The following is a 56,377-nucleotide window of genomic DNA, read 5'->3' on the forward strand; positions in this document are numbered from 1 at the left end:
CTCCCAGAGCAGGCCGTTCGCGGTGCGCTTGCTCACCACCGTGAACGTGGCACGCCGGGCACCGAAACCCAGCGCGGCAGCGCGCGCGGCGGCCGCCGCGAGCAGCGACGACTTGCCGATGCCCGGTTCTCCCCGCACGACGACCGTTCGCGTGATGCCGGAGGCGGCGTCGTGCAGGGCCGCATCGAGGAGCGCAAGCTCGTCGGCGCGCTCCAGAAGCGGGTGATCGGGCACTGTCGTCTCGTGGGCTCGACGGAGCCGGACGGATGACCGGCGGCACCATTGCACCGCGCGGCGCGCACCCGCCGCAAGCCCCGCATCCGGGGTCGCCCCGAACGCCCGCGACGGGAGAAACGACACGGGGGCGGGACTCGTTCTCCCGCCCCCGTGTCAGGGCTCCAGCTGCGCCAGGATCAGCGGCGGGCCGCTAGCGCGCAGCGCTGCCCTCCGTGTAGCCCTCGTCCTGCTGCTTCCAGGCGAAGAGGGCGCGCAGCTCCTTGCCCGTCTTCTCGATCGGGTGGCCGGCCTCCTTCTCGCGCAGCTCGAGGAACTCCTTCGCGCCGTTGTCCTGGTCGGCGATGAAGCGCTTCGCGAACGCACCCGACTGGATGTCGGCGAGCACGGCCTGCATGTTCTCCTTCACGTGCGGGTCGATGACGCGCGGGCCCGAGACGTAGTCGCCGTACTCGGCTGTGTCGGAGATCGACCAGCGCTGCTTGGCGATCCCGCCCTCCCACATGAGGTCGACGATGAGCTTGAGCTCGTGCAGCACCTCGAAGTAGGCGATCTCGGGCTGGTAGCCCGCCTCGGTCAGGGTCTCGAAGCCGTACTGCACGAGGTGGCTCATGCCACCGCAGAGCACGGCCTGCTCGCCGAACAGGTCGGTCTCGGTCTCTTCCGTGAAGGTCGTCTTGATGACACCCGCGCGGGTGCCGCCGATGGCCTTCGCGTACGACTTGGCGGTCTCCCACGCGCTGCCCGAGGCATCCACCTCGACCGCGATGATGTCGGGGATGCCGCGGCCCGCGACGTACTCGCGGCGCACGGTGTGGCCCGGGGCCTTCGGGGCGACGAGGATCACGTCGACACCCTCGGGTGCCTCGATGTAGCCGAAGCGGATGTTGAAGCCGTGCGCGAAGGCGAGCGTCTTGCCCTCGGTGAGACGGTCCTTGATCGAGTCGGCGTAGATGCCGCGCTGGTGCTGGTCGGGCGCGAGGATCATGATCAGGTCGGCCCACTCGGTCGCGTCGGCGACCGACTTGACCTCGAAGCCGTCCTCCTGGGCCTTCGGCGCCGACTTCGAGCCGTCCTTGAGGGCGATGACGACCTCGACACCCGAGTCGCGCAGGTTCTGGGCGTGGGCGTGACCCTGCGAGCCGTAGCCCACGATCGCCACCTTCTTGCCCTGGATGATCGACAGGTCGGCGTCCTTGTCGTAGAAGATCTCAGCCATTTCGTTCCTTCGTTCTATTGGGGTTTCGATACGCCGCTTCGCGGCTACTCAACCAGCGGTGGGTTGCGCTCCGCGGCACGACGGAGCGGGGTGTTCGGTCAGCTCTTGTGGACTCGTTCGGTGATGCTCTTGCCGCCGCGGCCGATCGCAAGCAGGCCCGACTGGGCGATCTCGCGGATGCCGTAGGGCTCGAGCACGCGCAGCAGCGCCTGCACCTTGCCCGAGTCGCCCGTGACCTCGATCACGAGCGCATCCGGAGACACGTCGACGACGCGCGCCCGGAACAGGTTGACCGCCTCGAGGATCTGGCTGCGGGTCGTGTTGTCGACGCGCACCTTGATGAGCAGATGCTCGCGGTACACGGATGCGTCGGGGTCGAGCTCGACGATCTTGATGACGTTGACGAGCTTGTTGAGCTGCTTGGTCACCTGCTCGAGCGGCAGCTGGTCGACTTCGGCGACGACCGTGATGCGGCTGAGGCCGGGCACCTCGGTCGGGCCCACCGCGAGCGAGTTGATGTTGAAGCCGCGGCGAGCGAAGAGCCCCGCCACCCGCGTGAGCAGACCGGGCTTGTCCTCGACGAGGAGGAGAGCACGTGGTGCGACATGTCCGTTTACTCCTCTTCCCAGGCGGGCGCGTGATCGCGCGCGTACTGAACCTGCGAGTTGCCGACCCCTGCGGCACCATGGGCCACACCATCGCATCCCGGCTCACGACGAAGTCGATCACGACGGGACGATCGTTCGTCTCGATCGCGAGCTTGATGGCGTCGTCGATCTCGTCCTTCTTCGTGACGCGGATGCCGAGGGCGCCGTACGCCTCGGCGAGCTTCACGAAGTCGGGAACCATCCGCGTGGTGTTCTCGCCGTCGAGCGCGCCCGTGTCGAGATCGGTGAAGGAGTGCCGACCGTCGTAGAACAGGGTCTGCCACTGGCGCACCATGCCGAGCGAGGAGTTGTTGATGATCGCGACCTTGATCGGGATGTCGTTGATCGTGCAGGTGGCGAGCTCCTGGTTGGTCATCTGGAAGCAGCCGTCACCGTCGATCGCCCACACGAGCCGGTCGGGCTGGGCAACCTTGGCTCCCATGGCGGCGGGCACCGCGTATCCCATGGTGCCGGCGCCGCCCGAGTTGAGCCACGCGTGCGGCCGCTCGTAGCCGATGAACTGTGCAGCCCACATCTGGTGCTGCCCGACGCCGGCGGCGTAGACCGCTTCGGGACCGGAGAGCTCGCCGATGCGCTGGATGACGTACTGCGGCGAGAGCAGTCCGTCCTCGGGCTCGGTGTACCCCAGCGGGTAGTTGATGCGCAGCTGCTCGAGTCGCGCCCACCATTCGGCGACGTCGGGAGTGGCGTCCAGTTGGCGGAACGCGTCGATGAGGTCGACGATCACCTCGCGGGCATCGCCCACGATCGGCACGTCGGCGTGGCGGATCTTGCCGATCTCGGCCGGGTCGACATCCACGTGCACGACCTTCGCGTGCGGCGCGAAGTCGGCGACCTTGCCCGTGACGCGGTCGTCGAAGCGTGCGCCGAGCGACACGATGAGGTCGGACTCCTGCAGGGCGAGCACCGCGGGCACCGCGCCGTGCATGCCCGGCATGCCGAGGTGCTGGCGGTGCGAGTCGGGGAACGCGCCGCGTGCCATGAGCGTCGTGACGACCGGCGCGCCCGTGAGCTCGGCGAGCTCGAGCAGTTCGGCCGAGGCACCCGAGCGCACCACGCCGCCGCCGACGTAGAGCACGGGTTGCTTGGCGTTCGCGATGAGCTCGGCGGCCGAGAGGATCTGCTTGCCGTGTGCCTTGGTGACCGGCCGGTAGCCGGGCAGGTCGAGCTTCGGCGGCCAGACGAAGGGCGCCGAGTTCTGCTGCGCATCCTTCGTGATGTCGACGAGCACGGGGCCGGGACGCCCGGTCGTGGCGATGTGCACGGCGGCCGCGATCGTGGCCGGCACCTGGGACGGGTCGGTCACGAGGAAGGAGTGCTTGGTGATGGGCATCGTGATGCCCGTGATGTCGACCTCCTGGAACGCGTCGGTTCCCATCGAGGTGGAGAACACCTGACCGGTGATCGCGAGCAGCGGCACCGAGTCCATGTATGCATCCGCGATCGCCGTGACGAGGTTGGTGGCCCCGGGGCCCGAGGTGGCGATGCAGACGCCGAGGCGCCCGGATGAGGCGGCGTACCCCTCGGCCGCGTGGCCGGCGCCCTGCTCGTGTCGCACGAGGATGTGGCGGATGGCGGTGGAGGCCATGAGCTCGTCGTAGAAGGGCATGATGGCCCCGCCCGGCAGGCCGAAGACGTCGGTGATGCCGAGCTTCTCGAGGCTCGCGAGAACCTGTGCAGAGCCGTTCAGGATGGGGGCGCGTCGCGTTTCCCGGGAGCGGGAGCGGGCGACGCGCCGTCGGGCGCCGGAGAGGCCGGCGCAGGAATTGCAGGCGCAGTCATGAAACGTTCCTCAATGGTGGGAGTCAGTGGGAATCAGGGGGATGCGCGCGAATGACGTCGTCGCCCTGATCAGAATGCCGCCGTCCGCTCGTAGTGCGGTCGACGCCCACGCCAGGACTGGTTGTGCCACCCGGGTGTCTATCGTCACGCAACTCTAGCCGATGTCGGATGCCACTTCCGTTCGCGGCCCGGATGCGCACGGCGGCGGGACTCAGACGCGCGTGATCATCGCCTTGGTGTCGAGGCCCGGCTGGATCGACGGGAGTCCCATCTGCATCGCGGCCTCGATCATCCGCTCGTCATAGCTGATGAGCGTGTCCGCCTCGACGCGGATCGCGGCCGCCACGTGGAGCGCGTCGAGGAGCGCAGCGCGCGGCCGGGAATGAGGCCTGCGGCACGCCACTCCCAGTCGGGGACCTCGTAGAGCTCGAAGTGGCCGAGAACCGCGGTCGCGCGATCCTGGGCCAGTTCTTGCTGCCACGCGACACGACGCAGTTCTGTTTCGAGCAGCAACGACGAGACGGGTTCGATGGCGGCATCGTCAACCCAGCGACGCACATCCTCGCTTTCCCGCTCCTCGATCAGGAGCTTTGCGACCGCGGAGGTGTCGAAGTAACAGCGGTTCATCCGTCACACCCGATCCGCTCGCAACGCGTCGAGGATCTCCTGCACGCTCTGCGTGCCCCGGTGCAACGGCGGCCACACCGCGTCAGCGCTGCGCGGACGGTACGGTCGTGGCTTCGGTCGCGCCGCGTTCCGCGGAATGAGCTCGGCGACCTCGACCCCGTCGTTCGTGATGATGAACGACTCACCCGCCGCGACGGCGCGCAGCACCTCACCACTGCGGTTGCGCATCTCCCGCTGGCTGATCACCCGCGTCATGCGGCGAGCGTAGCACGCGTAGCACGCTGCGGTCGGCGGATCGCGTGGCCCGGCTCAGCCGGTGACGGCGCCCTCTGCGGCCGAGCGCACGAGCTTCGAGTACTTCGCGAGCACGCCGCGCGTGTAGCGCGGAGGCAGCGGCTCCCAGCCCACACGGCGGGCTGCGAGCTCGGTCTCGTCCACGAGCAGCTCGATCGATCGGGCGGCGATGTCGACCCGGATGCGGTCGCCGTCGCGCACGAACGCGATCGGTCCGGCATCCACCGCCTCCGGCGCGATGTGGCCGATGCACAGCCCCGTCGTACCACCCGAGAAGCGGCCGTCGGTGAGCAGCAGCACGTCCTTGCCGAGCCCGGCACCCTTGATGGCGGCCGTGATGGCGAGCATCTCCCGCATGCCGGGGCCGCCCTTCGGGCCCTCGTAGCGGATGACCACGACCTCGCCGTGCTGGATGGTGCCCTCGGTGAGCGCGTCGAGCGCCTCGCGCTCGCGCTCGAACACTCGCGCCGGGCCCTCGAAGGTCGCGGCGTCGAAGCCCGCGGTCTTCACGACGGCACCCTCGGGCGCCATCGAACCCTTGAGGATCGTGAGCCCGCCGGTCGCGTGGATGGGGTTGTCGAGCGGGCGCAGCACATCGCCGTCGAGCGGCGGGATCGGCCCGATGTCGGCGAGGTTCTCGGCGAGGGTCTTGCCGGTGACGGTGAGCGCGTCGCCGTGCATGAGGCCCGCCTCGAGCAGCGCCTTCATGAGCACCGGCAGTCCGCCGCGACGGTCGACGTCGTTCATGACGTAGCGGCCGAAAGGCTTGAGGTCGCCGATGTGCGGCACCTTCGAGCCGATGCGGTTGAAGTCGTCGAGGGTCAGCTCGACCTCGGCCTCATGCGCGATCGCGAGCAGGTGCAGCACGATGTTGGTCGAACCGCCGAGCGCCATGCCGACCGCGATGGCGTTCTCGAACGCCTTCTTGGTGAGGATCTGGCGCGCCGTGATGCCCTTCTCCAGCAGCTTCACGACGGCCTCACCCGAGCGGTGGGCGTAGTAGTCGCGGCGGCGGTCGTAGCTGGGCGGGCTCGCCGATCCGGGGATCGACAGGCCGAGCGCCTCGGCCACCGAGGCCATCGTGTTCGCCGTGTACATGCCGCCACAGGCACCCTCGCCGGGCGCGAAGGCGCACTCGATCGCGTGGGCATCCGCTTCCGACATGATCCCGGCCTTGACGCCGCCGACCGCTTCGAAGGAGTCGATGATCGTGATGTCCTTCTCGGTTCCGTCCGACAGGCGCACCCACCCGGGAGCGATCGAGCCGGCGTAGAGGAACACGGATGCCAGGTCGAGCCTCGCAGCCGCCATGAGCATGCCGGGGATCGACTTGTCGCATCCCGCCAGCAGCACGGAACCGTCGAGGCGCTCGGCCTGCATGACGGTCTCGACGCTGTCGGCGATGACCTCACGGCTCACGAGCGAGAAGTGCATGCCCTCATGGCCCATCGAGATGCCGTCGGAGACCGAAACGGTGCCGAACTGCAGCGGGTAGCCGCCACCCGCGTGCACGCCCTCCTTGGCCGCCTGCGCGAGCCGCGCGAGCGAGAGGTTGCAGGGCGTGATCTCGTTCCACGAGCTCGCGATGCCGATCTGCGACTTGTTCCAGTCGGCATCTCCCATGCCGACCGCGCGGAGCATGCCGCGGGAGGTCGTCGCCTCGATGCCGTCGGTGACGGTGCGCGAGCGGGGCTTGTGGTCGATGGCGGGCGCAGAAGTACCCGAGGAAGTGCTGTCCGGCATGCGATCGAGGTTACTCCCGGGCGCATGCCCCCGCCGACGCACCCGCTCAGGAGGCGGGCCGCTCGCGGAAGTCTGCGAGCGCCGCGAGCGCCTGGGCGACCTCGGGCGGCCCCGGCACGCGGAACGCGGCGAGCGTCTCTCCTGGGCCCGACTTCAGTCCGAGGTCGCCGGGTTGCAGCGCCGCGAAGGCGTCTTCGTCGGTGACGTCGTCGCCCGCGAAGAGCACGGCATCCGCCGCGGTGTACCGCCGCAGGTGCTCGACCGCCTCGCCCTTCGTTGTCGAGCGCACGGCGAACTCGAGCACGTTCTTGCCCTCGCGGATGGTGAGGTCGTCGAGCTCGGCGGTCGCCTCGCGCAGCGCCACGAGGTGGGCCAGGCGCGAGTTCTCTTCGGTGGCGAGACGCGTGTGCAGGGCGAAGCCGGCGGGCTTCGTCTCGAGCCACACGTCGTCGATCGTGTCGGCGACCTGGCTGAGCACCTCCTGCAGCACGTCGACACGCTCGAGCTCGGCGGTGTCGAGGGCGATCCGGGCCGCGGGATCGTCGAGGCGCAACTCGATGCCGTGCGAGCCCACGAGCAGCACGTCGTCGGGCACCTGCGCCACGTGGATGAGCGAGCGCAGCGCGCGCCCGCTCACGAGGGCGACGCGGGTGCCGGCCGTCGCACGCAACCGCAGCACGGCATCCCGTGCCGCCGGCAGCGCCCGCGCGTTCTCGGGCGAGTCGACCTCGGGTGCGAGGGTGCCGTCGAAGTCGAGCGCGACCAGCAGGCGGCGCACACGGGAGAGCTCGTCGAGCGCGGCGACGAGCGGCTCGGGCAGCGAGGTGGTCACCGCGACGGCGGCCTCTCGACGGTCCACTCGACATCTCCCGGGAGCCCCGAGCCGCCCCACGCGGCGCGCGAGCGGCGCGCCTGGCGCAGCGTGGTGAGGAAGGAGTCCGACCACTTGGCGACGTCGTTCTCGGCCACCCGCTTGCGCAACGACCGCATCCGCTTACGCCGCTCGTGCCGCGGCATGTCGATGGCACGCAGGATGGCATCCTTCACGCCGTCGATGTCGTGCGGGTTCACGAGCAGCGCGGCTCGCAGCTCGTCGGAGGCGCCCGTGAACTCGGAGAGGATGAGCACCCCTCCTCGTCGGCGCGTGCGGCGACGTACTCCTTGGCGACGAGGTTCATGCCGTCGCGCAGGGCCGTGACGAGCATGACGTCCGCCGCGAGGTAGAGGGCGGCCATCTCTTCGCGCGGGAAGCCGTGGTGCAGGTAGGCGACGGCCTGGTGACTGATCGTGCCGTAGTCGCCATTGATGCGCCCGACGGCGAGCTCGATCTCGTCGCGGAGCTGGCGGTAGCTCTCGACGCGTTCGCGCGACGGGGTGGCGACCTGCACGAGCATGACGTCCTCGACCGAGAGGCGCTTCTCGGCGAGCAGCTCGCCGAAGGCCTTCAGCCGGTGGGTGATGCCCTTCGTGTAGTCGAGCCGGTCGACGCCCAGCATGAGGGTCTTCGGGTTGCCGAGATCGGCGCGGATCTGGCGCGCCCGCTCCTGCACGTCGGGGCGGGCGGCGAGCTCCTGGAAGCCGGCGACATCGATCGAGATCGGGAACGCCTTCGCGATCACGCGCCGCGCCTCGTTCTCCTCGGTGGGCGGAACCTCGATGTAGGGCGCCTTCGTCGTGTACCCGCGCAACCGCCGCACGGCACGCGAGAAGTTGCCGGCATCCGCGACCCGCTGGAAGCCCACGACGTCGGCGCCGAGCAGCCCGTCGATGATCTGCCGACGCCAGGGCAGTTGCGAGAAGAGTCCGTAGGCGGGGAACGGGATGTGGTTGAAGAAGCCGATCAGCAGGTCGGGGCGCTGCTCCTCAGCATCTGCGGCACGAGCTGCAGCTGGTAGTCCTGCACCCACACCGTCGCGCCCGGTGCGCTCACGCGGCTCACGGCCTCGGCGAAGCGGCGGTTGACCTGGCGGTAGCGGTCCCACCAGACGCGGTGGTAGCTCGGCTGCGCGATGACGTCGTGGTAGAGCGGCCACAGGGTGTCGTTGCTGAAGCCCTCGTAGTAGAGCTGCAGATCCGACTCCGACAGCGGAACGGGCACGATCTGGATGCCCTCGTTGTCGAACGGCTCGAGTTCGAGATCGGGCAGGCCCGCCCAGCCCACCCACGCGCCGTCGGCAGAGCGCATGACGGGTTCGAGCGCCGTGACGAGCCCCCGGGCGACTGGTTCCAGCTCGCGTTTCCTTCCGCGTCGACGACGCGGTCGACCGGGAGACGGTTGGACACGACGACGAAGCTGTAGCTCTCGTCGGGCATGCCTCAACGGTACACGTCGGGCCACCTCCCCGGTTTGGGGGTTGCTGGGAGGTCGCGCACGACCGGGGCTCGGCGACTAGCGTGGAGAGCATGATCTCCGTCGGCATGAGCACGACGTGCGTCTATCCCTTCGCGGTCGAGCACGCCTTCCGGATCGCGCGAATGGCCGGATTCGACTCCATGGAGATCATGGTCACCAATGATCCGGTGACCCAGGATGCCGCCAAGCTCCGCGAGATCAGCGAACGGTACTCGATGCCGATCTCGACGATTCACGCCCCCGTACTGTTGCTGACGACGTTCGTGTGGGGGCGCGACCCGCAGGTCAAGCTCGAGAAGTCGGGTGAGCTCGCCGCCGAACTCGGAGCCGACACCGTGGTCGTGCATCCGCCGTTCCGCTGGCAGTCGGGCTATGCGCAGAACTTCGAGCGCATCGTGCGCGAGACATCCGCGAAGACGGGCGTCGACATCGCGGTCGAGAACATGTTCCCGTGGACGGTGCGCGGCCGCGCCATGAAGGCCTACGCCCCCTCCCCCGATCCGCTCGACCTCGACGTCGACTGGATGACCCTCGACTTCTCGCACGCCTCGCTCTCGGGCCGCGACAGCCTGCAGATGGCGATGGAGATGGGGCCGAAGCTCAAGCACATCCATCTGTGCGATGGGCGCACCTCGGCTGCCGACGGGGCGATCCTCGACGAGCACCTGCTCCCGGGCGAGGGCACCCAGCCGGTCGCCGAGACGCTGCAGTACCTCGCGCAGAGCGGATGGGATGGCAACGTCGTCGCCGAGGTGAACGTACGCCAGGAGAAGGACGAGCAGTACCGGCTCGACAAGCTCGTGCAGACGGTCGCCTTCGCGCGCGAGCACCTCTCGCAGGAGCACGCGACGCGCGAGCCGCTGGGGCTCGGGCGGGCCGAGCTGCCGCTCAAGATCCGCCAGCACCGGCGCGCCGTGAAGAAGGCCGCGAAGGGTTAGGGCGGTCGCCCTCTCCCCACCGGCCTCCCGCTAGGTGTACTTCCCCGTGACGTTGTGAACGCGTTCTGAGGGGTCTTGCCGCCGATGCCGGTGTGGGGTCTGTGGTGATTGTAGTGATACAGCCAGGTGTCGTATGCGGCGGCTCGCTCGGCTTCGCTGGCGTATGGCTTCGCGTAGGCCCATTCGGCGGCGAGGGTCCTGTTGAACCGTTCGACTTTCCCGTTGGTCTGCGGGCGATGCGGCTTGGTCCATTTGTGCTTGACGTTCTCGCCGAGCGCGGCGGCGAAGGCGTGCGACCGATAGCAGGCGCCGTTGTCTGTCATCACCGCGGTCACCGTGATCCCGAGGCCGGCGAAGAACGCATTCGCTCGTTCCCAGAACGCGGCGGCGGTCTCCTTGCGTTCGTCGTCGAGGATCTCGGAGTACGCGACCCGCGAGTTGTCGTCGACGGCGTGGTGCAGGCGCCTACCTCACCCGTTCACAACCTGCCGGGGAAGTACAGCTAGCCTCCTCGCCAGCCAGTCGCAGCCACCCCGCGCCACCGCCGCCCACCCCGCCCTGTCGAAAATGCAGGAGTCTTCAGAGGCGATGCCCGGATTCTCGGGCGCGGGTCGGCCCACGTCGGCGGGTTCTCCTGCATTTTCGACACAGGAGGGGTGGCGGTCGGGGAGCGCGGCGGGTGGAGGCCCCGCCGAGCGGCGAGAAGCTGCTGATCGAGGCGAAGGGTCCTGTCAGTGGGTGGCTCGACGCCGTCACCGAGACGTTGCAACCCAGCAAGGCTCGTACCCCGAATGAACCTCCTGGTCCCCCGAATCGCCGACTATCACGTTCCGGGGCACGCATGGTTTTATGTGACATCCACGAAGTTCGAGAGAAGCTCGCGAGGCAAGTGATCGATCAAGAATCAGAGCCCGGGAGACCTCGACCGCGAGGTCGGGCCACACAAGGGAGCGAGTCGGTCGCCTTGACCTGGGCTCGAGTCGCAGTATTTGCAGGCGTTGCGCTGGCTGTGCTGGCCGCGGTAATCGTGCTTCCGGCTGCCTACGCCAATCGAAACCCGGACTACTCCTGCAGCGTCGACGTGCTGGCGAACGCGAATGTCGATGCCCTGGGTGTCGATCCCGACTCACTTTACGTCCGGGGAACTTGGAGTTGGTGGCCAGTTGGCCTTACCTGCGAACTCCGCGGACTTGACGGCGATCTCATAGTCATCGGCCCCGACCCGGACTACTCCGCACTGCTGATTGTGGGCATGCTCGGTGCCGCTGGCGCCACATCAGGCGCACTCGTCGGTCGTCGGCTCGCGAGCCGCATAGAGGGAAATCGTCCGCCGGCTGGCGACGCAGAAATGGGGGAGACGTGAATCGGACAAGAAGCAAGGTGACTCGGATCGTCGGGTCAGTGGTCGTAACATTCCTTGCCGTCACGCTGGGAACTTCCCCTCCTGGGCCGACGACGAACAACCTCTATCCCAGGCGCCGGGGCCGGGCGACACAACCACCTCCACTATCCCCTTCAGCGTCCCAGTCAGCTTCAGCGCGGCCGTCGCGGAGGCGGCAACGTACCCAGACGCGGTGGTGGCGATTCGTTACGACAATCCGGAAATGACGGGTGAGTACTCGTTCGGGTCCGGAGTCACACCTGCCGCCTTCGAGGCGGATTTTCTTGCGCAGTACGGAACCACTCCGGCTGCCACAGCACTGATCGTGGAGACGATCCTGCCTGAGCCCGAAGACAGCCAAGCGCTGGCCGCTCGAGGCAACATCACTCACCGTGAAATCACGGTTGACGCTCCGGCCTTTGTGCCGCCGCCGGCGGTCTTCGATGAAACAGTGGAGGCGCTCTTCTCGCCTCAGACCAGCACAATTCCAACCTCAAGGGTGCAGACGTCGTTGCCTGGGCCGCCGACTGATTGGCGCGTCTCGCAAGCGCAATACGAGATCACCGACTACACGAGCAACCGCGTCTCGTTCGTTAGCAGTTTCTGGTGGCTGGGGCCGAACGCGCCCAATAAGGTCCCGGCCGGATTCGGGGTGGAGTTCGAGGTCAACATGTACGGCAGCTATAACGTCGGTTCTCGCCCGAACTGTCGGCAGGTCGCAATTCCCGGCACGATGGACCCCGAATACAAGAAGCGACAGGCTGCCGTGAACGAGAACTGGAATTGGCGCGTCATCCGCCCCGACGGGCTCACCGCCCCGAGTTCGCTCGGTGCATACGCCGACTACAATGACCTATCGGATGACTGTCGGCGATCCTCTTTTGCGATTGGCTTGCGCTATCCCCAGAACATCCAGTACGTGAATGGCGCATATGGCGTGCTCATCGTCATCGATGCGCCAAAGGGGTACTCCGCGATGAGCGAAGTAGGCGCCGTCAATCAAGTAGTTAGTGACAGTTTTTGTGCCACAACTCTCGGATATCTCATGTCGCTGACGGACTGCATGGGTGTGTCGGCTGGTGTATGGCTGTCAATATATGGCCCGAAGGCGCAAACGACGCTGAATATCGCGAACCACGAATTCCTCGCGCCTAGAAAGTGCTGGCTAACGGACTTCACGCAGCACATCGACGGTGACGTGTACGACAACACGGCATGGGCGTGCCCGTAACGCCGCTGAAATGGACAGCACCAGCCCGATTGAGCGGCAGTCGCTCGGTGAATCGCCCTGGGTTTGGTTCCGCTTCTTGTTGGAGGATGGATCGTGCCCCGTCAGTACCCGCCGGAGTTTCGGCAGCGCGCGTTGCGGCTGCTCGAGGAGGCTCTGCCCGATTATGAGTCCGAGTTCGAAGCGATCCGTCAGGTCGCGACCAAGCTCGGTGTCAGCACTGAGGCGTTGCGGAAGTGGCGTCGAGCGTCCGAGATCGACTCTGGTGCGCGCCCGGGGATGACCTCGGTGGAGCATGCCGAGTTGAAGCGGTTGAAGAAGGAGAATGCCGAGTTGCGGCGGGCGAACGAGATTCTGAAGGCTGCGTCGGCGTTTTTCGCTGCGGAACTCGACCGCCCCACGACGAGATGATCGCTTTCATCGACACGATGAAGCATCGTTTCGGGGTCGAGGCCATCTGCCGCGTGTTGGGCGCGACGGAAAGTGGGTTCATCACCGCCCGCGGCTATCGCGCCGCGAAGTCCCGCCCGCCCTCGGCGCGACGGCTCTCGGACGAGCTGCTCGGCGCCGAGACCGCCCGATTGCACGAGGCGAACTACGGCGTCTACGGAGTCCGCAAGATGCACCACGTCATTCTCCGGCAGGGGTGGGCGCTCGGGCGGGATCAGACCGGACGGATCATGCGTGGTCTCGGTCTTGCTGGGGTGCGCCAGTCGAAGAAGGTGTTCACCACCCGCCCCGCTCCCGCCGGCTCACGGCCGACCGATCTCGTCGAGCGGCGGTTCCTCGCCGATGCACCCAGACGGCTCTGGGTCGCGGACATCACCTATGTCCGCACCTGGTCCGGGTTCGCCTACGTCGCGTTCGTGACCGACGTGTTCTCCCGCCGCATCGTCGGGTTCAACGTCGCGTCCACCCTGAAGGCCGACATCCTGCCGCTTCAGGCGCTTGACATGGCGGCGTTCGCCGCCGGCGGCGATCTGACCGGGCTGACGCATCACTCGGATCACGGGTCGAACTACATGGCGATGGTCTACACCGACCGGATTCTCGAACTCGGCGCCAAACCCTCGACCGGCAGCGTCGGCGACTCCTACGACAACGCTCTCGCAGAGGCCATCAACGGTCGCTACAAGGCCGAGCTCATCCGGCGCCGGGGACCCTGGCGCACGGTCGAGCAGGTCGAGCTCGCGACCCTCGAGTGGGTCTGGTGGTGGAACAACGAGCGCCTCCACGGCGAGCTCGACTACCGCACTCCCGCAGAGGTCGAGGCCGCCCACTACGCTGACCTCGAATCACCCCGCCTGGCAACCGCCAGCCACGGAAAACCCTAGGAACGAAACCCAGGGCGCTTCACCAGCATGCCCGCTTACACAAAAGACTTGACAGGCTCAATCAGCCCGCCGAGCAGCACTCCCGGCTGGCTGCACTTCTACAATCACCAAAGGCCCCACACCGCCATCGGCAAGGCCACCCCGATCACGAGAATCCCAAGCAACCTGCCTGGGCACTATATCTAGGCAGTCGCGGGCAGCAGCATCCGCAGCACCGAGGCGCGACGGGCGCGGCGGATGACGAGGCGGCTTGCGAGCAGGCTCACGGCTCCGAAGGCAGCGAGCGCGAACGCGCTGCCGACGCCCACACCAACCGAGCCACCTGCCACGATCTGCTGCAGGCCTGTCGAGGCCCAGCCGAGCGGTGAGACGCTGCTGATCCACGCGAAGGGTCCCGCGAGCGCCTGACTCGGTACGATACCGCCGACCGCGGCGACCTGCACGCCGAGCAGCAGCAGCGAGATCACGAGCCCCGCGCGTCCGAGTCCGACGGTGAGCAGCTGGTGGAACGCGGTGAACGCGAGCGCCGCCACGAGCGAGAGCCCGAGCGTGGCCGGCAGCAGCGCCCACGAGACACCCGCCACGAGGTGCAGCAGCAGCACGAGCAGCAGCGCCTGGAGAGCGGCGACACCGCCCGCCCGCACTGCCTCCGAGCCGAGCACACGGCCCGAGCCCGCGGTCGAGGCGAGCACGCGGCGACTCAGTCGGGGCAGCACGAGGAAGATCGCGAGCGCGCCCACCCAGAGGCCGAGCGGCACGAAGTAGGTGCCGATCACCTGGCCGAGCTGGCCGACGGCGTTCTCGGTCGAGACCTCGAGCCCCACCGGTTCGGCAGCGACGGATGCGGCATCCGCGCCCGGGGTCTCGGTGCCGCTCAGCCGGTCGGCACCCTGCTGCAGCCCGGATGCCAGCTCCGAGGCGCCGGAGGCGAGCTGCGCGTTGCCGTCGGCAAGAGCCTGGGCGCCGGATGCGATCGTCGAGCCGTTCGCGGCGAGGCGTGCGGCACCGGAGGCGCTCTGCGAGATGCCCGACTGGATCCCGTCGACGGCGCCTGTGACTCCCGTCACGAGCGGCGCTCCCCGGCTGCCGCCTTCGAGAGATTCGTGGAGTATGCCTGCAGGGTCGCGAGCGCCGTCGCCTGAGCGATCGGGTCGGCGCCCGGGTCGGCGAGGATCGCCGTCTGCTCGGCGATGCCCGCGGCGAGCTGGGAGACGCCGCCGGTGTAGGCCGAGACGTTGGTCGAGAGGGCGTCGAGACCGGCGGCACCCGAGTTCAGCTGTGCCAGCCCCGATGCGAGCGACGAGACGCCGCCCGTGTACTGTCCCACGCCATCCGCGTACTGCTGCGCGCCGGATGCCGCCTGCGCGGCGCCGTCGGCGAGCTGCGTGGCGCCGTCGGCGGCTTGCGTGAAGGCCTCACCGACCGAACCGAACTGGGTGTAGATGCCGGCGATGTACTGCTTCGTGAGCTCCGATCCGAAGGCACGCACCATGCCGTCCCCGAGCGACTGGGCGACGGCGCCCGCGAGGTAGGAGTGGGCGTCGTCGGTCTCGAGCTTCAGCTGCGCCTGCACGGGGTCGGTGCTCGAGAGCGACACCACCGAGCTGGAGAAGTCGGACGGGATGGTCAGCACCGCATAGACCTCACCCGCGGCGAGCTTGTCGGCGGCCTCCTCGGCGTTCGAGAGCTGCCAGTTCATGCCGGGCGAGTCCTTGCCGGTGAGCTCGGTCACGAGCAGGCGCCCGGCGAGCACCGGGGTCTCGGTGCCGTCGTCAGCCGTCTGGGTGACCATCTCGTCGTGGTTGACGATGGCGGCCGGGATGCGGTCGAGACCGTTCTCGGTGTCGCTGAGCGCCGCCATCGTGAGCCCGGCGAAGGCGAGCGGCACGACGGCCGCGGCGACGATCGCGAGCACGCGCACCCAGCGGCGACGCCCGAGGGGACGGGCGGCGGAGGCGAGATCGTGGGGGATCATCGGGAGACTCCTTCGGAGAGGACGGCGGGCCGATAGTGCTCGACCGGCCGCGAGAGGACGGGCGGGATGACGCGGTCGGCGTCTGCCGCGCCGATCACGAGGGTCGTGCCGGCGGGCACGATGCGGTCGACCGCGGTCAGGAACGCGGCGCCCCCGTCGCCACCGGGCAGTGGGTCGACCGAATCGAGCACGACGACGGGCGTGCGCTCGCTGAGCGCGATACCGAGCGTCGCGATCGCGCGTTCCACGGGAGGCAGGCCGGCGAGGCTCGTGTTCCAGCCGACGGGTGTGGCCGAGCCGGATGCGGCGAGCACGTCGTGGACACGCGCGACCCAGACGCGTGCCCGACGGCGCGCGGTGAACGTGCGGTACCAGCGACCGGTGAGCCGCAGCCGCTCCTCGAGCAGTTCACCGAGCGGCAGCTCGGCCTCACGTGCGGCACCGCCGAACTCGGCGAACGACACGCGACGCGCAACGGCGGAGGTCTCGGTCGGCAGCGGTCGGCCCGCGAGCTGGGCGCGCCCCTCGATGGCCGGGAGGCGTCCCGCGACGGTCGCGGCGAGCATCCGGCGCCGGGCGGCATCGCCGCCCACGAGCGCGATCGAGCCCGCCTGCACGTGGCCGTCGTAGGGGCCGATGCGCAGCTCGCCCACGCCGCCGACGAGACCGTCGAGCGTGATGGCATCGCCGTCGGCGACGCGCGAGCTCGCCCAGGCCAGGTCGTCGAGGTGAGCGCGCAGCCCCTCGCCCTCGACATCCACGTTGGGCAGGATGCGGTCGAGCCACTTCGGCAGATACCAGGCGTGGCGACCGAACAGCGCCATGACGGCCGGCCCGAGCGTCATGCGCACGAGGAAGGCATCGAACGCGACACCGACCGCGAGCCCGAGCGCGATGACCTTGATCATCGACATGCCCTCGGGCACGAAGGCCGCGAAGACGAAGAACATGATGAGGGCGGCCGCCGTCACCACGCGTGCCGCACCCGCGAAGCCGCGCGAGATCGCCTGCCGCGGTGACGCGCCGTGCACGTGCGCCTCGCGCATGCCCGACACGAGGAACACCTCGTAGTCCATCGCGAGTCCGAACAGGATCGCCATGAGCAGGATCGGCATGAAGCTGAGGATGGGGCCAGGCACGGCCCCGAGCGCGTCGGCGCCCCAGCCCCACTGGAACACGGCCACGACGACGCCGAAGGAGGCGAGCACGCTCAGCAGGTAGCCGAGCGCCGCCTTGATCGGCACGACGATCGAGCGGAACACCATCATGAGCAGCACGATCGACAGGCCCACCACGACGAGACCGAAGGGCAGCAGGGCCGCATCGAGCTGGGCCGAGACGTCGATGGCCACCGCGGTGGCCCCGGTGACCGCGATCGGGGTGCCGTACTCGCGCTCGATCGTCGGGCCGAGCTCGCGGATGTGCTGCACGAGCGCCGTCGTCTCGGGGTCGGAGGGCCCCGTGGTCGGCACCACCTGGATGATGGCCGTGTCGACCGTCGGGTTCGGGATGGGGGTGCCCACGGATGCGACACCCGGCACGTCGGCGAGCTCGCCCGCGATCGCATCGAGGTCGTCGAGCACGTCGGTGGTCTGCGTGATGTCGACCGTCACCACGAGCGGACCGTTGCGCCCGGGCCCGAAGGCCTCGTCGACGAGGTCGTAGGCGCGGCGAGCCGTCTCCTCGGTGGGCAGCGAACCGCCGTCGGGCAGCGCGAGCGCGAGCTGTGCGGCGGGCACGGCGGCGACGCCGAGCAGCGCCACAACGGCGAGGATGAACACGACGGGCGCCTTGAGCACGATGCCCACCCAGCGCTCGCCGAGCGTCTTGCGGCGGCGAGGAGCGGGCACGGTGGCGTGCGCGTCGCCCTCGGGGGTGGCGACCGGCGCCTCGGCCTCGTCGTCGTGCGCGTGCGCGCGCAGCGCCGCGCGCGAGCCGGGCTTGGGCGCGAGCCGACCCTTCAGCAGCCCGAGGATCGCCGGCAGCAGGGTGATCGCCGCGAGCATCGCGAGCAGCACCGCGAAGGCCGCCGTGACACCCATCAGCCCCAAGAACGGGATGCCGACGATGAGCAGGCCGGCGAGGGCGATCATGACCGTCACGCCCGCGAACACCACCGAGCCGCCCGCGGTGGCGACGGCGGTGGCGGCCGACTCTTCGGCATCCATCCCCTGAGCGAGCTGCGTGCGGTGCCGCGACAGGATGAACAACGCGTAGTCGATGCCGACCGCGAGGCCGATCATGAGGGCGAGCATGGGTGTGGTCGTCGACAGCGTCGTGAAGGCCGCGAGCCCCAGGATGCCGCCCATCGAGACGCCGAGTGCGAGCAGCGCCGAGAGCAGCGGCAGCCCGGCCGCGAGCAGCGATCCGAAGGTCACCACGAGCACGAGCGCCGCGAAGACGACACCGAGCACCTCGACGACCGAGAGACCGAAGTGGAAGCCCTGGAACACCTGGCCGCCGTACTCGATCTGCACGGTATCCGACGCGAGCTGGTCGCCCACGCGCTGCACCTCGGCGAGGGTGGCGTCGCTGACCTCCTCGCTCGACCCTCGAACTGCACCTGCACGACCGCCGTCATGCCGTCGTCGCTGATGGCATCGGTGGCGTACTCGTTGAAGGGCGAAATGGCGTTGTCGACGCCGTCGACATCGCCGAGACGAGTCGCGAGATCGTCGAGCTCGGACTCGAGGTCGGCGATCGAGGCGTCGGTGGAGTGCACGACGAGCTGGCCGCTCGCGCCCGCGGTCTGCGGGAACACGGCCGCGAGGCGGTCGATCGCCTGCTGCGACTCGGTGCCGGGGATCTTGAAGGAGTCCTGCATGGTGCCGCCGAGGGCGATGCCGCCGATGACGGTGCCTGCGGCGATGAGCAGCCAGGCGATGAGCACCGGAACGGCCCGGCGGTAGGCGAAGCGGCCCAGCTGGGCGAGAAGGATGGCCATGGTGTTCCTTAGGAGGCGGTCACGGGAGCGAGCAGCTCGTCGAGGATGCGGATGAGCGAGTCGCGCAGCTGCACATCGTCGGGCGCCGCTTCGACGCCGTATGCGCCCGCCTGCGCGAGCAGGTAGGCGGCACCGCCGAGGGCCACGGCGAAGCGCACCTGATCGTCGACGGTCTGCTGCGGCCGGGCGGCCGCGATCTGCTGGATGATCTGCTGGGCGCGTGCCACCACCGGCACGTCGACGAGGGCACCCGACTGGGTGATGAAGATCTGGGCGGCGAGCCGGTGCTGCATCAACAGATCGACGAACCCGACGAGGAAGTCGTGGCGGTCGGCGTCGGTGCCCGAGAGCTGCACGGTCCGCGGCAGCAGTGCGGCGATCGCGTCGATCGCGGGGCTCAACGCCGCATCCAGCAGCGTCTCCTTCGAGGAGTAGTGGTAGAGCACGCTCGCTTTGGAGACGCTGGCACGCGCGGCGATCGCCTGAATGGAGGTGCCGAGGTAGCCGGCCGAGGCGAATTCCTCGAGCGCGGCATCACGGAGTTCGGATGCAGTCGTCACCTTTCGACGGTAACTGACCGATCGGTCAAGTTCTGACCGATCGGTCAAACTGGCAGCGGATGCTCAGCCACTACCGACCTGACGCACCGAACGCAACCCCCGGCATCCGCTGGACATGCCGCGCGCCGCCCGGGGTAGCGTTGACGGAGGCCGAAGGAGGGTCCCGTGCGCAAGTTCATCTTCAACACGAGCGTTCTCAGCTCTCTCTTCGGAGCCGTGGGCGTGATCCAGGCGAGCAGGAAGGGCCCGCGCGACTGGCGCCTCATCCTCATGTGGGTGGGCTGGGCGTGCTCGGTCGCGATCGCCGTCGGCACCGTCGTGGATGAGTCGAAGAAGAAGGAACTGGAGTGGTGATGTTCGGATTCGGACCGGGTTTCGGAGGGTTCTTCGGAGTATTGGGCAGGCTCGCCGAGGTGCTCGGCACCGTCGTGATCGCCGCGGTCGTGGTGGGCGTGACGGTACTGCTCGTGCGCTTCCTGCTCGTGGCCACGCGCGCCGCCCAGCTCTACGTCGACCGGCACGAGCTGCCGAAGCCCGCAACGGAGCGACGCTCGTATGCGCCGGAGCCGCCCGCGCCTACCGCGCCCGCCGCGCCTGCGGGGGCTCCGGGGCTCCCGCCGCGTCATCGACCAAGGACTCCCCGACCCCGGAGCCGGCGAACCCCGAGGCCCCGAGCATGAAGTCCGCCGACGCCACCGTCGACGAGACTCCCGCACCCAAGCCGGCGAGCTCTCACGCGTCGACGGCGGCCACGACGGTCGTGCCCGAGGCGAAGCCCGCGGGACGCGCGGCCCCGAAGGCGGCGGCCCCCAAGGCGGCCGCACCCAAGGCAGCGGCAACGGGGGCAACCGAGCCGAAGCCGGCCGCGAAGCCCGCACCCAAGCCGCGCACGCCGAAGACGCCACCCGCGAGCTGACGCAGGCGGCGCCCGGCCCCGCTCAGACGATGTTGTGGTTGTGCGCGAGCACGTTGTCGGGGTCGTAGGCGCGCTTGACGGCACGCAGTCGCTCGAGCGTCTTCGGCGGGTAGATGAGCGGCAACTGCGACGGGTCAGCCGACTCGATGAAGTTGCCGTAGGTGCTCGTGATGTGCGCGTGCATCGGCTGCCACGGAGCGGCGGCGGCCTCGACGAGCTCGGGGGCCGCATCCGCCGGCAGCATCACGACGCGGAACAACATGACCTCGCGGTCGCGGATGGCGAACGCCGTCGCATCCGGATCGACACGCGAGAACGCCCCGCCCAGGTAGCGCACGGATGCCACCGTCGGCCCGGCGAAACCCGTGACGGCCGCGGCGTAGTCGGCGATCACCTCGTCGTCGAAGTCGGCGAAACCGTGGCCGCCGACCATGCGCACGGGCGGCGGGGCCATGGCCTCCTGCACGAGGTCGAGGTACGGGCGGCGCGAGATGTCGGAGCCCGTCACCCCGGGAAGCCCGAGCAGCGGCGCGATCGCCGCGCGCCCGGCCTGCTCGTCGTCGCCGGCGTAGCAGACCAGCAGCTGGGCACTGGGTGCGGCGCCTGGCCCCATCGCGGGCAGCGCGAGGAAGGTCGTCGAGAGCTCGTCGGGCGCCGCGCGCATGACATCCCGCCACGCGCTGAGAATGCCCGGGAGGTCGTCGAGCGAAAGCTGAATGGTGCCGCCGACGACGGCCTCGAGCGCGGCCGGACGGAAGACGAAGTGCGTCGCGACCCCGAAGTTGCCGCCGCCGCCGCGGAGCGCCCAGAACAGTTCCGACTCCGACTCGGCGGAGGCGGTGAGCACCCGCCCATCGACCGTCACGAGCTCGACGGCCTCGAGGATGTCGATCGTGAGACCCACCGCCCGGATGAGCCAGCCCATGCCGCCGCCGAGCGTGAGCCCGCCGACGCCCACATCGCGCGTATCGCCCGAAGTGATCACGAGGCCGTGCGGCTCGAGGGCCTGCGCGACCTTGCCCCAGGTGGCGCCGGTGCCGACGCGCACGGTGCCGTCGCTGCGCACCTCGATCGCGTCGAAGGCGGCCATGTCGATCACGAGCCCGTCGGGGTTCGGGAACACCTTGGCGGCGTGTCCGCCCGAACGCACGGAGACACCGAGGCGCTGTTCACGCGCGAGCCGGAGCGCGTCGGCGACCTGCTCTGTGGTCGTGGGGCGGATGATGGCGGCGGGGTCGCCCGCGCCGTAGTACACCGGACGCACCGCCTCGTAGGCGGCATCTCCCGGGAACAGCAGTTCGGCATCCGTGGTGCTGCGAAGGGTCGTCAGATCGGTCATATGGTGGTCTCCCGTCAATCGCGGCCACGTTACGCCCGGGCACCGACATCCGTCACGCTCGAGTTCCGACAGCGATCAGAAGACGGTGGCGACGAAGCCCACCACCCTCGGCTCGCGGTCGCGCGCGCGCTCGACCTCCGGGAGGAGGCGCCAGCGGTCGAAGGCCGTGCAGGGATGCGAGATGCCCAGCAGCACGACCTCACCCACCGCGAGCTCGAGCTCGGGCGGCAGCTCGAGGCGCGCGTGCTGGTCGTTGAGGGCGACCACGCGGGCGCCCGGCAGCGCGCGGCCCTCGGAGGTCTGCAGCACGAGCGGCAGGTCGAGATCGCTCGGCACGTCGCGCTTGCCGGCGTCGAGCAGGGCGAGCCCTCTTCGGGACGCGACACGACGCGACTGAACACCGTGAGCGCGGGGCGCAGTTCGAGGGTGCGTTGCCCGCATAGAACACGTCGTCGTGCGCCTGGAACGCTCCCGCCCGCAGCACGATGCGCGCGCGGTCGACGAGCGGAGCGAGCTCCTCGGCGACGAGGTCGAACCACGTCGACCCGCCCGCCGACACGATCGGATCCTCCACGACGTGCGCCTCGAGCACGCGCGACGCCACCTCGGCGAGCCCCGCGAGGTAGCGCCGCACGGCCGCCACCGTGTCGGGCCGACGATCCGCGCCGTAGCTGCCCTCGTATCCGCTCACGCCGCGCAACCGCAGTCGTGGCTCACGTGCGACGCGATCGGCGAGGGCCAGGGCGTCCTCGGTGCTGCGCACACCCGTGCGACCGCCCGTGCCGCCGACCTCCACGAGCACGTCGATGGGCCGCCGGCCCGCCGTGGCCGCGAGCGTCTCGACTGCGGCGACCGAGTCGACCCAGCATGCGAGCTCGACCTGCGGATGCGCGTCGACCTCGCGCGCCATCCACGCCGCGCCGACCGGATCGACGACCTCGTTCGCGAGCAGGATGCGCGTGACCCCGGCGGCCCGCGCCACCTGTGCCTGCCAGGTCGTCGCGACGGTGATGCCCCAGCATCCCGCGTCGAGCAGCCGCCGCCAGAGCTCGGGCGCCATGGTCGTCTTGCCGTGCGGCGCGAGGTCGAGGCCGCGCTCGCGCGCCCAGCCCACGAGCTGCGCCACGTTGGCATCGGATGCCACCCGGTCGAGCACGAGCAGCGGCGTCGCGAAGGCGCTCACCGGCGGGCGCTCGGCGGCCACCTCCGAGGCGCGGCGCCCCCACAGCGCGGGAGGCACCGACTTGTGGGCCACGCCGAGCACCGGGTCGAGGTCGAGACCGCTTTCCGTCATGCGCCCCATCGTCGCAGGCTGCGCGAGCGCCCGGTCAGACCCCGAGGTAGCGGTCGGGGCGGTGGTTGAGCACGAGGCTGCCGTTGAGGATCACGACACCGAGCGCCGACACGAGCACGAGCAGCGGGTCGACCGCGAGCACCGAGGCCACCACCACGAGCCCGTCGAGGATCATCAGGGTGTATCCGGCCCGGAACCCGGTGCGCTCCTGCAGCACGAGAGCGGCGATGTTGAACCCGCCGAGGCTCGAGCGGTGCCGGAAGATGATGACGACACCGACCCCGATGAGCAGGTTGCCGACGACGGAGGCGAAGACGGGCTCGACCGTGAGCGTCCCGAGCACGCCGGGCAACGCGTACACGACGCTCGCGATCGCGACGAACACGACCGAGCTCGCCGTGCGCAGCGTGAAGTCCCAGCCCTTGCGCCGGATCGCGAGCACGAAGAACGGCACGTTGGCCAGCACGAACAGCAGCGGGTAGGGCAGACCGGTGAGGTACCCGACGAGCAGGGCGAGCCCCGCGGTGCCGCCCGTGACCACGCCGGCGGCGTGCAGCAGGTAGAGCCCGAACGACACGAGCACGCCGCCCGTCACGAGACCGACGACGTCTTCGAGCCAGGTGTGGCGCTGCGCGCCGGGCGCCGACGGGCCGCTCGCCGCACCGGCGGCGGGGGCGAAGCGGGTGCGGCGGTCATGTCACGATGGTTGCCCGGGATGCCGTTTCGCGCAAGAGAGGCGGCGTTCGTTACGCGTGATGCTCAATGGTTGCTGCCGAATCAAGCAGAATGAGCAACATGACGCCTCTCGACGCGACCGACGCCCGCATCCTCTCCGCGCTCGACGATGACCCGGCAGCGACCGCGCTCGCCCTCTCGCGCACGCTCGGCCTCGCGCGCAACACCGTGCACGCACGCCTGCGCCGCCTCGAGAGCGGCGGCGCCCTCGGGCCGGTGAGCCGTCGCATCCGCCCGTCGGCGCTCGGCTACCCGCTCGTGGCGTTCATCGAGATCGCCATCAGCCAGGGCACCCTGCGCGAGGCCTACGGCGCGCTGGGCGACATCCCCGAGATCGTCGAGATGCACGCCACCACGGGCGCCGCCGACCTACTGGCCAAGGTCGTCGCTCGCGACACGGCCGACCTGCACCGCATCACGACGCTGCTGCTCGAGATCGAGGGCGTGCAGCGCACGAGCACCGCGGTGTCGCTCGACGAGGTGGTGCCCCCGCGGATGGCGCCGCTGCTGGCGCGGCGCGCCGAGGAGGCCGGCTGAGCCGCTCGCTTGTCACGTGTTGTCGCCTCGCCCGCGCTGAGGCGACAACACGCGACAAGTGAGGCCGCCTATCGTGGCAGGGTGACCGCTGCCGCACGCTCCTTGCGCCGGCGACGCCGCGCGCGCATCCGCACCGGAGTCACCATCGCGGCGATCGTGGTGGCGAGCCTCACCGCGGGGGTGCTCGCGTGGGCAGCGAGCCCCCTGATGGCCGAGCAGGGCGCGCTCGCGGAGGCCGGCACGAGGGTGACCATCACCGAGCACGCCGACGGGGTCGTGCTCACTCCCCGCGCCCGAGCGACCAGGGCCTCGTCTTCTTCGCGGGCGCCCGTGTCGACCCTGCCGCGTACGCCGACAAGCTCAGCGGGGTCGCGGCATCCGGGGTCACCGTCGTGATCGCACGCCCCACGCTGAACTTCGCGATCGCGGAGACGCGGCCGCTCGCCACCTGGCAGGGCCTCGCGCCCGGCGTCGAGCGCTGGGCCGTCGGCGGCCACTCGCTCGGCGGGGTGCGCGCGTGCATGTACGCGGCAGACCCCGCGAACCAGGTGACGGCGCTCGTGCTGCTCGGCTCGTACTGCTCGGTCGACCTGTCGGGGGCGGGACTCCCCGTGCTCTCGCTCGCAGGCGAGAACGACCGCCTCTCGACGCCCGCCGAGATCGCGGATGCGGCCCACCTGTTGCCGGCTGACGCCGTGTTCGAGACGATCCCGGATGCGAGCCACGCCCAGTTCGGCGACTACGGCACCCAGCCCGGCGACGGCCCGCAGGACGCCGACGACGCCGTCGTGCGCGACGCGATCACGGATGCGGTGCGCGCGCTGCTCGGGCAATAAGAAACCCCGCGATCTGGCGAGAGATCACGGGGCATCCGTACACCCCCGGGACTTGAACCCGGAACCCACTGATTAAGAGTCAGTTGCTCTGCCAATTGAGCTAGAGGTGCATGGCCCGAAAGACCGGGCCGAGGAACAAAGATAGCATGACCACAGCATGACTTCATCCGCCTCATCCGCCGCCCCGGTTCGCCTCGACGAGGGGCAGCTCGCCCCCGACTTCACCCTCGTCGATCAGCACGGCGAGCCCTTCACGCTCTCGCAGTTGCGCGGGCACAAGGTGATCCTCTACTTCTACGGCGAGGCCGGAACTCCCGCCTGCACGAGCCAGGCGTGCGACTTCCGCGACCGGCTCGACGCCTTCACGGATGAGGGGTACCAGGTGGTGGGCGTCTCGCGTGACGAGGTGCCCAAGATCGCGAAGATGACGAGCGAGGAGCACCTGACCTTCCCGCTGCTGTCGGATCCGGATCGCCACGTGCACGAGCTGTACGGCACCTTCGGCGAGAAGCAGCTGTACGGCCGCACGGTGCAGGGCGTGATCCGGGCGACGTTCGTGCTCGACGAGCAGGGCGTGATCGAGCGCGCGTTCTACAACATCAAGGCCACCGGCCATGTGGCGATGCTGCGCAAGCGGCTCGGGCTGGCGGTCTGAGGGAGCGGGGTTTCGAGACGCGCCGCTCCGCGGCGCTCCTCAACCAGCTGAGTTGCGCAGGCTAGGCGACGCTCCTCAAGCACCTGAGCCGTCCAGCGCGCGCAGCATCCGCTCGAGGATCTCGCGCAGCTCCGAGCGCTGCGGCTCGGCGAGGTCGGTCGTGTAGTCGACGCCGGTAGGGATCCACGACAGGCCGTACATCGTCTCGCGCACCTCGCGCCCGCCGACCGGCCAACGCGTGCGAGCGGCATCCACCGCCTCCGCGCCCTGCGCCCACTGCCCCATCGCATTCTGGAACGCGGCAAGCGGCAGCTCGACCACGGCGTTCGCCTCGACCGCCGTGCGCACCCACGACGTCGCCACCCAGATGAACTCCTCGATCTGCTCGGGCGTGAGCGGCTTCGGTTCGAACAGCACGCGCGTGTGCTCCACGCCGCTCAGCCGGTCGACCCGGAAGGTGCGCCAGTCGTTCTTCTCAAGGTCCCGGCACAGCAGATACCAGTGCCGATCCGCAGGGGCGAGGGCGTAGGGCTCCACCCGTCGCGTCGTCTCCTCCCCCGCCGCCGAGGTGTAGCGGAAGCGCACACGCTCGTGGTCGCGGCAGGCGAGCGCGAGCTCGGCGAGCACCTCGGTGGGCACCGAGGAACCGGATGCGATGCCGGTCGCCTGCACGGCATCCGCGATCGCCTCGACCCGCCGCCGCAACACGGCCGGGAGCACCTGCTGCAGCTTGGCGAGCGCGGTGAGCGTCGTGTCGGGACCACCGACGAGGCGCTGGGTCGCGGCGACGCGCAGCCCGACGGCGATCGCCACGGCCTCCTCGTCGCTCAGCAGCAGGGGCGGCAGCGCGCTGCCGGCCTCGAGCCGGTAGCCCCCTGCAGCACCAGGCATCGACTCGATGCGGTAGCCGAGGTCGCGCAGGCGTTCGACGTCGCGTCGCACCGTGCGCTCGGTCACGCCGAGGCGGGTCGCGAGCTCGGGGCCCGGCCAGTGGCGATGAGTCTGCAGCAGGTCGAGCAGCGCGAGAGCACGACCGGTCGTATCGGACATGCGACCATCTTGCCGAAGAATGAGGACGCAATGCGTCCGCATTGCTTCGTAGCCTTCCTGCATGACCACCTCACCGATCATCGAGGCCGCGGGCCTCACCAAACGGTTCACCGTCAAGAAGAACACCGTCGAGGCCGTCACCGACCTGAACTTCCAGGTGGCGCCGGGAGAGCTCGTCGCATTCCTCGGGCCGAACGGCGCCGGCAAGTCGACGAGCCTGCGCATGCTCACCACGCTCATCCCGCCGAGTGCGGGAATGGCGCGCGTCGTCGGCCACGACATCCTGCGTGACCCCTCCGGCGTGCGCGCCCGCATCGGCTACGTGGGCCAGCTCACGAGCGGCAGCTTCTCGCAGCGGGTGCGCGACGAGCTGCTCGCGCAGGGTGCTTTCTACGGGCTCCCGCGCAGCGAGGCGGTGCGGCGGGCCGACGAGCTCATCGACTCCTCGACCTCGCGAGCTTCGCGAGCCGCACCGTGCAGCAACTCTCGGGTGGCCAGAAGCGCCGCCTCGATGTCGCGCTCGGGCTCATGCACGCCCCGCCGCTGCTGTTCCTCGACGAGCCGTCCACGGGCCTCGACCCGCAGAGTCGCGCGAACCTCTGGCAGCACATCCTGCAGCTGCGCGAGCAGCACGGCACGACCGTGTTCCTCACCACCCACTACCTCGAGGAGGCCGACCGCTTCGCCGAACGCGTCATGGTGATGGATCGCGGCCGCGTCATCGCCGACGACACCGCGCCGCACCTCAAGGCGACCCTCGCGGGCGACGTGCTCACGCTCGGTTTCGCGGATGCGGCGGACGCCGAGCGGGCGCTCCCAATCGTGCAGGCCCTCACCGATCGCGAGGTGCGCCGCGAAGACGCCACCACGATCGGCACGACCGTACCCGAGGGCGAGGCCCTGCTGCCGACCGCCATCCGGCGCCTGGACGCCGCGGGCATCGCCGTGCGCACGGCGACGGGCGTGCCTCCCACCCTCGACGACGTCTTCCTCGCGCTCACCGGCCGCACCCTGCGGGAGGCGGGCGAGACGGCGGATGCGACACCGGCATCCGAGCACGACGCGAGCGTGCAGACCAGCGAACCCACCACCGAGACGGCAGGAGCCCAGCGATGACCACCCAGACCCCCGCACCCGCGACCGCACGCACCGCCGTGCGCCCGAACCTCGTACGCGACAGTCGCAACGTGCTCGTGCGCGAGCTGCGCCCCGTGCTGCGTGACCCGTTCACGCTCATCTTCAGCCTCGTGCAACCACTCGTGTTCCTCGGCCTGTTCGCGCCACTGCTCATCGGCCAGTCGGGTCAGCCGGCGGGCGAGACCCTGCAGTGGTTCGTTCCCGGTGTGCTCGTGATGATCGTGCTGTTCGGCACCGGTGCCACCGGATCCAACCTGCAGTACGAGATGATGACCGGCTCGCACGAACGCACCCTCGTGGCGCCCCTCTCGCGCTCGGCGTTGCTCGTCGGCCGCGCCCTCAAGGAGGTCGCACCGATCGTCGTGCAGGCCATCATCATCGTGTTGATCGCGTGGCCCTTCGGCTTCGCGATCAACGTGCCGGGGCTCGTCGCCGGCCTCGTGATGCTCGCGGTCTTCGGCGTCGGCCTGGGCTCGCTCAGCTACGCCCTCGCGCTGAAGACGAAAGACCGCGAGTGGCTGTTCTGGGGCGTGCAGCAGACGCTCATCTTCCCGCTGCTGATCCTCTCGGGGATGCTGCTTCCGCTCTCGGAAGGGCCGGACTGGATGCGGGCGGTCGCCACCGTGAACCCGGTGAACTGGGTCGTGCAGGCCGAGCGCGCGCTGCTCGCCGGGCAGTTCGCAGGGCCCGAGGTGCTGTGGGGCGCCGTCGCCGCGGTCGCCGTGGCCGCGGTCGGGCTCACCGTCGGGATCCGCGGGATGCGGCGCAGCAGCTGAGGCGCGGGGCGGCAGCCCCCACCTCAGCCGAGCGGCAGCGCTTCGACCAGCGCGCTTGGCGTGCCGAAGCGGTGGGCCGTGATCGAGACCGCCTGCTCACGCAAGAACAGCAGCAGCTCGACGCGGCCCGCCTCGGTGACCTCCCCGTCGTAGACCGCGATGTCGGGGCGACCGCCGAGGGCCGACAGCAGGTGCTCCGCGCGTCCGCCGAGCAGCCGGATGCGGGCGTCGCGGAGGCCGGCGGCCGCTGCGTGCCAGGTGTCGGAGTCGTCGATACGGAGCTCGACGCCGGCGGCGCGGAGGGCATCCTCCTCGTGGGGCGAGAAGGATGCGGCCGAGGAGATCGTGATCGGTGCCCCGCTCACGAGCCCCGCGAGCACGACGCGCGCGAGCTCGACGGGGTCCGCCTCCGCCTCCGCGCGCACCACCACCGGCACGTTCCGATACCGGAAGGCGTTGCGCTCGGCGGCGAGCCCCGTCACATCGCGAACGATGCCGAACTCGTCGGCCAATGCCCGCGCGTCGCTCGCAGCAGCGCGCAGCAGGAACGCGCGGTCGTCGGCACCGCGAGCGCCGAACGCGTCGACGATCCCCGCGAGCCGCGGCGCGGGCGCGACCCCGCATCCGCCGCCCGGGCCACGGCCCGTCGCACGGTGCCGAGGCCGAGCAGGTAGTTCGGTCCGCCGGCCTTGGCGCCGGCACCCACGACCGAGCGCTTCCAGCCGCCGAACGGCTGACGCTGCACGATCGCGCCCGTCGTGCCGCGGTTGACGTAGAGGTTGCCCGCCTCGACACGGTCGATCCAGCGCGCGACCTCCGCGGCATCGAGCGAGTGGATGCCGGCGGTGAGCCCGTAGTCCACGGCGTTCTGCCGCTCGATCGCCTCGTCGAGCGTGCGCGCGCTCATGATGCCGAGCACCGGCCCGAAGTACTCGACGCGGTGGAACGCGGAGCCGGGAGCGACGCCCGTCTTGATCCCGGGCGTCCACAACCGCCCGTCGTCGTCGAGCCGCCGCGGTTCGAGCAGCCAGCTCTCGCCCGGCTGCAGCCGCGTGAGAGCGTCGAGCAGCTTGCCCTCCGCGGGCGCGATGAGCGGACCCATGCGACTCGCCGGGTCGGCCGCCTCCCCCACCGGCATCGACCGCACGGCATCCAGCAGTTGCTCCCGGAAGCGCCGCGACCTGGCCACCGAGCCCACGAGGATCACGAGCGACGCCGCGGAGCACTTCTGCCCCGCATGCCCGAACGCAGAGTACGCGACGTCGCGCACGGCGAGGTCGAGATCCGCCGACGGCGTCACGATGATCGCGTTCTTGCCGCTCGTCTCGGCGAGCAGTTTCAGGCCCGGCCGGAACGAGCGGAAGAGTTCGGCGGTCTCATACCCGCCCGTCAGGATCACCTGGTCGACGCGCTCGTCGGCGATGAGCACCTGGCCGAGAGACGCGTCGCCGAGCACCACGAACTGCAGCACCTCGCGCGGCACGCCGGCCTCCCAGAGGGCCTCGGCGAGCACGGCGGCCGTGCGCGCAGTACGTCGAGCGGGCTTGAACACCACGGCCGAGCCGGATGCCAGCGCCGCGAGCGTGGACCCCGCCGGGATCGCGAGCGGGAAGTTCCACGGCGGCACGACGAGCGTCACCTGCGCGGGAACGAACTCGGCCCCGTCGAGGTGCTCGAGCTCGCGACCGCGCTCGGCGTAGTAGTGGGCGAAGTCGATCGCCTCCGACACCTCCGGGTCGGACTGATCGACGGTCTTGCCGCCCTCGGCCGCCATGATCTCGATGAGCTCGCCGCGACGGGCGTCGAGCAGCTCCCCAGCGCGATGGAGCACCTCCGCGCGACCCACCGCCCCGAGGCCGGCCCACGAGGCGGATGCGGCACGCGCGGTGGCGAGCACGCGGCCGACTCCGGCGGCATCCGGTACCCGTGAGGCCTCGACCGTCGCCGAACCGAGCCGGGTCGTGCGGCTGCGCTCGAGCGCGGCCCGCGCCCAGGCGCGATTGACCGCGACGGCCGGGTCGGTGTCAGGCGCGTTGCGGAAACCGGGCTCCACCGGCGCGGGCGTCCGGGTGCGGTCCTGCACGCGGTGCGGCGTCGGAACCGCGTCGTCGACATCCGCGAGCGACGCGAGGAACCGGTCGCGTTCGCGCGCGAACAGCTGCTCCGAGTCGGCGAGCTCGAACACCGCCGACATGAAGTTCTCGCTCGCCGCGCCCTCCTCGAGGCGCCGCACGAGGTAGGCGATCGCCGAGTCGAAGTCGGATGCCGCCACCACCGGCGTGTAGAGCAGCAGCCCGCCGACATCGCGTCGCACGGCCTCCGCCTGCGCCGGCGCCATGCCGAGCAGCATCTCGAACTCGACGCCGTGCTCGACTCCGCGCGTGGTTGCGAGGTGACGCGCGTAGGCGAGGTCGAAGAGGTTGTGGCCCGCGACCCCGATGCGCACCGCGGCGATGCTGTCGGGGCGCAGGGCCGCATCCAGCACCCGCTTGTAGTTGGTGTCGGTGGCCTGCTTGCTGTGCCAGGTGGCGAGCGGCCAGTCGTGCAGCGAGGCGTCGACGCGCTCCATGGGCAGGTTCGCGCCCTTCACGATGCGCACCTTGATGCCGGCGCCGCCCGCCGCGATGCGCTCGCGCGCCCACTCACGCAGACGCAGGTAGGCCCCGAGCGCATCCGGCAGATACGCCTGCAGCACGATGCCGGCCTCGAGCCCGCGCAGGCTCGGCTGGTCGAGGATCCGCTGGAACACGGCGATCGTGAGGTCGAGGTCCTTGTACTCCTCCATGTCGAGGTTGACGAACTTGGCGGGCGTCGCGGCGGCGGCCTCGGCGAAGAGCGGGGTGAGTGCCTCGACGATGTCGTCGACGGCCTCGTCGAATGCCCACGGCGAGTGCGGGGCGACGGTCGCCGACACCTTGATCGAGACGTAGTCGACGTCGTCGCGCGCGAGCAGGCGGCGTGTGCCCGCGAGCCGGCGGGCGGCCTCGCGGGCGCCGAGCACGGCCTCGCCGAGCAGGTTGACGTTCGGACGCGCCCCCGTTCGCGGATGCGGGCGAGCGCCCGGCCGAGCCCCGGGTCGTCGGCGTCGATCACGAGGTGCGCGACCATGCTGCGCAGCACGGCACGCGCGATCGGCACGACGATGCCGGGCACGATCGGGGCGGCGAGTCCGCCGAGGCGGAGGGCCGCACGCAGCGGCCAGGCGAGAAAGCGCGGCGGGCGTCGCGCGAGGCGGGCGAGGGTGCGGGCCGCGACCCGGGCATCCTCGGGGCGGATGACGCCGTCGACGAATCCGACCGCGAAGTCGAGTCCCGCCGGATCCCGCAGCAGCTCGGCCAGACGCTTCGCCGAACGGTCGACGGGCAGCGTCTCGGCGGTCTCGAGCCAGCGTCGCACCTGCGCGACGACGGCGTCGGCGACCTCCCGATGCGAGGCAGCGGATGCGGGTGCAGCGGTCTTCGGTGACGTCACGCCAGCAGTATGCGGCCGTACATCACGTAAGGTATAGCAACGAATTCTTGGGGATATCCATCACCTGTACTTAAGGATCGCGATGCTCGACGTGCGCCGCCTCACCCTGCTGCGCGAGCTCGCTCTGCGCGGCACGATCGCCGCCGTCGCGACGGCACTGCATCAGACGCCCTCCGCCGTGTCGCAGCAGCTCACCCAGCTCGAACGCGAGGCCCGGGTGCCGCTGCTGCGCAAGGCGGGCCGGCGCCTGCAGCTCACCCCGCAGGCCGAGATCCTCGTGCGCCGCACCGAGGAGGTGCTCACGACGCTCGAGGCGGCCGAGACCGAGCTCGCGGCGTCGCTCACCCAGGCGACGGGCGTCATCCGCGTCGCGATCTTCCAATCCGTCGCGCTCGCCCTGCTGCCCGCCGTGCTCGACGTGCTCGAGCGCGAGCACCCTCGCTCACCGTCGTCGTCACGCAGCGCGAGCCCGAGACCGCCCTGCACGAGACCTTCGCGCGGGACTTCGACCTCGTCATCGCCGAGGAGTACCCGGATCACGCGGCGCCGCAGCTCACCGGCCTCGACCGCATGCCGCTCACGACCGACGCCATCCGGCTCGCCGTGCCGCCCGCGGGTGCGGCACGGTTCGCGGTGCACGACATCCGGGATGCGCGCGACGCCCCGTGGGTGATGGAACCCTACGGCGCCGCCTCGCGCCACTGGGCAGAGCAAGCCTGCCGTCGGGCCGGCTTCGAGCCGCAAGTGCGCTTCGAGACGGCCGACCTGCAGGCGCACGTGCGGCTCATCCAGACCGGGCACGCGGTGGCGCTGCTGCCCGACCTCATCTGGCAGGGCGCCCGGCCGAGCGTCGACCTCGTGCCGCTCGACGGCGAACCGCGGCGCACGGTGTTCACCTCGACGCGGCTCGCGTCTGCGGCGCATCCTCGGTTGTCGCGTTCCGCGATGCGCTTGCTCGGGCGGCGGGGGCGGTGGCACCGGGGGACGGCGGTTTCGAGACGCCGCTTCGCGGCTCCTCAACCGCCTGAGCCGGCGCGACCCTGGGTCGCCTTCACGACCGAGGGCACGAAGAGCAGGCCGAAGGTGATCACCGAGACGGCGATGATCGGCCATCCCCAGGCGGGCTGGGCGAAGCTGCCCTCGAGAGCACCGAGCCCGATGGCGAACTGGAGCACCTGCCAGACGATCGCCGACGCCCGCACCCATGCCTGGCCGCGCAGCAATCCGACGAGCGTCGCGGCCATCCAACCGGCCGCGATCACCACGAGAACGGTGAGCGCGAGAGCCGTCGCGATCGAGGTCGGTTCGAGGGCCACGAGGTCGATCAGCAGCACGATCGCGAGGGTCGCGGCTGCCGCTAACTCGATGCCGAGCATCACCACAAGGCCCCAGAAAAAGGGCGGTCGGGCGCGGTCTTTCACAGCCAGATCCCATCCCGAAACTATTGATTCACCGTAACAAGTATGAAACAGTGTTGACGGTTGATGTGACGCTCACAGCGCGGTGAGTGCGTTCGAATCGACACAATCCCCCAGCACATTCGAACCCTCTTCAGCCCTGCGCGGAATCTCTCACCCGAGTCCGCAAAGCGTCAACAGCAACACGAATGGAGCACCTCAAGATGGACTGGCGCGACAAGGCCGCCTGCCTCACCGTCGACCCGGAGCTGTTCTTCCCGGTCGGGAACACGGGCCCCGCCGTCGACCAGATCGAGAAGGCCAAGACGGTCTGCGGTCGCTGCACGGTTTCGGAGCAGTGCCTCCAGTACGCCCTTGAGACCAACCAGGACTCGGGCGTGTGGGGCGGCCTCAGCGAAGACGAGCGTCGTGCGCTGAAGCGCCGCGCCGCGCGCGCGCCGCGCCAGCTAGGGCGCAGGGTTTCGAGACGCCGCCTGCAGCGGCTCCTCAACCGCCTGGGTAGTCGGCCATCCGACGGGTGAACTCGTCGACGTCGTGCTCGCTCAGCACCTCGGGCACCAGGAACGAGATCCGCAGACCCTCGAGGGGCTCGTCGGTTCCCGCCACCTGGCCCTCGCGCGCGGTGCGGAAGCCTCCGTCGTCGTCATGGGTCAGATCCGTCACGTTCGCGTAGAACCGCATCGGCCCCGGCCAATCGTCGCTGTACCACTCCCACTCCACCTGGGTGCGCGGATCGGTGCTGCCGTAGAAGCGCTCGAGGTAGGCGGGGTCGAACCCCGTCGAGGGATCGTTGAGCGGCACGAGCGCATAGAAGCCGTAGTCGGCGAGCACCTCGTCGATCACGCGCATCGCCTCGAGCTTGAGCTGGTGGTCGGTCACCGGCTCCGTGGTCGACCAGCGCTCGGAGGTGTACTGCACGAGCATCGACTCGCCCCCGTAGCCGTTGCGTTCCGCGCGGATGTCGCTGCCGCGACCCTCGACCCATTCGAAACCGAACTGCGCGGTGAGGCGCTGCCGGATCTCGGCCATGACATCGGCCGCGGTCTCCTGGGTGCTCTCGAGCGAGGTGCGCGCGAGGATCTCGTCGGCCGTCTGACCCTTGATGCCGGGGTAGGCGGCCCAGTAATCGTCGGTCGGATCGGTGGTCCCGGTGCCGGGATGAGAGACCAGCGCGCTCGCGGCGCCGATCGTGCCGATGTTGACGAGCAGCACGATCGTGACGGCGATGGCACCGAAACGTCGATTGCGTGCACTCACCAGCGCCGCGACGACCGTCACCACCACTGCGAGCTGCAGGGTCAGCGTGACGAGCCCGTAGATCGCCTGCGTCGCACCGGCGGTCCACATGATCAGCAGTACCAGTCCGAACGCCGAGGCCGCGACGAGCGCACTCCAGCCGAGCGCACCCGTACGCTGCCGCGGCTCAGCCGGCTCGGTGGGCGGCACGACGGTCTGCACCCGCTGGGCCGCGCGGTAGCCGCCCGGCGGCGGAAGCGGCGGGGCTCCGTCGGCGCCGCCGAGATAGGGGTGCGGTCCCGCTGCGGGCTCACCACGGCCGATCCGTTCCCGCGCCGCCGCCCTGGTCACCGTCGTCACGGTCGTCGCGGTCCTGCGCGCCCTGCTCGAGCTGATCCTGGATGTCGTCGAGGTCGGAGGCGTCCGGGGTCTCGGGGGCGTCGGGCTGCTCCTGCTGGCCGCTGCCGTCTTCGAGCTTCTCGCGCAGTCGCTGCTCCTGCTCGTCCATCGTCTCGCCGAGGTCGCGGTCGGGATCCGAGGTGGTGCTGTTTGCCTCCGGCGAGCCGCAGTCCTCGGGTGCGTCCTCCGAGACGACGAGCGCCTGCTGCCAGGCCTCCGCCGCGGCCGCCGGATCGCCGGCGCGCAGGGCGGCGTCACCCGTGCGCTCGAGCACGATCGCGAGGTTCACCCGCACGACGCACTGCTCGAGGCCCTGGGCGAGGGCGAGGACTCCTCGAACGCGGCGCGCGCACCCACCAGCTCTCCGGCATCCGCGAGCCCCACCCCCACGTTGAACGGTGCCTTGTAGGGCTCGAACCAGTTGAGCACCTGCTGCCCGCGCGCCGCCTGGGTGGTGCCCGCGAAGTCCTCGGCCGCGTAGGCGGCGGCCGACTGGTGCGCGAAGGCGTACATGCTCAGCAGCTTGCCGCACAGCGCGAGCGCGGCGATCGCGAGGGGCGTCGCGGCGATGAGGATGATGCGGCGCACGCGGCGACGTCGCCGGTTGACGCGCAGCAGGGTCGTCGGATCGGTCACGAGCCCTCCCCCGTCGGCCGCGCGGCACCCGCGCGGTGCCCATGAGCAGGGCGCTCGCGAACACCAGCTCGATCGCCAGCAGCGCCGCGATGACGAGCGCCACGATCCAGCTGAGCTCCCGGATCGACTCGGCCGAGCCGTCCGCGCTCGTCACGGTGGTCGGTGCGGGCGGCAGCTCGATCGGGACGTCCGCCGAACGGTGCTGGTACTCCACGCCGAGTTGCTGCGCGATCTGCTCGAGGTTCTGCGGATCGATCCGCGAGAGCGCGCGCTCCCCTGGTAGGTGATGTAGTCGCCGGGACCGTCGGTGCCGGCCGAGGTCTGCCGCATCGGCCCCCGGCGTCGGTGCCGTAGCCGAACACCGCACCGCTCGCGACCTCCCGCGCGCTGGCCGCGAACGACTCCGGCTCGGTCGACGCCGTCTGCTCGCCGTCACCGAAGTAGAAGACCATACGAGCCCGATCGGGCGACGCGGATGCTGCGGCCTCGAGGGTCGTCTCGAGCTGCTCGGCGGCGATGCCGACCGAGCTCCCGCGCGAGTTCGCGGTGGGCTCGGGGCGCAGCACCGCGAGCGAGGTGGCGAGAGCTGTGGTGTCGGTCGTGAGCGGAACGCGCAGCGAGGCCTCGGCATCGAAGGTGATGAGCGCGAAGCGTGCGCCGGGGTAGCTCGCGACGATGCGTTCGACATCCGCGCGCACGCCGTCGAGGCGAGGCGCGTCGCCATCCCAGTCCTCGGCGACGATGCTCGCGGTGGTGTCGACGAGCAGCACGACGTCGACATCCGTCGCGAGCGTCTCGACCGTGCCGCCCGGCACGCCGGGGCGCAGCAGCAGCGCACCGCACGCGAGCACGAGCACCACGCGAGCCGCCCACCGCATCCGTGAACCCGCACCCCGCGCGCGCACGAGCCGCCACACGGCGAGCGCGGCGAACGGCAGCACGATCACGACGACGAGCAGCACGGGGAGCACCGGGTGGAAGGTCATGCGCGCACCCTCCAGGCCACGAGCGCGAAGGCGAGCGCGAGCACGACGAGCACCACCACCCACGGGCCGGGGTCGTCGACGCGCACGATGCGCGGCTCGCCCTTCAGGATCGTGGCGTCCTCCGCCTTGACCTCGGCCACGATCCCCTCGACGGTCGTGGCGTCGCGCAAGCCGAAGTAGCCGCCGCCGGTGGTGACCGCCGCGGCACGCAAGGCGGCCCCGGTCTCGGACTCGGCATCCGTGGGATCGATCGCGAACACCCGCACGCCGAGCGAGGCCGCGTAGGCGGCCGCCTGGTCGATCGGCACCGTCTCGGTGCCGTTCACCTCGTTGTCGGTGGCCAGGATGATCGAGCGCGCGCGCTCCTGATCGGGGTGATCGAAGCCCAGCGCGCACGCCGCGAGGCCGTCGCCCACAAGCGAGGCACCCGGAGCGTTGAGGGTGCCCACCCAGAACTCGGGGATCGCCTCGTGATAGTCGAAGCTCTGCCGCACCCGGTCGAGGTTCTCGCGCACGAAGGCGTAGTCGTCGGTGAGCGGGAAGATCTGCACGGGTGAGCTGTTGAAGATCGTGAGCCCGACGCGCTCGCCCGCGAAATCCTCGGCGAGTCTGCTGAAGACCTGCAGCACCTCGGCATCGACATCCGTCATCGACCCCGACACATCGAGGCACAGCATGATGTCGCGGCTGTGGCTCTCGGGCTGCACGATCGTCTCCTGCATGGGCCGCGCGCCGACGATCGCGGCCGTCGCCACCCCGCCGAGGGCGAGCGCCACAACACCCGCGAGCCCGAGGATGCGCAGGCCGACGGCGCGGCGCACGCTCGGAAGCGCACGCACCCGCTCGGCGCGCGCGATGGGCGCACCCCAGCTCGCGCCTCCGCGTCGGCGCCAGCCGAGCAGCACGCCCGCCACGACGGCGAGCACCGCGACGGCCGCCACGACACCCAGCGCGACCGGTTGCTCTAGTGCCATGTCTGCACCACCTGTCGCGCCGCCTGTGCGCCGAGCACCGGATCGATCGGCGCGCCCCGCCCGAACAGGCTCGGGTAGGAGTAGCGGCCGAGCGCGTCGATGAGCGAGGGTGCACACCCTGCGCCACCAGATCCTGCAGCGTCAGCACGGGGGCCTCGAGGCCGCTGTACTCGTTGACGTAGGCGCGCATGAGCCGACTGAGGGCGGCGTGCGCCTGCCTGGCGCCCAGCCGTCCGTCGCGGGCCTGCTGTTCGATCCGGTCGATCTCGCCGAGGTACTCGGTGCGCAGCTGCCCCAGCACGAGCTGCGGGTCGGCGCTCGGATGCGACACGAGCCGCCGCGGGCGCGTCAGCACCACGACGAGCCAGCCGGCGAGTGCGAGGCCGGCGAGGATCGCCAGCACGAGCAGCAGCCAGACCGCCGAGTACTGCAACGGCGGGTACAGCACGTCATCGCCGGGCATGAGCCCTCCCGTGCAGCATCGCGAGCAGGTCGGCGATCGCGGTGCGCTCGCCCTCGAGCGCCGTGTGGCTCACCGCGAGACGTTCGAGCACCGCGATGCGGCGCGCGTCGGCGGCCGCGCGCTCGGCCTCGAGCTCGGCCACGATCGCGGCGTCTCCGTGCAGGAACTCGGGCACCGCCCACTGGCTCGCCACATCGCGCCGGGGAGCAGCGGATGGGGTGGCGAGCACCGGATCCGCGTCACGCAGCGTCACCCACAGCACGTCGTGCTGGGCGCGCAGCCGCTTCAGCTCGCGTTCCGTGCTCGCCCCGAGCGGTTCCTCATCCGTGACGACCACCACGATCATGCGTCGCGCGACCGTCTGTGCGACGTGATGCAGCAGCAGGTCGCGGGCGCTCACGAGGTGCGCTCGCTCGATCGCGTCGTCCATCGTGCGCAGCAGCTGTTCGATGCCGCCCTCGGAGCTGCGCGGGGCGAGCCGCGTCGGGCGGTCGCCGTCGGCGTACATGAGCTGCACGTCGTCGCCGTGCCGCACGGCGAGCGTCGCGAGGGCGCCCACGGTGAGGATCGCGAGCTGCTTCTTGGTGCCCTCGTCGCGGGCCAGCGCGCGCATGGCGGCGCTCGTGTCGACCACGAAGAGGATCGTGTGCCGGCGTTCGGCGTAGGAGCGCTTGACCATCGGCTCGCCCGCCCGCGCGGTCGCCCGCCAGTCGATGTCGCGCACCTCGTCGCCGTGCTCGTAGGGGCGCAGGTCCTCGAAGTCGAAACTGCGCCCACGCACGAGCGAGGCGTAACCGCCGTCGAGCGGGTGCACCGACTTGAGAGTCGAGGCGATGAAGAGCTTGCTCTTCACCGGCGCGAGATGACCGACCACGAAGCGCCGCCGATCAGGGGTGGGAACCACGCCGAACACCGCGTCGATGATGTCCTCGCTGCGCACACCCTCCGCCTCGGCCTCGTAGCTCAGCAGCACGCGGTGTCGCAGCACGACGTGGCGCAGACTCGACACGTCATCCGGCACCACGTGATCACGCCCGTTGAGCAGGGCGAACGCACGCGAGGCACGCAGGAAGGCGATCGACGCACGCGGGCTCGCGCCGTACTTGATGAAGCGCGCCTTGTCGTCGCCGATGTACTGCGCGGGGTTCCTCGTCACGTAGGCGAGGCCCACGATGTAGTTGCGCACCTCCTGCGACACATGGATGCCGGCCGCCACATCCTGCAGCAGCGACACATCCGCGATCGTCGCGACCTTCGACGCGTGCTGGCCCGGCGCGAGCACCCCGGAGTCCAGGCGTTCGAGCACCTCGAGCTCCTCCTGCGGGCTCGGGTACTGCACGATCTCCTTGAGCAGGAAGCGGTCCATCTGCGCCTCGGGGAGCTCGTAGGTGCCCTCCTGCTCGATCGGGTTCTGGGTGGCGATCACCATGAACGGGTCGGGCAGCTCGTGCAGCTCGCCGCCGATCGTGGTCTGGCGCTCCTGCATGGCCTCGAGCATCGCCGACTGGGCCTTCGCGCTCGACCGGTTGATCTCGTCCAGCAGCACGACGTTGGCGTGCACGGGGCCCAGCACCGTGCGGAAGGTGCCGGTCTGGGCGTCGTAGATCTGGGTGCCGGTGATGTCGCTCGGCAGCAGGTCGGGGGTGCACTGGATGCGTTTGAAGGTGCCGTCGATCGTGTCGGCCAGGGTGGATGCGGCGGTCGTCTTGGCGAGCCCCGGAACGCTCTCGAGCAGCACGTGGCCGCCCGCGATGAGGGCGATCAGGAGGCTCGTGCGGAGACGATCCTGGCCCACGATGCGCGCCGAGTAGGCCTCCGTGATCCGTGCGATCACCTCGTGGGCCTGCTGCAGCTGGTCGGGCGTCGGCTCAGTGGGCGCTGGGTTCATGTATGACCTCCATCGGGGACGAGGAACGCCCGGCCCTCAACCCTAACCGCAGTGCCCGACGTGGCCGGTGGGCAGAGCTCCCCGTGCCGCGCCCCGTCGATCTTCGCGCCGCATCCCTCGCCCCCCAGTGTCGAAAATGCAGGAGTCGTCGACCCCGAACCGCCGCGCTCCGGCCCTCCCGCCTCCGACACGCCCGGGTTCTCCTGCATTTTCGACACAGCCTCCGGGTGCGGCCGGGTGCGGCCCGGGCGCGAGAGGGCGGCGGATGCGGCGCGGCGTCAGGCTCGTGGCGTCAGGCGGGGTGCGTCAGGCTCGTGGCGTCGGCGGGGTGCGTCACGCGGGGTGCGTCAGGTAGAGCAGCGGCACCTCGATGGTGACCTCGGTGCCCTCGCCCTCGAGGGTGTGCCAGTCGATCGTGCCGCCGAGCTCGCCCTGGATGAGGGTGCGCACGATCTGCGTGCCGAGGCCGGCTCCGACCTTGCCCTCGGGCAGCCCCGTGCCGTTGTCGCGCACGCGCACCGAGAGCAGGTCGTGCTTGCGCTTGGCCGAGATCACCACCTCGCCGTCGCGATCGGCGAGCCCGTGCTCGACGGCGTTCGTGACGAGCTCGGTGAGCGCGAGTGCGAGCGGGGTCGCGTACTCCGACGGCAGGGTGCCGAAGGATCCGGACTTGCGCGGCATGACCGTCGTGTTGTGGCTCGAGGCGACCTCCGCCACGAGCAGCAGCACGCGGTCGAACACCGTGTCGAAGTCGACGTTCTGGTTGAGCCCCTCCGAGAGGGTGTCGTGAACGACGGCGATCGCGGCCACCCGGCGCATCGCCTGGGTGAGGGCGTCGCGCGCCACGTCGTTGTGCGTGCGACGGCTCTGGATGCGCAGCAGCGAGGCGACGGTCTGCAGGTTGTTCTTCACCCGGTGGTGGATCTCGCGGATCGTCGCATCCTTGGTGATCAGCTCCTGCTCCTGGTGGCGCGACTCGGTGACATCCCGGATGAGTACGATCGCCCCCACGCGCTCCCCGCGGTGACGCAGCGGGATGGCGCGCAGCGTCACGGTGACCCCGCGCGCCTCGATGTCGGTGCGCCAGGGGCGCGGCCGGTGACGACGAGCGGCAACGACTCGTCGACCGTGAGCTTGCCCGAGAGCAGGTTCGTGGCGACCTCGGCGAGCGACTCCCCTCGAGTTCGCTGCCGAAGCCCATGCGGTTGAACGCCGAGAGCGCATTGGGGCTAGCGAAGGTGACGATGCCGTCGACGTCGAGCCGGATGAGTCCGTCCGAGGCGCGCGGCGCCCCGCGACGCGGCAGCGTCGGTGCCCCGAGATCGGGGAAGTCGCCGTGCGCGATCATGCCGAAGAGGTCGTCGGCGCACTGGTTGAAGGTCAGTTCCTGGCGCCCGGGGGTGCGCGCCTCGGAGAGGTTCGAGTGGCGGGTGAGCACCGCGATGGGGGTCGTCGTCGTCTCGCTGCCGCTCGGGCTGAGGCGCCGCAGCACGGGCACCGCACGCACCCGGGTGGGGGTCTCCTCGTACCAGTCGGGGGCCGAGGTGTCGACGATGCGCACCTCGTCGAAGGCCTGCTGCACCTGGTCGCGCCACTCGGGCTTGATCTCCTGGCCGACGAAGTCGCGGTAGAAGAGGGTGGCGGCCGACGACGGCCGCGAGTGCGCGACCGCCACGAAGGTGCCCGCAGGGGTGGGCACCCACAGCACGATGTCGGCGAAGGCGAGATCGGCGATCAGCTGGCCGTCGGCCACGAGCAGGTGCAACCACTCGACATCGGCCTCGTTCGAGAGACCGTGCGCGAGCATCAGCTCGGAGAGCGTGGACATTCCCTTAGGCTAGCCGCCGCTCGTCGGCTCCCTCGCCCGGCGGCGGCGCGCGCCCGCATCCGCACCCGTCGGCACGAGCATCGCCGCCAGCTCGCGCACCGCCGTGCGGGCGGGCGAACGCGGGGCGGCATCCGCGAGCGGGCGCGCGCCGAGCAGCGCCGCATCAAACGCGGCGGCATCCCATGGCACGAAAGCCGGACGATCGATGCCACCGAAGCGGGCGAGCGTCTGGCGCACCTGTCCCGCCGGGTTGAGCCCGATCGCGCCCTGCCGCAGCTTGTTGACGACGACCGTGACGCCTTCGGGATCGGGCTGCACGAGGTCGAGCAACTCGGCGTGGTCGCGCAGGAAACGCGGGATGCCGACGGGATCGGCCGAGGCGACCGCGACGATACGGTCGGCGGTGCGCAGCGCCTCGACGCCCGCGGCATTCCGCCGCGGTGCCGCCAGGTCGCTCGCGAGTTCGTCGTCTTGCTCGAGGCTCGCCGCGACATCGACCACGAGCACCTCGCACCACTGTCGAATGGCCGAGATCGCGCCCGCCACCCGCTCGGGGCCGAGCTCGGGCCAGCGCGCCGGCCGGCCGATGCCCGTGAGCACTCGGAACGGATGCCGCAGCCCGCGCGGCGTGACCGCGAGCCGTTCGAGCTGGGCGTCGTCGAGCCCGCCGATACCGGCCAGCCGGCACGCCGCCGCGAAGCCGGGCGCCTCGTCCAGCAGGCCGAGGGCGGGGGCGACGGATGCCGCGTGGGTGTCGGCGTCGGCCAGTACGGTGCGCAGACCTGCTGCGGCGAACTCGGCGGCGAGCGCGATCGCGAGGCTCGTGCGCCCCGGCGCGCCGTGCGGGCCCCACACCGCGACCACGGTGGCGGCGCGACGGGGCTGCGCGAGCGCGAGAGCGGGTGCGGCCTGCTCGTGCTCTGCAGGCGGCGCGGGCGGCGCGGCCTCCCCTCGAGCAGCCCCCAGCCGGCCGGACCCCCGACGGCATCCACGATGCCCGCGCGCGCGGCGTGGCGGTGCTGCTCCTCGTCGTCGGCGACCACGAGCATCCGGATGCCGAGCGCATCAGCCGTCTCGACGAGGCGCGAGGTGAGGTGCTCGGGGGTGGCCTGCACGACCACGAGCTCGACCGCGAGCTGCGGGAGCCGCACCGCGAGCTCGTCGCCCCCGAGCAGCGGATGAGCACCTCGTGACCGTGATAGCCGGCAGTATCGGCGAGGTGCTGCTCGGCGTCGAGAGGCAGGGCGAGGGCTACCCGCATCTCAGCCGCCCAGCGCGAGGCCTGCGGGCACCACGGCGAGCGCGTCTCCCGCGGCCTGGGCCTGCAGCACGCGGGCCACCCGGCTGCGCGGCACGAGCACCTCGATCGCGCTGCCACCGGACGACACGAGACCGTCGTCCTCCACGACGCGCACGACCACCGCATCCGGAACGAGCACGACGGGGGCGCCGAAGCCGCGACCCTCGGCATCCGCGGGAGAGGCCCAGACATCGACCACCGCGCCCGCACGCACGGCCGAGCTCGGCGGGGCGGTGAGCTCGAGCACGAGCGCCGTCGAGCGGATGCCCGACGCATCCCCCACGGCGGTGCGCGGCAGCAGCTCACCGTCATGCACGGGATGCACGACGATGAGGCCGTCGGCGGGAAGCTCGTCGACGCCGAGGTAGAGACCGTCGGCGCCGTCGAGCGAGACCTCGCGCTCCACGAGGTCGTCGCGGTCGATGCGATCGCCGGGGCTGAGCGCCGAGGCCGCCGCGTAGACCGTCGTGCGGGCGTCGACCGCGCCGACGAGCGCGACCACGCCGACCACCGATGCGGCCACGAGTGCGAGTCCGATGAGCAGGCGCACGTCGATCGTGCGGCGTCGTCGCCCGGATGTCGTGAGGGATGCCACGTGCCCCTCCCCTTCCGCCGCGCCTCGCGGCCCGCCCATCGTGCACCGAGGCGCCCCCGGCGCGGGAGAGTTATCCACAGGGCCCCCGAAACGGGGCCATGGCGCGCGCCCACGACGCATAATCGGGGCATGACAGCGGATGCCACCTCGGGCCTCGGTCGCTTTCTGACCATCGCCGACACCGCCGAGATCCTCAACATCTCGGCCGGTCAGGCGTACGCCCTCGTGCGCAGCGGTGAGCTGCCCGCCATCAAGCTCGGCGAGCACGGCCAGTGGCGCATCGAACGCCACGTCCTCGAGGCCTACATCGCCGCCCGCTACGAGGAGGCCCGACGGAAGGGCCTCTGGAACCAGGCCGAGTTCACCGATCTGCCCGAGCTGTTCGTCTGATTCTCTTGGCGCGGCGATAATCCGCCGCGCTCGGCCGATCGGCCGGCCGTGCGCGAACGCCCGGCCGATCGAGTGCCGACACCCTCAACCCCCACACGATCCGCCGCGCTCGGCCGATCGGGTGCCGACACCCTCATCCCCACACGATCCGCCGCGCTCGGCCGATCGGCCGACGTGCGCGAACGCCGGCTACGCGCGCACGCGCACGATCGCGTCGAAGGGCACGAGGCGGATCCGACGCACGACGCGATCGCGGCGCGGCTCGCCGGGCTCGTGCTCGGCGAGATCCAGGTGGTCGCGGGCGACGCGGTCGATGGTGCCCGTGACGGTGCCGGTGCGGGTGCGCAGCTCGATGCCGGCCCGGCGACGGCAGAGATCGCGCAGCACGAAGGCGAGCCCCAACCTGCTCGACAGGTCGGGCAGGGCCTCGCTCGGCGGCGGGCGCAGCCCGAGCTCGAGCTGATCGCGTTCCGGCGTCACCCCCACGATCGCGGCGACGGGCACGACCACGGCGTGCCGAGCGGCGCCCACGGTCACCTCGCCCGCGATCCAGTCCCGGCCCGACGACTCCACCCGCAGTGCGAGCGTCTCGCCGTCGGCGAGGATGAGGCCGACCGCTGCTCCGGCGCGTGCCATCGCCATGATCCGATCGCGCAGGCCGATACGCCCGAGCCGCAGCCGCTCCTCTTCGGCGGCGAGCTCCTGACGCTCGACGTCGAGCTCATGCTCGAGTCGTCCCTCGAGGTCGGCGAACAGCTCATCCCAGCGCACGAGGCGACCGTAACCGGCGTGCGTCATCCGCCGTCATAGTTCTCCACAGGCTGCTCCGACATCTCGACACGAAAAGTATTCATATGCCAAGGTGATCGGCGTCCCCCGTTACGGGGGCAGACGGGGCGGCCGGATGCGCGGCGGCGGAAGGGATGGCGATGCGCGCCAGTGAGACGGCGAGAATCGACGGCACAGTTCGAGCACTCCCCATATCTGCCGAGCGACGACCTCTTCGGTCGTCAGCCGGCCTCGGCGGGCGAGTTACCCGATCCCCGGCCGCTGCTCGAGAATCTCACGCGCTGCGTCATCGAGATCATCGCGGGCGCCCGCGATCTCGAGCAGATCGCCCGCTGGGTCGACGACAGCGTCTACACGAAGCTGCTCAAGCGCGTCGTGGTGTCGGCGCAGGCGCGTCAGGCCGCGCGGCGCCCCGCGACGCGACCCGTCATCACGCTCGGCAATGTGACGGTGTGCGAACCGCGCGACGGCGTCGTCGAGGCGGTCATCATCGTGCACAGCCGGATGCGCACGCGCGCCGTCGCGATCCGGCTCGAGGACTCGACCGACGGTGGCGCGCCACCTCGATCCACGTGCTGTAGCGCCGGCCCGCCGGACCCCCACCAGTGGCCTCAGCGGCCGCGACGCTCCTGCGCTCGCCGCTGGGCACGGTTGAGGAGCCTGCTGGCCGGCTCCGTCGCCGTCGACGCGCTGCCCGAAGGCACCGCGCTCGCCGCCGCCCTGCTGGGCCTGGCCCTGCGCCTGGCGTGCCGCCGCCTGCTGCGCGCGCGCCGTGGCGGCGCGCTCGACCTGGCCGCGCTGGTTGCGCACCTCGACCCCGCCTGAGACGTCGTCGCTCGGCGCCGAGTAGCTGAGCCCCTGCTGCGGAGCCGTCGAGGCACCGAGCCCCTTGGCCGCCACACGGGCCTGACCGTCGCCGCTCGTCACCTCGACCTCGAGGTTGTAGAGGAAGCCGACCGTCTCTTCGCGGATCGCCTCCATCATCGACTGGTAGAGCGAGAAGCCCTCACGCTGGTACTCGACGAGCGGGTCGCGCTGCGCCATCGCGCGCAGACCGATGCCGTCCTTGAGGTAGTCCATCTCGTACAGGTGGTCGCGCCAGCGGCGGTCGATCACCGAGAGCACGACGCGGCGCTCGAGCTCGCGCATGGCGGGGAACCCAGCTCGTCCTCGCGGCGCTGGTAGGCGATGCGCGCATCCGACAGCACCTCCTCCTTGAGCGCTTTCACCCGCAGGCTGCCCTTCGAGCCGGCCTCCGAGAGCACCTCGTCGATCGTGATCGACACGGGGTAGAGGGTCTTGAGCTCGGCCCACAGGGCGTCGAGGTCCCACTCGTCGCTCGTCGACGACGCGGTGTGCTCGTCGACGACCTCGCTCACCACATCCGTGAGGAACTTCTGCACGCGATCGTGCAGGTCGTCGCCCTCGAGGATGTGACGGCGGTCGGAGTAGATCGCCTCGCGCTGGCGGTTGAGCACGTCGTCGTACTTGAGCACGTTCTTGCGGATCTCGGCGTTGCGCGCCTCGACCTGCGACTGGGCGGAGCGGATGGCACGCGAGACGGCCTTCGACTCGATCGGCAGATCGTCGGGCGCCCCCGCATGAGCATCTCGGCGGCGCCCGTGTTGAACAGGCGCATGAGGTCGTCCTGCAGCGAGAGGTAGAAGCGGCTCTCGCCCGGGTCGCCCTGACGTCCCGAGCGCCCGCGCAGCTGGTTGTCGATGCGGCGGGACTCGTGACGCTCGGTGCCGAGCACGTAGAGCCCGCCCGCGTCGCGCACCTTCGCGGCCTCGACCTCGACGCGCTCCTTGACGGCCGCGAAGACCGCGTCCCACTCCTTCTCGTACTCGTCGGGAGTGTCGACGGGGCTCAGTCCGCGGTTGTTCATCTCGGCGACCGCGAGGAACTCCGCGTTGCCGCCGAGCATGACGTCGGTTCCACGTCCGGCCATGTTGGTGGCGACGGTGACGGCACCGAGGCGCCCGGCCTGAGCCACGATGGATGCCTCGCGCGCGTGGTTCTTCGCGTTCAGCACCTCGTGCTTCACGCCGCGCTTCGCCAGCATCCGCGACAGGTACTCGCTCTTCTCGACGCTCGTCGTGCCGACGAGCACGGGCTGGCCGGTGCGGTGGCGCTCGACGATGTCCTCGACGACCTGCTCGAACTTGACCTGCTCGTTCTTGTAGATGAGGTCGGCCTGGTCCTTGCGGATCATGGGCTTGTTGGTCGGGATGGGCACGACGCCGAGCTTGTAGGTCGACATGAACTCGGCCGCCTCGGTCTCGGCGGTACCGGTCATGCCCGAGAGCTTCTGGTACAGGCGGAAGTAGTTCTGCAGCGTGACGGTCGCGAGGGTCTGGTTCTCCGCCTTGATCTGCACCCTCCTTCGCCTCGATGGCCTGGTGGATGCCCTCGTTGTAGCGGCGACCCTGCAGGATGCGGCCCGTGTGCTCGTCGACGATGAGCACCTCGCCGTTCATCACGACGTAGTCCTTGTCGCGCTTGAAGAGCGCGCGCGCCTTGATGGAGTTGTTGAGGAAGGAGATCAGCGGCGTGTTCGCCGACTCGTAGAGGTTCTCGATGCCGAGGTAGTCCTCGACCTTCTCGATGCCGGGCTCGAGCACACCGACCGTGCGCTTCTTCTCGTCGACCTCGTAGTCGGTGCCCTCCTGAAGGCGCTTGGCGATGTTGGCGAACTCGCTGAACCAGCGGTTGGCCTCGCCCGACGACGGGCCCGAGATGATGAGCGGCGTACGGGCCTCGTCGATGAGGATCGAGTCGACCTCGTCGACGATCGCGAAGAAGTGGCCGCGCTGCACCATGTCGGATGCCTGCCACGCCATGTTGTCGCGCAGGTAGTCGAAGCCGAACTCGTTGTTGGTGCCGTAGGTGATGTCGGCGCCGTACTGCTCGCGACGCTCGGCGGGGCTCTGCCCGGAGAGGATGCAGCCCGTGGTCATCCCGAGGGCGCGGAACACGCGACCCATGAGCTCGGACTGGTAGCTCGCGAGGTAGTCGTTCACCGTGACGACGTGCACGCCGCGGGCCGGGATGGCGTTCAGGTAGGCGGCCGTGGTGGCCACGAGCGTCTTACCTTCACCGGTCTTCATCTCGGCGATGTTGCCGAGATGCAGCGCCGCACCACCCATGAGCTGCACGTCGAAGTGCCGCAGGCCGAGCGTGCGCTTGGCCGCCTCGCGCACCGCGGCGAACGCCTCCGGCAGCAGGTCGTCGAGCGTCTCGCCGTTCGCGTACCGCTCGCGGAACTCCACGGTCTCGTGGCGCAGCTCCTCGTCGCTCAGCTCCGAGAAGGCGTCTTCCAACTCGTTGATCGCAGATGCGTACGACGCCAGTCGGCGCAGGGTGCGCCCCTCGCCGAAGCGCAGAGCCTTCTCGAGAACGTTCGCCACGAATGGCCTCCTGTCCGGGTTCCGGGCACGCGGGAGCGCCCTTGACCTGGACAGCCTAGTCGTCTCGGGCCTGGGAAGGCGGTGAGCCGTGGGGGTTTCGAGACGCCCGCTGCGCGGGCTCCTCAACCAGCGCGGGGTGCCGCTGATTGAGGAGCGGCGCAGCCGCGTCTCGAAATCAGCCCGCTGTGGCGTGCGCGAGCGCCGCCACCTCCGTGTCGAGCTTGATGACGCCGTAGTCCCAGCCCTTGCGGCGATACACGACGCTGGGCTTGTCGGTACGGGCGTCGATGAAGAGGAAGAAGTCGTGCCCGACGAGCTCCATGCGGTCGACGGCCTCCTCGGCCGTCATGAGCTCGGCGGGGAACTCCTTCTCACGGATGACGACGGGGCTCCAGTCGTCGCTCGCCTCCTCCTCCACCACCGGAACGGAGCCCGTGGCGACCTTCTCGATCACCTCGGCCGTCGCGGGCACGACGTCGACGACGCTGAAGCCGTCGGCGGCGGCCTCACGCAACGAGGTGGGACGACGCTGACCGCGGTGCACCTTCTTGCGGTCCTTCGCCTGGCGGATGCGCTCGACGAGCTTGTCGTAGGCGAGGTCGAAGGCGGCGTACTTGTCGGCGGCGCCGGCCTCGGCGCGCACGATCGGTCCGGGGCCGATGAGCGTCAATTCGATGCGATCGCCGTCGGCAGCACCGCGGCTCTCGTGATGACGCACGAGCTTGATCTCGAGGGCGAGTGCGCGCGGTGCGAGGTGCTCGACCTTCTCGGCCTTCTCGCTGACGTAATCCTCGAAACGATCCGGGATCCCAACGTTGCGTCCGGTGATGGTGACATCCATGGCGGCCTCCTGATCCGGCCCGAAGTGCCGCCTATGGATCAGGCGGTCGTCTCCTTCGCGCCTTTAGGGCCACCGTAGCCCGGGCCCCGCACTTTGTCACTGGGCGGTCGCTGAGGCTTCCGTGCGCGGACGCCCGGAGCGTCCGCGCAGCGGCGTGGCGGCGATCACGACGGCCCCGAGCACCTCGCCACCCGCATCCCGAAGGGCTCGCGCCGCCTCGCCGATCGTGGCTCCCGTGGTGACGACATCGTCGACGAGCAGGAAGGTGCGGCCATCGAGCCGCCCTCGCGCGCGATGCACCCCGCGCAGGTTGGCACGGCGTGCCTCGCGGCCGAGACCCTTCTGCACGTCGTGCGGGCGCGCGGCCCGCAGCACGCGCGCGTCACGGTATCCGGTACGTGCGAGCACGAGGCGCACCGGATCGAAGCCGCGCCGGCGGTAGGCGGCGCGCGTCGAGGGCACGGCGCACAGCTCCACGACGGGCGACGCGGAGGCGGTGTCGGCGAGGGCGTCCGCGAGCGCCTCGGCGAGCAGCGCGGCCAGCGCGCTCGCAAGCCCCGTGCGCCCCTGCTTGCAGGCGAGCACGACGCGCCGCACCAGGCCGTCGTAGACCGCCCCGGCGTACACCGGGATGCCGCCCGGCGCGGTCGTACGGACCGGCGTGGGGGCGAGACGCATCCGGCACACGGCGCACAGCTCGCGCCCCTCGGTCTCGCACCCGGCGCATCGGGTGGGCAGCACGAGCGCGAGGGCGTCGAGCAGGGCGTCGAGAAGGGCGTCGCGGATGCCGTGTCGCATGCCGCGATCCTGGCGCGACGCGCGATGCGGGCGCGGCCCCACCCCCGCATCCGGGGATAACTCCTACTGCTGGGTGGCGAGGAAGGAGGCGAGGATGCCCGTCTCCTGCCAGCCGCCGCTCGAGTTGCGGCGCCACACCGCGCCGTCGGCGTCGCGCACACGCATGCCGTCGACGAAGTTGCCGCCCACGAGCTGCACGCCGCCCGTGAGGCGGCCCGCGGGCTCGCGGCGCCCCCGATGTGGTAGAGGTCGACCCGTGCCTCGTCGCCGTCGTGCGACAGGGCCGCGACGGTCGAGGAGTCCACCCAGCTCGCGTCGATGAGCGAGGTCGACGCGACCGAGAGGCTCAGGGGGTCGCCGAAGCCCGTCGGCACACCGTCGCCGTCGCGCACGATGCCGGCGATCGTGAGGGCCGGCCCGCCCACGCCCTGCGTCGCGATCAGCAGACGGGCACCATCGCGCGAGACCTTCGCGGCGAGGATCGCGCCGTCGAGGTTCGGCGCGGGCATCTCATGCACGCCCCCGCCGGGTCGATCGCGCGGATGCTGTCGGCATGGTCGCCGACGGCGGTCCAGACGAACCCGCGCGCGTCGATGCTCGGGTCGATGAGCCCGGCACGACCGTCGACGAGCACGGGGGCCTCGTCGACCGCCACGCGCCACACCCCTGCGCGTTGCGCACCGCTGCGACCTCGGCATCTCGCCCGAGCGTCGCCCCGAGCGGCCCGAGCTGCTGCACCGACTCGCTGATGCCCGGCACCGGATCGGTCGTCGAGGCCGTCAGATACCCGAAGCCGCCCTCGGCGAGCCCCAGCGGGTCGGACTTGGCCAGGAACGACGACTCGGCGGTCTTGCCGCTCGATACCTCGATCGGGAACCCGCCCGCCGTCATCTGCACGGCCTTCACCTCGCCGAGCGCCAGCAGACTCACCCGCAACTGCTGCTGCATGCGCCACCGGGTGTCGGCATCCTGGCCACCCGCCTCCGCCGACAGCGCCACGGTCGCCGTGCCGCTCTCGACCGTCACCCCGTCGGTCTCGAGCTTGGAGCCCGTCGGGAACGAGGTGATGAGCACCCCGTTCTGATACCACGGGGCCGGCCCGGCGAGCAGTTGACGCACGATGCGCTCGGCGCGGGTCGCCGTGTCGGGGAACCAGCGCACGTCCGGCACGAGCGCGGTTCCGCTGGGGTCGAAGAAGTACAGCGGATACGCCACGAAGCTGCGCTCGAAGCCGCGGTTGGAGAGCACCGTGCCCTTGGGCGCCGCCGAGATGCGCCACTCCCCGTCGTCGTTGAGCGCGAACTCGTAGTCGAGCGCCTGCGGTTCCGCGGGTCGCAGCTCCTTGTAGACGCCCGTCTCATCGACGGTCGCCTGCACGGTCGCGGCGATGCGCAAACGGTCGTCGCCCCCGTTCGGCTCGGGCGACATCGGGGAGTCGGTCACGCGCACGAGGAAGTCGGCAACCACTCCGCACGGAACTCGTCGCTGAGGAAGAGCCGCGCGATGCTGTAGTTGTTCTGCGGCGCGCGCTGCGCCGCGAGGAAGCCGGCGAGCACCTCCGCGGGCGTCTGGCCGTCCTGCGGCCCGTCGGGGAGGGTCAGCAGCCGGTCGTCGGAGGTGTCGTCGCCGATCGTGAAGGTGCCGACCGGGCCGCTGGTCGGGATGCCGGCGCACCCGGTCAGGGCGAGCGCTGCGGCGAGCACACCACCCGCGAGCGTGAGCATCCGGCGCCTCATCATGCCGCCACCTCCGTGTCGGGCGGCAGCGGGAGCGGCGAGAGGCCGCCGAGCTCGTCGCCGCTGTGTCGCGGCAGCGTCAGGCGGAAGCAGCTGCCCTCGCCGAGCTCCGACCACACCGCGAGCTCACCGCCGTGCAGAGCGGCATCCTCGAGCGAGATCGCGAGCCCGAGCCCCGTGCCGCCCGTCGTGCGCTGGCGGGACGGATCGGCACGCCAGAAGCGGTCGAAGACACGATCCACATCGGCAGGCGACATGCCGACGCCGTAGTCGCGCACGGCGATCGCGACGGCGCGCTCGTCGGAGTCGACATAGACCACGATGGGCTTCGCCTCGCCGTGATCGATCGCGTTGCCGAGCAGGTTCTGCATGATGCGCCGCACCCGGCGGGCGTCGATGTCGGCCTCGAAGTAGCCGCCGGGGGCGACGAGCCGGATCTCGCTGCCCTTGCCGTGGGCGAGCGGCTCGACGGCCGCGATCGACTCCTCGACGAGCCGCACGACGTTGGTCGGGTCGGTCTCGAGGTCGACGGCGCCCGCGTCGTAGCGGCTCATCTCGAGCAGGTCGGCGAGCATGAGCTCGAAGCGCCCGATCTGGGTGTGCAGCAGCTCGGCGGTCCGCGCGGTCGGGGGCGGGAAGTCCTCGCGCTGGTCGTAGAGCACGTCGCCCGCGAGACGGATCGTGGTGAGCGGTGTGCGCAACTCGTGCGACACATCCGAGACGAAGCGCTGCTGCACACGCGAGAGGTCGGCCAGCTGCCGGATCTGACGCTGCAGGCTGTCGGCCATGCGGTTGAACGAGCGCGCGAGGGTCGCGAGCTCGTCCTGACCCTTCACCGGCAGCCGCTCTTCGAGCTGCCCCGCCGCGAGCTTCTCGGACGCGTTGGCCGCGACCCGCACCGGGCCGACCACGAGTCGCACGACGAGGTACGCGACACCGCCGAACAGCAGCACGAGCGCCATCCCGGCCGCGATGAGGATGCCCTGCACGAAGTCGAGAGTCTGCTGCACGTCGGCGAGGTCGTAGACGAGGTAGAGCTCGAAGACTCCCCGGCGACGGTGTCGATGTGCGCACCCGTCGTGATGCCCGGATCGGTGCCCGCCTCGGTCGGGATCGCGACAGGCTGCCAGGCGATCTCGCTGCCGTCGCCCTCCGCGACCGTCTCGGCGAGGCGTTGCGAGACGAAGGTCCTCTCGAAGTCGGCGGTGCTCACACGCGGGTCGATGACGTTCGGCACCTGACTCTGCCCGGGCGTGCGCAGGAAGCCGAGGTAGCTCGCGGTCGTGGAGCGCTGCACCGAGTCGAGAGCGGAGTCGGCCGTGGCCTGCACGTCGCCCGCATCCCCCAGCTCGGAGGCGTTCGTGAAGGTGCGCTGCGCCTGCTCGGCCGCGCGTGCCGCCTCCGCGAGCACCTGATCACGGCGGGAGTCGAAGAGATTGGTGCGCACCGAGGTCGAGATGACGACGCCGACGACCGTGACGGCGATCGCCGACAGCAGCACCGTGATGACGATCGTGCGAGCGCGCAGCGACCCGCGCCAGAGATGAACGAGACGATCCCGCCAGGCGCGCCAGTCCCATCTCACGGTCGCACCCTATGTGACGGCTCCTGCGCGGTACCCGACCCCGCGCACGGTGGTGACGATGCGCGGGTTGTCGGGGTCGTGCTCGACCTTCGCCCGCAGGCGCTGCACGTGCACGTTCACGAGCCGCGTGTCGGCCTTGTAGTGGTAGCCCCACACCTGCTCGAGCAGCATCTCGCGCGTGAACACCTGCTGGGGCTTGGCGGCGAGCGCGAGCAGCAGCTGGAACTCGAGAGGGTGAGGTTGATGCGCTCGTCGCCGCGGCGCACCTCGTGGCCGGCGACGTCGATCACGAGGTCGCCCACCTGGATGCGCTCGGTCGTGTCGGGCAGCGCGGGTCGCAGGCGGGCCCGGATGCGCGCCACGAGCTCCTTGGGGTTGAACGGCTTCACGACGTAGTCGTCGGCACCCGACTCGAGTCCCTGCACGACGTCCGTCGGCTCGCCCTTGGCCGTCAGCATGATGATGGGGACGCCGCTCTCGCCGCGCACCGTGCGGCACACCTCGAGGCCGCTCATCCCGGGAAGCATGAGGTCGAGCAGCACGAGGTCGGGGCGCTCGCCGCGGAAGGAGTCGATGGCCGCCTTGCCGTCCGCCGCGAACAGCGGGTCGTATCCCTCACCACGAAGGATGATGCCGATCATCTCGGCGATCGCCGGGTCGTCGTCGACCACGAGAATGCGCGCGTTCATGGACCTCGTTCGTTCCGTGTGCCCCGGGGCGGGGTGGTTCGCTTGACCCCAGGGTAGTGGCGGGCCCGAGACTCGTCACACCTCGCCGTGATCAGCCCTCCAGGAAGGCGTCCGCGCCTCCGTTCTCGAGGCGCACGACCGCGTCGAGGTAGGCCGCACGGAACCCCGCGGAGTCCGCGAGCCCTGCGAGAGTCGGCAGCGCGAGGAACTCGAGCGGTGCGCCCGCTGCCGCCTGCATGAGCTGATCGGCCGACTCGTCGTCGAGGCTGAACTCCCCCGCGGCCGCACGGCGCGTGAAGGCACGCCAGCTCGCGATGAGCTCGGCGCCCGTCTCGGCGGCCGCCCCGGAGGCGATGCGGTCGCGCAGCGTCGGCACGACGAACTTCGGGATGCGGTTGGAGGCATCCGTTCCGAGGCGCGCGAGGGTGTCGGCGACGTTCGCATTGCCGAAGCGCGCGAACAGCTCGTCGATGTAGCCGGGGAGGTCGAAGCCCTCGGGCGGCGTGAGGGTGGGAACGCCTTCGCGCTCCATGTAACGGCGCACCCAGGCCGCGATGCGTGGATCGGTGATGGCCTCGTCGACGAGCTCGTAGCCCGCGAGCCGGCCGATGTAGGCGACGGCCTGATGGCCCGCGTTCAAGAGCCGCAGCTTGATCGCCTCGTAGGCGTGCACGTCGGTCACGAGCGTCGCGCCGACCTGCTCATAGGGCGGGCGCCCGGTCGGGAAGCGATCCTCGATCACCCACTGCGTGAACGGCTCGCTCGCGACCGGCCACGCGTCGTGCACGCCGAGCCGCTCGTGGATGCGTTCGACATCCGCGGGGGTCGTGACGGGCGTGATGCGGTCGACCATGGTCGAGGGGAAGGCGACCTCGGCGGCGATCCAGTCGGCGAGCTCCTCGTCGACCAGGCGGGCCACCGCCTCGACACTGCGCCGGGCCACCTCGCCGTTGCCCTGGATGTTGTCGCAACACAGCACGGTGAACGCCGGCACGCCGCGGCGGCGGCGTTCGCGCAGCCCCGCGACGATCCATCCGAATGCGGTGCGCGGCGCGGTGAGGCCCTCGGCCGTCTCGGCGCGCACGAGCGGCTCGTCGACGGCGCGGCGCCCGTTGGCGGCGTCTTCGACGTAGCCGCCCTCGGTGATCGTGAGCGACACGATGCGCACGCCCGGGTCGGCGAGCTGCTCGAGCACGGCATCCGGGTCGTCGGGCGCGTGCAGGAAGCGGCGGATGGAGCCGATCACCTCGATCTCGTCACGGCCGTCGGGGTGCCGCAGCGTGAGCGTGTAGAGGCCGTCCTGCTCGGTGAGGGCGTCGCGCATGCGGGCGTCCCGCTCGAGCAGGCCCACGCCGCAGATCGCCCAGTCGTGCGCGAGCCCGGCGTGCATGAGCCGGTCGAGGTACATGGCTTGGTGGGCGCGGTGGAAGTTGCCGACCCCGAAGTGCACGATGCCGACGCGTGGCTCGTCGTCGAGGTAGTCGGGCGCGGAGGTGCCCTCAGGGAGCGTCGCGAGCACGTCGCGGGTGAGTCGGCGCATCGTCAGCCCTTGAGGTTGAGGTGGATGAGGATGCGGGCTCCCGCCTCCGGGCTCGCGCCCGACACGACGACACGCAGCCAGTTGCCGAACGTCGTCACCGGCAGTTCCGCGATGGCGGCCGACGCCGCGAGCACGACCGGGGTGCCCCGGCGGATCCAGGTGATGCCGTCGGGCGACACCTCGGCGGCGAGCTCGAGGTCGGGGTGCTCGCCCTCGGCCTGGATGAAGAACACCGCCTCGCTCGCCCAGCCGGCCTCGTAGGGCAGGGTCGCGAACTCCCCGTCGATGCGCACCCGACGGGCGAGCACGGAGGTATAGGTCGTCTGCATGGTGATGCTCCTGATCAGGTGGTGATGGTCGCTGGGACGGGGGCGTCATCGTCGATGTCGACGATCGCGCCCTGGGCGATGAGGGTCGAGCGCAGCGCCGCGTTGTCGAGCTCGTCGATCGTCCAGCCGTGGCGCGCACACAGCGCCGCGGCCGTGCCCGCGCCCTGTCCCATCGCCATGCAGGTCGCCATGACGCGCGCCGAGCCGAAGCCCGGCCCATCGGCGCTGAGGGTGCGCCCTGCGGTCAGCAGGTTGACGCTGCCGAGCGGGATGAGGCTGCGCAGCGGGATGTTGTAGGCCCGCTTCGGGTACACGAACTCGGTCTGGTCGATGCTGTCGGGCTCGTGGATGTCGATGACGTGGGCGCCCTTGGCCACGGTGTCCGGGAACGCCTTGGGAGCGACGACGTCGTCCTTGACGAGGTGGTACGCGCCGACGATGTGATAGGTCTCGCGCACCCCCGTCTGGATGCCGGACTTCGCGAGCCAGCACGCGCGGAACTCGGGGAACTCGCGTCGCAG

48 protein-coding genes, 1 tRNA gene and 17 pseudogenes (2 of these 66 running past the window's edge) are annotated in these 56,377 nt (G+C 70.5%); 18 read left to right on the forward strand and 48 right to left on the reverse strand.

Features of this window, described 5'->3' with window-relative positions; translation table 11 throughout:
* The 9 genes and pseudogenes from QQK29_RS01605 to QQK29_RS01645 form a co-directional block, all read right to left on the reverse strand.
* Positions 1-234 carry the 5' portion of an AAA family ATPase gene (locus QQK29_RS01605; RefSeq protein WP_284297237.1) on the reverse strand. Its footprint begins 1,698 nt before the window's first position, so only the first 234 of its 1,932 coding nucleotides appear in the window; it begins with the start codon at positions 232-234; its stop codon lies beyond the left edge, outside the window.
* Between the two features lie 193 nt (positions 235-427).
* Positions 428-1,453: a ketol-acid reductoisomerase gene (gene ilvC, locus QQK29_RS01610; protein ID WP_284297239.1), complete on the reverse strand. Its 1,026-nt coding sequence runs from the start codon at positions 1,451-1,453 to the stop codon at positions 428-430.
* A 98-nt stretch (positions 1,454-1,551) separates the two neighbouring features.
* A pseudogene (ilvN, locus tag QQK29_RS01615) lies at positions 1,552-2,060 on the reverse strand (acetolactate synthase small subunit).
* Positions 2,061-2,066: 6 nt separating this feature from the next.
* Positions 2,067-3,903: pseudogene (locus QQK29_RS01620) on the reverse strand (acetolactate synthase large subunit).
* A gap of 211 nt (positions 3,904-4,114) precedes the next feature.
* Positions 4,115-4,249: a PIN domain-containing protein gene (locus QQK29_RS01625; RefSeq protein ID WP_284297240.1), complete on the reverse strand. Its 135-nt coding sequence runs from the start codon at positions 4,247-4,249 to the stop codon at positions 4,115-4,117.
* A gap of 284 nt (positions 4,250-4,533) precedes the next feature.
* Entirely contained in the window at positions 4,534-4,785 is a 252-nt protein-coding gene (locus QQK29_RS01630) for a type II toxin-antitoxin system Phd/YefM family antitoxin (RefSeq protein ID WP_284297243.1), read from the reverse strand.
* A gap of 54 nt (positions 4,786-4,839) precedes the next feature.
* The gene (gene ilvD, locus QQK29_RS01635; RefSeq protein ID WP_284297245.1) at positions 4,840-6,567 is read right to left on the reverse strand and encodes a dihydroxy-acid dehydratase; all 1,728 of its coding nucleotides are present in this window, start codon (positions 6,565-6,567) and stop codon (positions 4,840-4,842) included.
* A gap of 46 nt (positions 6,568-6,613) precedes the next feature.
* Positions 6,614-7,399: a trehalose-phosphatase gene (gene otsB, locus QQK29_RS01640; RefSeq protein ID WP_284297247.1), complete on the reverse strand. Its 786-nt coding sequence runs from the start codon at positions 7,397-7,399 to the stop codon at positions 6,614-6,616.
* Positions 7,396-8,880, reverse strand: a pseudogene (locus tag QQK29_RS01645) (alpha,alpha-trehalose-phosphate synthase (UDP-forming)). Before QQK29_RS01645 ends, otsB begins: the two are co-directional and overlap by 4 nt.
* Before the next feature lie 90 nt (positions 8,881-8,970).
* Here QQK29_RS01645 and QQK29_RS01650 point away from each other — a divergent pair.
* A complete protein-coding gene (locus QQK29_RS01650; RefSeq protein WP_284297249.1) occupies positions 8,971-9,858 on the forward strand; it encodes a sugar phosphate isomerase/epimerase family protein in 888 nt (295 codons plus the stop codon).
* A gap of 30 nt (positions 9,859-9,888) precedes the next feature.
* Here QQK29_RS01650 and QQK29_RS01655 read toward each other — a convergent pair.
* Positions 9,889-10,319 (reverse strand): annotated as a pseudogene (locus tag QQK29_RS01655) (integrase core domain-containing protein); the annotation flags it as partial.
* A gap of 1,113 nt (positions 10,320-11,432) precedes the next feature.
* Here QQK29_RS01655 and QQK29_RS01660 point away from each other — a divergent pair.
* From QQK29_RS01660 to QQK29_RS01670, 3 genes and pseudogenes are all read left to right on the forward strand, one after another.
* Positions 11,433-12,470: a hypothetical protein gene (locus QQK29_RS01660; protein WP_284297251.1), complete on the forward strand. Its 1,038-nt coding sequence runs from the start codon at positions 11,433-11,435 to the stop codon at positions 12,468-12,470.
* Between the two features lie 63 nt (positions 12,471-12,533).
* A protein-coding gene (locus QQK29_RS01665; RefSeq protein WP_431308642.1) for an IS3 family transposase occupies positions 12,534-13,801 on the forward strand; the annotation gives its coding sequence in 2 pieces (ribosomal slippage) (positions 12,534-12,843 and positions 12,843-13,801; 1,269 coding nt in all).
* Positions 13,802-13,882: 81 nt separating this feature from the next.
* A pseudogene (locus QQK29_RS01670) lies at positions 13,883-13,987 on the forward strand (IS481 family transposase); the annotation flags it as partial.
* On the opposite strand, the gene QQK29_RS01675 reads toward QQK29_RS01670, so the two are convergent.
* From QQK29_RS01675 to QQK29_RS01695, 5 genes and pseudogenes are all read right to left on the reverse strand, one after another.
* On the reverse strand, positions 13,984-14,868 hold the full coding sequence (locus tag QQK29_RS01675; protein ID WP_284297255.1) for a YhgE/Pip family protein: 885 nt from the start codon (positions 14,866-14,868) through the stop codon (positions 13,984-13,986). The pseudogene QQK29_RS01670 and the gene QQK29_RS01675 overlap by 4 nt on opposite strands.
* On the reverse strand, positions 14,865-15,776 hold the full coding sequence (locus tag QQK29_RS01680; RefSeq protein ID WP_284297257.1) for a YhgE/Pip domain-containing protein: 912 nt from the start codon (positions 15,774-15,776) through the stop codon (positions 14,865-14,867). Before QQK29_RS01680 ends, QQK29_RS01675 begins: the two co-directional genes overlap by 4 nt.
* Positions 15,773-17,782 carry an MMPL family transporter gene (locus tag QQK29_RS01685; protein ID WP_431308765.1) on the reverse strand — a complete coding sequence of 670 codons (2,010 nt, stop codon included), beginning with the start codon at positions 17,780-17,782 and terminating at the stop codon, positions 15,773-15,775. Before QQK29_RS01685 ends, QQK29_RS01680 begins: the two co-directional genes overlap by 4 nt.
* Positions 17,777-18,720, reverse strand: a pseudogene (locus tag QQK29_RS18335) (MMPL family transporter); the annotation flags it as partial. The gene QQK29_RS01685 and the pseudogene QQK29_RS18335, both read right to left, overlap by 6 nt.
* 8 nt (positions 18,721-18,728) lie before the next feature.
* Positions 18,729-19,280 carry a TetR/AcrR family transcriptional regulator gene (locus QQK29_RS01695; RefSeq protein WP_284297262.1) on the reverse strand — a complete coding sequence of 184 codons (552 nt, stop codon included), beginning with the start codon at positions 19,278-19,280 and terminating at the stop codon, positions 18,729-18,731.
* Positions 19,281-19,445: 165 nt separating this feature from the next.
* Between QQK29_RS01695 and QQK29_RS01700 the strand changes: the two genes are divergently transcribed.
* The 3 genes from QQK29_RS01700 to QQK29_RS01710 are packed head-to-tail and all read left to right on the forward strand — an operon-like array spanning position 19,446 to position 20,196.
* Positions 19,446-19,634 (forward strand): hypothetical protein, encoded by a 189-nt coding sequence (locus QQK29_RS01700; protein WP_284297264.1) that lies wholly within the window; start codon positions 19,446-19,448, stop codon positions 19,632-19,634.
* Positions 19,628-19,960, forward strand: coding sequence for a hypothetical protein (locus tag QQK29_RS01705; protein WP_284297266.1), 333 nt, complete (start codon positions 19,628-19,630; stop codon positions 19,958-19,960). The genes QQK29_RS01700 and QQK29_RS01705 overlap by 7 nt, the downstream gene beginning before the upstream one ends.
* Positions 19,957-20,196: a hypothetical protein gene (locus QQK29_RS01710; RefSeq protein WP_284297268.1), complete on the forward strand. Its 240-nt coding sequence runs from the start codon at positions 19,957-19,959 to the stop codon at positions 20,194-20,196. The genes QQK29_RS01705 and QQK29_RS01710 overlap by 4 nt, the downstream gene beginning before the upstream one ends.
* A gap of 22 nt (positions 20,197-20,218) precedes the next feature.
* On the opposite strand, the gene QQK29_RS01715 is transcribed toward QQK29_RS01710, so the two are convergent.
* From QQK29_RS01715 to QQK29_RS01730, 4 genes and pseudogenes are all read right to left on the reverse strand, one after another.
* Positions 20,219-21,535, reverse strand: coding sequence for an FAD-binding oxidoreductase (locus tag QQK29_RS01715; protein WP_284297270.1), 1,317 nt, complete (start codon positions 21,533-21,535; stop codon positions 20,219-20,221).
* A 75-nt stretch (positions 21,536-21,610) separates the two neighbouring features.
* The gene (locus tag QQK29_RS01720) at positions 21,611-21,976 is read right to left on the reverse strand and encodes a type III PLP-dependent enzyme domain-containing protein (protein ID WP_284297272.1); all 366 of its coding nucleotides are present in this window, start codon (positions 21,974-21,976) and stop codon (positions 21,611-21,613) included.
* A gap of 157 nt (positions 21,977-22,133) precedes the next feature.
* Positions 22,134-22,838 (reverse strand): annotated as a pseudogene (locus QQK29_RS01725) (alanine racemase); the annotation flags it as partial.
* A 25-nt stretch (positions 22,839-22,863) separates the two neighbouring features.
* Entirely contained in the window at positions 22,864-23,424 is a 561-nt protein-coding gene (locus QQK29_RS01730; RefSeq protein WP_284297274.1) for a YitT family protein, read from the reverse strand.
* Between the two features lie 200 nt (positions 23,425-23,624).
* On the opposite strand from QQK29_RS01730, the gene QQK29_RS01735 reads away from it, so the two are divergent.
* Both QQK29_RS01735 and QQK29_RS01740 read left to right on the forward strand, forming a co-directional pair.
* Positions 23,625-24,101 carry an Lrp/AsnC family transcriptional regulator gene (locus QQK29_RS01735; RefSeq protein ID WP_284297276.1) on the forward strand — a complete coding sequence of 159 codons (477 nt, stop codon included), beginning with the start codon at positions 23,625-23,627 and terminating at the stop codon, positions 24,099-24,101.
* A gap of 188 nt (positions 24,102-24,289) precedes the next feature.
* Complete coding sequence (locus QQK29_RS01740; protein WP_284297278.1) at positions 24,290-24,937, forward strand: alpha/beta hydrolase; 648 nt, start codon at positions 24,290-24,292, stop codon at positions 24,935-24,937.
* Positions 24,938-24,975: 38 nt separating this feature from the next.
* On the opposite strand, the gene QQK29_RS01745 is transcribed toward QQK29_RS01740, so the two are convergent.
* A tRNA-Lys gene (locus QQK29_RS01745) sits at positions 24,976-25,047 on the reverse strand.
* A gap of 47 nt (positions 25,048-25,094) precedes the next feature.
* Here QQK29_RS01745 and bcp point away from each other — a divergent pair.
* The gene (gene bcp / locus QQK29_RS01750) at positions 25,095-25,592 is read left to right on the forward strand and encodes a thioredoxin-dependent thiol peroxidase (RefSeq protein WP_284297281.1); all 498 of its coding nucleotides are present in this window, start codon (positions 25,095-25,097) and stop codon (positions 25,590-25,592) included.
* Between the two features lie 75 nt (positions 25,593-25,667).
* On the opposite strand, the gene QQK29_RS01755 is transcribed toward bcp, so the two are convergent.
* Complete coding sequence (locus QQK29_RS01755) at positions 25,668-26,642, reverse strand: helix-turn-helix transcriptional regulator (protein ID WP_284297283.1); 975 nt, start codon at positions 26,640-26,642, stop codon at positions 25,668-25,670.
* A gap of 61 nt (positions 26,643-26,703) precedes the next feature.
* On the opposite strand from QQK29_RS01755, the pseudogene QQK29_RS01760 reads away from it, so the two are divergent.
* Positions 26,704-27,758: pseudogene (locus QQK29_RS01760) on the forward strand (ATP-binding cassette domain-containing protein).
* Positions 27,755-28,555 (forward strand): ABC transporter permease, encoded by an 801-nt coding sequence (locus tag QQK29_RS01765; RefSeq protein WP_284297285.1) that lies wholly within the window; start codon positions 27,755-27,757, stop codon positions 28,553-28,555. Before QQK29_RS01760 ends, QQK29_RS01765 begins: the two are co-directional and overlap by 4 nt.
* A 23-nt stretch (positions 28,556-28,578) precedes the next feature.
* Here the strand turns inward: QQK29_RS01765 and QQK29_RS17630 are convergent, their stop codons facing one another.
* Together QQK29_RS17630 and QQK29_RS01770 are read right to left on the reverse strand one after the other, a co-directional pair.
* On the reverse strand, positions 28,579-29,037 hold the full coding sequence (locus tag QQK29_RS17630) for a hypothetical protein (protein WP_348533773.1): 459 nt from the start codon (positions 29,035-29,037) through the stop codon (positions 28,579-28,581).
* Complete coding sequence (locus QQK29_RS01770; RefSeq protein WP_348533774.1) at positions 29,034-31,556, reverse strand: bifunctional proline dehydrogenase/L-glutamate gamma-semialdehyde dehydrogenase; 2,523 nt, start codon at positions 31,554-31,556, stop codon at positions 29,034-29,036. Before QQK29_RS01770 ends, QQK29_RS17630 begins: the two co-directional genes overlap by 4 nt.
* A 95-nt stretch (positions 31,557-31,651) precedes the next feature.
* On the opposite strand from QQK29_RS01770, the gene QQK29_RS17635 reads away from it, so the two are divergent.
* Entirely contained in the window at positions 31,652-32,020 is a 369-nt protein-coding gene (locus tag QQK29_RS17635) for a hypothetical protein (RefSeq protein WP_348533775.1), read from the forward strand.
* Between the two features lie 88 nt (positions 32,021-32,108).
* Positions 32,109-33,054: pseudogene (locus QQK29_RS18340) on the forward strand (LysR family transcriptional regulator).
* Here QQK29_RS18340 and QQK29_RS01780 read toward each other — a convergent pair.
* Complete coding sequence (locus QQK29_RS01780) at positions 33,043-33,402, reverse strand: hypothetical protein (RefSeq protein ID WP_284297287.1); 360 nt, start codon at positions 33,400-33,402, stop codon at positions 33,043-33,045. The pseudogene QQK29_RS18340 and the gene QQK29_RS01780 overlap by 12 nt on opposite strands.
* Before the next feature lie 245 nt (positions 33,403-33,647).
* Between QQK29_RS01780 and QQK29_RS01785 the strand changes: the two are divergent.
* Positions 33,648-33,887: pseudogene (locus QQK29_RS01785) on the forward strand (WhiB family transcriptional regulator); the annotation flags it as partial.
* Between the two features lie 43 nt (positions 33,888-33,930).
* Here the strand turns inward: QQK29_RS01785 and QQK29_RS01790 are convergent.
* From QQK29_RS01790 to QQK29_RS01830, 9 genes and pseudogenes are all read right to left on the reverse strand, one after another.
* On the reverse strand, positions 33,931-35,040 hold the full coding sequence (locus QQK29_RS01790; RefSeq protein ID WP_284297289.1) for a hypothetical protein: 1,110 nt from the start codon (positions 35,038-35,040) through the stop codon (positions 33,931-33,933).
* A complete protein-coding gene (locus QQK29_RS01795) occupies positions 34,991-35,374 on the reverse strand; it encodes a hypothetical protein (protein ID WP_284297291.1) in 384 nt (127 codons plus the stop codon). The genes QQK29_RS01790 and QQK29_RS01795 overlap by 50 nt, the downstream gene beginning before the upstream one ends.
* Complete coding sequence (locus tag QQK29_RS01800; RefSeq protein WP_284297293.1) at positions 35,365-35,715, reverse strand: hypothetical protein; 351 nt, start codon at positions 35,713-35,715, stop codon at positions 35,365-35,367. Before QQK29_RS01800 ends, QQK29_RS01795 begins: the two co-directional genes overlap by 10 nt.
* Entirely contained in the window at positions 35,712-36,701 is a 990-nt protein-coding gene (locus QQK29_RS01805) for a VWA domain-containing protein (protein WP_284297294.1), read from the reverse strand. The genes QQK29_RS01800 and QQK29_RS01805 overlap by 4 nt, the downstream gene beginning before the upstream one ends.
* Complete coding sequence (locus QQK29_RS01810; RefSeq protein WP_284297295.1) at positions 36,698-37,675, reverse strand: vWA domain-containing protein; 978 nt, start codon at positions 37,673-37,675, stop codon at positions 36,698-36,700. The genes QQK29_RS01805 and QQK29_RS01810 overlap by 4 nt, the downstream gene beginning before the upstream one ends.
* A gap of 449 nt (positions 37,676-38,124) precedes the next feature.
* Positions 38,125-39,051, reverse strand: coding sequence for a DUF58 domain-containing protein (locus QQK29_RS01815; RefSeq protein ID WP_284301878.1), 927 nt, complete (start codon positions 39,049-39,051; stop codon positions 38,125-38,127).
* A pseudogene (locus tag QQK29_RS01820) lies at positions 39,028-40,026 on the reverse strand (AAA family ATPase); the annotation flags it as partial. The pseudogene QQK29_RS01820 and the gene QQK29_RS01815, both read right to left, overlap by 24 nt.
* Before the next feature lie 333 nt (positions 40,027-40,359).
* A pseudogene (locus tag QQK29_RS01825) lies at positions 40,360-41,854 on the reverse strand (sensor histidine kinase).
* Between the two features lie 9 nt (positions 41,855-41,863).
* Positions 41,864-42,709, reverse strand: a complete 846-nt coding sequence (locus QQK29_RS01830; RefSeq protein ID WP_284297297.1) for a CpaE/TadZ family protein — start codon at positions 42,707-42,709, stop codon at positions 41,864-41,866.
* 155 nt (positions 42,710-42,864) lie between these two features.
* Between QQK29_RS01830 and QQK29_RS01835 the strand changes: the two genes are divergently transcribed.
* Entirely contained in the window at positions 42,865-43,047 is a 183-nt protein-coding gene (locus QQK29_RS01835; protein ID WP_284297299.1) for a hypothetical protein, read from the forward strand.
* A gap of 69 nt (positions 43,048-43,116) precedes the next feature.
* Here QQK29_RS01835 and QQK29_RS01840 read toward each other — a convergent pair whose 3' ends face one another.
* Complete coding sequence (locus tag QQK29_RS01840; RefSeq protein WP_284297301.1) at positions 43,117-43,749, reverse strand: hypothetical protein; 633 nt, start codon at positions 43,747-43,749, stop codon at positions 43,117-43,119.
* A gap of 129 nt (positions 43,750-43,878) precedes the next feature.
* Between QQK29_RS01840 and QQK29_RS01845 the strand changes: the two genes are divergently transcribed.
* The gene (locus QQK29_RS01845) at positions 43,879-44,139 is read left to right on the forward strand and encodes a helix-turn-helix domain-containing protein (protein WP_284297303.1); all 261 of its coding nucleotides are present in this window, start codon (positions 43,879-43,881) and stop codon (positions 44,137-44,139) included.
* Between the two features lie 189 nt (positions 44,140-44,328).
* On the opposite strand, the gene QQK29_RS01850 is transcribed toward QQK29_RS01845, so the two are convergent.
* A complete protein-coding gene (locus QQK29_RS01850; protein WP_284297305.1) occupies positions 44,329-44,937 on the reverse strand; it encodes a hypothetical protein in 609 nt (202 codons plus the stop codon).
* A gap of 141 nt (positions 44,938-45,078) precedes the next feature.
* Between QQK29_RS01850 and QQK29_RS17650 the strand changes: the two are divergent.
* Positions 45,079-45,411, forward strand: a pseudogene (locus QQK29_RS17650) (Rv3235 family protein); the annotation flags it as partial.
* Positions 45,412-45,539: 128 nt separating this feature from the next.
* On the opposite strand, the pseudogene secA reads toward QQK29_RS17650, so the two are convergent.
* The 13 genes and pseudogenes from secA to QQK29_RS01910 form a co-directional block, all read right to left on the reverse strand.
* Positions 45,540-48,338: pseudogene (secA, locus tag QQK29_RS01860) on the reverse strand (preprotein translocase subunit SecA).
* Between the two features lie 175 nt (positions 48,339-48,513).
* A complete protein-coding gene (gene hpf, locus QQK29_RS01865; protein WP_284297307.1) occupies positions 48,514-49,179 on the reverse strand; it encodes a ribosome hibernation-promoting factor, HPF/YfiA family in 666 nt (221 codons plus the stop codon).
* A gap of 96 nt (positions 49,180-49,275) precedes the next feature.
* Entirely contained in the window at positions 49,276-49,977 is a 702-nt protein-coding gene (locus QQK29_RS01870) for a ComF family protein (protein WP_284297309.1), read from the reverse strand.
* 63 nt (positions 49,978-50,040) lie between these two features.
* Positions 50,041-50,175, reverse strand: coding sequence for a hypothetical protein (locus QQK29_RS01875; protein WP_284297311.1), 135 nt, complete (start codon positions 50,173-50,175; stop codon positions 50,041-50,043).
* Positions 50,176-50,201: 26 nt separating this feature from the next.
* Positions 50,202-50,486 (reverse strand): annotated as a pseudogene (locus tag QQK29_RS18345) (LpqB family beta-propeller domain-containing protein); the annotation flags it as partial.
* On the reverse strand, positions 50,417-50,932 hold the full coding sequence (locus QQK29_RS18350) for an LpqB family beta-propeller domain-containing protein (protein ID WP_431308766.1): 516 nt from the start codon (positions 50,930-50,932) through the stop codon (positions 50,417-50,419). The pseudogene QQK29_RS18345 and the gene QQK29_RS18350, both read right to left, overlap by 70 nt.
* Positions 50,857-51,405 (reverse strand): annotated as a pseudogene (locus tag QQK29_RS18355) (GerMN domain-containing protein); the annotation flags it as partial. The pseudogene QQK29_RS18355 and the gene QQK29_RS18350, both read right to left, overlap by 76 nt.
* An 11-nt stretch (positions 51,406-51,416) precedes the next feature.
* Entirely contained in the window at positions 51,417-51,701 is a 285-nt protein-coding gene (locus tag QQK29_RS01885) for an LpqB family beta-propeller domain-containing protein (protein ID WP_284297315.1), read from the reverse strand.
* Between the two features lie 11 nt (positions 51,702-51,712).
* Positions 51,713-52,723 (reverse strand): MtrAB system histidine kinase MtrB, encoded by a 1,011-nt coding sequence (gene mtrB, locus QQK29_RS01890; protein ID WP_284297317.1) that lies wholly within the window; start codon positions 52,721-52,723, stop codon positions 51,713-51,715.
* A gap of 584 nt (positions 52,724-53,307) precedes the next feature.
* Positions 53,308-53,987 (reverse strand): annotated as a pseudogene (gene mtrA, locus QQK29_RS01895) (MtrAB system response regulator MtrA).
* Between the two features lie 91 nt (positions 53,988-54,078).
* Positions 54,079-55,527, reverse strand: a complete 1,449-nt coding sequence (locus QQK29_RS01900; protein WP_284297320.1) for a mannitol dehydrogenase family protein — start codon at positions 55,525-55,527, stop codon at positions 54,079-54,081.
* 2 nt (positions 55,528-55,529) lie between these two features.
* Positions 55,530-55,856, reverse strand: a complete 327-nt coding sequence (locus QQK29_RS01905) for a DUF6385 domain-containing protein (RefSeq protein WP_284297322.1) — start codon at positions 55,854-55,856, stop codon at positions 55,530-55,532.
* A 14-nt stretch (positions 55,857-55,870) separates the two neighbouring features.
* A protein-coding gene (locus tag QQK29_RS01910; RefSeq protein ID WP_284297324.1) for an FAD-dependent oxidoreductase crosses the window boundary here: on the reverse strand, positions 55,871-56,377 show its final stretch. Its footprint extends 780 nt past the window's final position; the window shows 507 of its 1,287 coding nt (coding positions 781-1,287); its start codon lies beyond the right edge, outside the window; the stop codon is at positions 55,871-55,873.

This window comes from Homoserinibacter gongjuensis (assembly GCF_030161875.1).
Taxonomy (GTDB): Bacteria; Actinomycetota; Actinomycetes; order Actinomycetales; family Microbacteriaceae; genus Homoserinibacter; species Homoserinibacter gongjuensis.

Bases quoted from the DNA above. Each gene is read 5' to 3' on its own strand.
- QQK29_RS01885 (WP_284297315.1), bottom strand. From the start codon at position 51,701: ATGCTCACGCTCGCGGGTGGTGTGCTCGCCGCAGCGCTCGCCCTGACC.
- QQK29_RS01650 (WP_284297249.1), top strand. From the start codon at position 8,971: ATGATCTCCGTCGGCATGAGCACGACGTGCGTCTATCCCTTCGCGGTC.
- QQK29_RS01805 (WP_284297294.1), bottom strand. From the start codon at position 36,701: ATGACCTTCCACCCGGTGCTCCCCGTGCTGCTCGTCGTCGTGATCGTG.
- ilvC (WP_284297239.1), bottom strand. From the start codon at position 1,453: ATGGCTGAGATCTTCTACGACAAGGACGCCGACCTGTCGATCATCCAG.
- QQK29_RS01630 (WP_284297243.1), bottom strand. From the start codon at position 4,785: ATGACGCGGGTGATCAGCCAGCGGGAGATGCGCAACCGCAGTGGTGAG.
- QQK29_RS01850 (WP_284297305.1), bottom strand. From the start codon at position 44,937: ATGACGCACGCCGGTTACGGTCGCCTCGTGCGCTGGGATGAGCTGTTC.
- QQK29_RS01735 (WP_284297276.1), top strand. From the start codon at position 23,625: ATGACGCCTCTCGACGCGACCGACGCCCGCATCCTCTCCGCGCTCGAC.
- QQK29_RS01680 (WP_284297257.1), bottom strand. From the start codon at position 15,776: ATGATCCCCCACGATCTCGCCTCCGCCGCCCGTCCCCTCGGGCGTCGC.
- QQK29_RS01765 (WP_284297285.1), top strand. From the start codon at position 27,755: ATGACCACCCAGACCCCCGCACCCGCGACCGCACGCACCGCCGTGCGC.
- QQK29_RS01710 (WP_284297268.1), top strand. From the start codon at position 19,957: ATGAAGTCCGCCGACGCCACCGTCGACGAGACTCCCGCACCCAAGCCG.
- QQK29_RS01900 (WP_284297320.1), bottom strand. From the start codon at position 55,527: ATGCGCCGACTCACCCGCGACGTGCTCGCGACGCTCCCTGAGGGCACC.
- ilvD (WP_284297245.1), bottom strand. From the start codon at position 6,567: ATGCCGGACAGCACTTCCTCGGGTACTTCTGCGCCCGCCATCGACCAC.
- QQK29_RS01720 (WP_284297272.1), bottom strand. From the start codon at position 21,976: ATGCGGGCAACGCACCCTCGAACTGCGCCCCGCGCTCACGGTGTTCAG.
- QQK29_RS01715 (WP_284297270.1), bottom strand. From the start codon at position 21,535: ATGACCGATCTGACGACCCTTCGCAGCACCACGGATGCCGAACTGCTG.
- QQK29_RS01685 (WP_431308765.1), bottom strand. From the start codon at position 17,782: ATGCTCGCGGCGATCACCCTGCTGCCGGCGATCCTCGGGCTGCTGAAG.
- hpf (WP_284297307.1), bottom strand. From the start codon at position 49,179: ATGGATGTCACCATCACCGGACGCAACGTTGGGATCCCGGATCGTTTC.
- QQK29_RS01845 (WP_284297303.1), top strand. From the start codon at position 43,879: ATGACAGCGGATGCCACCTCGGGCCTCGGTCGCTTTCTGACCATCGCC.
- bcp (WP_284297281.1), top strand. From the start codon at position 25,095: ATGACTTCATCCGCCTCATCCGCCGCCCCGGTTCGCCTCGACGAGGGG.
- QQK29_RS01755 (WP_284297283.1), bottom strand. From the start codon at position 26,642: ATGTCCGATACGACCGGTCGTGCTCTCGCGCTGCTCGACCTGCTGCAG.
- QQK29_RS01810 (WP_284297295.1), bottom strand. From the start codon at position 37,675: ATGGCACTAGAGCAACCGGTCGCGCTGGGTGTCGTGGCGGCCGTCGCG.
- QQK29_RS01870 (WP_284297309.1), bottom strand. From the start codon at position 49,977: ATGCGACACGGCATCCGCGACGCCCTTCTCGACGCCCTGCTCGACGCC.
- QQK29_RS01905 (WP_284297322.1), bottom strand. From the start codon at position 55,856: ATGCAGACGACCTATACCTCCGTGCTCGCCCGTCGGGTGCGCATCGAC.
- QQK29_RS01780 (WP_284297287.1), bottom strand. From the start codon at position 33,402: ATGCTCGGCATCGAGTTAGCGGCAGCCGCGACCCTCGCGATCGTGCTG.